Origin of the sequence: Flavobacterium piscinae (genome assembly GCF_004122145.1) — a bacterium.
Lineage (GTDB): Bacteria > Bacteroidota > Bacteroidia > Flavobacteriales > Flavobacteriaceae > Flavobacterium > Flavobacterium piscinae.
The window spans coordinates 1-57,671 of sequence record NZ_SBKQ01000002.1; the positions used below are offsets into that span (position 1 = coordinate 1).

Annotated in this window: 45 protein-coding genes and 6 tRNA genes (1 of these 51 running past the window's edge); 6 read left to right on the top strand and 45 right to left on the bottom strand. The window is 33.7% G+C overall.

The features are described from left to right. Positions 1 to 596: 596 nt before the first annotated feature. The gene (locus EQG68_RS01605; RefSeq protein WP_129463044.1) at positions 597 to 1,520 is read right to left on the bottom strand and encodes an NAD(+)/NADH kinase; all 924 of its coding nucleotides are present in this window, start codon (positions 1,518 to 1,520) and stop codon (positions 597 to 599) included. After that, positions 1,520 to 2,539: an SPFH domain-containing protein gene (locus tag EQG68_RS01610; RefSeq protein WP_129463045.1), complete on the bottom strand. Its 1,020-nt coding sequence runs from the start codon at positions 2,537 to 2,539 to the stop codon at positions 1,520 to 1,522. The genes EQG68_RS01605 and EQG68_RS01610 overlap by 1 nt, the downstream gene beginning before the upstream one ends. 183 nt (positions 2,540 to 2,722) lie before the next feature. On the opposite strand from EQG68_RS01610, the gene EQG68_RS01615 reads away from it, so the two are divergent. Together EQG68_RS01615 and EQG68_RS01620 are read left to right on the top strand one after the other, a co-directional pair. Then, a complete protein-coding gene (locus EQG68_RS01615) occupies positions 2,723 to 5,836 on the top strand; it encodes a DUF6493 family protein (protein ID WP_129463046.1) in 3,114 nt (1,037 codons plus the stop codon). Between the two features lie 2 nt (positions 5,837 to 5,838). Next, positions 5,839 to 7,167 (top strand): SWIM zinc finger family protein, encoded by a 1,329-nt coding sequence (locus EQG68_RS01620; RefSeq protein ID WP_129463047.1) that lies wholly within the window; start codon positions 5,839 to 5,841, stop codon positions 7,165 to 7,167. Between the two features lie 5 nt (positions 7,168 to 7,172). Here the strand turns inward: EQG68_RS01620 and EQG68_RS01625 are convergent, their stop codons facing one another. The 24 genes from EQG68_RS01625 to EQG68_RS01725 form a co-directional block, all read right to left on the bottom strand. Beyond that, positions 7,173 to 8,189 carry a tetratricopeptide repeat protein gene (locus EQG68_RS01625; protein ID WP_129463048.1) on the bottom strand — a complete coding sequence of 339 codons (1,017 nt, stop codon included), beginning with the start codon at positions 8,187 to 8,189 and terminating at the stop codon, positions 7,173 to 7,175. Further along, positions 8,182 to 9,372 carry a hypothetical protein gene (locus EQG68_RS01630; RefSeq protein ID WP_129463049.1) on the bottom strand — a complete coding sequence of 397 codons (1,191 nt, stop codon included), beginning with the start codon at positions 9,370 to 9,372 and terminating at the stop codon, positions 8,182 to 8,184. The genes EQG68_RS01625 and EQG68_RS01630 overlap by 8 nt, the downstream gene beginning before the upstream one ends. After that, positions 9,362 to 11,896 (bottom strand): ribosomal protein L7/L12, encoded by a 2,535-nt coding sequence (locus tag EQG68_RS01635; protein ID WP_129463050.1) that lies wholly within the window; start codon positions 11,894 to 11,896, stop codon positions 9,362 to 9,364. Before EQG68_RS01635 ends, EQG68_RS01630 begins: the two co-directional genes overlap by 11 nt. Then, on the bottom strand, positions 11,896 to 12,603 hold the full coding sequence (locus EQG68_RS01640) for a hypothetical protein (RefSeq protein ID WP_129463051.1): 708 nt from the start codon (positions 12,601 to 12,603) through the stop codon (positions 11,896 to 11,898). Before EQG68_RS01640 ends, EQG68_RS01635 begins: the two co-directional genes overlap by 1 nt. Then, on the bottom strand, positions 12,603 to 13,736 hold the full coding sequence (locus EQG68_RS01645; RefSeq protein ID WP_129463052.1) for an AAA family ATPase: 1,134 nt from the start codon (positions 13,734 to 13,736) through the stop codon (positions 12,603 to 12,605). Before EQG68_RS01645 ends, EQG68_RS01640 begins: the two co-directional genes overlap by 1 nt. 6 nt (positions 13,737 to 13,742) lie before the next feature. Then, complete coding sequence (locus EQG68_RS01650) at positions 13,743 to 14,399, bottom strand: hypothetical protein (RefSeq protein ID WP_129463053.1); 657 nt, start codon at positions 14,397 to 14,399, stop codon at positions 13,743 to 13,745. A 3-nt stretch (positions 14,400 to 14,402) separates the two neighbouring features. Continuing rightward, positions 14,403 to 14,906, bottom strand: coding sequence for an endonuclease V (locus EQG68_RS01655; protein ID WP_129463054.1), 504 nt, complete (start codon positions 14,904 to 14,906; stop codon positions 14,403 to 14,405). Between the two features lie 129 nt (positions 14,907 to 15,035). Next, positions 15,036 to 15,584, bottom strand: a complete 549-nt coding sequence (locus EQG68_RS01660) for a 3'-5' exonuclease (protein WP_129463301.1) — start codon at positions 15,582 to 15,584, stop codon at positions 15,036 to 15,038. A gap of 28 nt (positions 15,585 to 15,612) precedes the next feature. Continuing rightward, positions 15,613 to 15,843, bottom strand: coding sequence for a hypothetical protein (locus EQG68_RS01665; protein ID WP_129463055.1), 231 nt, complete (start codon positions 15,841 to 15,843; stop codon positions 15,613 to 15,615). Between the two features lie 143 nt (positions 15,844 to 15,986). Then, positions 15,987 to 16,991, bottom strand: coding sequence for a slipin family protein (locus tag EQG68_RS01670; protein ID WP_246011605.1), 1,005 nt, complete (start codon positions 16,989 to 16,991; stop codon positions 15,987 to 15,989). 500 nt (positions 16,992 to 17,491) lie between these two features. Then, positions 17,492 to 17,561, bottom strand: a tRNA-Leu gene (locus tag EQG68_RS01680). A gap of 304 nt (positions 17,562 to 17,865) precedes the next feature. After that, entirely contained in the window at positions 17,866 to 18,186 is a 321-nt protein-coding gene (locus tag EQG68_RS01685; RefSeq protein WP_164975362.1) for a hypothetical protein, read from the bottom strand. Positions 18,187 to 18,299: 113 nt separating this feature from the next. Then, positions 18,300 to 18,371, bottom strand: a tRNA-Glu gene (locus EQG68_RS01690). Between the two features lie 4 nt (positions 18,372 to 18,375). Further along, a tRNA-His gene (locus EQG68_RS01695) sits at positions 18,376 to 18,446 on the bottom strand. Between the two features lie 6 nt (positions 18,447 to 18,452). Continuing rightward, positions 18,453 to 18,540: transfer RNA gene (locus EQG68_RS14965), tRNA-Ser, on the bottom strand. A 7-nt stretch (positions 18,541 to 18,547) separates the two neighbouring features. After that, positions 18,548 to 18,620, bottom strand: a tRNA-Asp gene (locus EQG68_RS14970). A gap of 24 nt (positions 18,621 to 18,644) precedes the next feature. After that, positions 18,645 to 18,716, bottom strand: a tRNA-Asn gene (locus tag EQG68_RS01700). A 921-nt stretch (positions 18,717 to 19,637) separates the two neighbouring features. After that, complete coding sequence (locus tag EQG68_RS14975; RefSeq protein WP_164975363.1) at positions 19,638 to 19,781, bottom strand: hypothetical protein; 144 nt, start codon at positions 19,779 to 19,781, stop codon at positions 19,638 to 19,640. A gap of 37 nt (positions 19,782 to 19,818) precedes the next feature. Further along, on the bottom strand, positions 19,819 to 19,980 hold the full coding sequence (locus tag EQG68_RS14980; protein WP_164975364.1) for a hypothetical protein: 162 nt from the start codon (positions 19,978 to 19,980) through the stop codon (positions 19,819 to 19,821). Positions 19,981 to 20,078: 98 nt separating this feature from the next. Then, positions 20,079 to 21,044 carry an STING domain-containing protein gene (locus EQG68_RS01705; RefSeq protein WP_129463058.1) on the bottom strand — a complete coding sequence of 322 codons (966 nt, stop codon included), beginning with the start codon at positions 21,042 to 21,044 and terminating at the stop codon, positions 20,079 to 20,081. Positions 21,045 to 21,049: 5 nt separating this feature from the next. Continuing rightward, on the bottom strand, positions 21,050 to 21,454 hold the full coding sequence (locus tag EQG68_RS01710; protein ID WP_129463059.1) for a hypothetical protein: 405 nt from the start codon (positions 21,452 to 21,454) through the stop codon (positions 21,050 to 21,052). A 13-nt stretch (positions 21,455 to 21,467) separates the two neighbouring features. Beyond that, positions 21,468 to 22,478, bottom strand: coding sequence for a cyclic GMP-AMP synthase DncV-like nucleotidyltransferase (locus EQG68_RS01715; RefSeq protein WP_129463060.1), 1,011 nt, complete (start codon positions 22,476 to 22,478; stop codon positions 21,468 to 21,470). Between the two features lie 97 nt (positions 22,479 to 22,575). Continuing rightward, the gene (locus EQG68_RS01720; RefSeq protein ID WP_129463061.1) at positions 22,576 to 23,583 is read right to left on the bottom strand and encodes a helix-turn-helix transcriptional regulator; all 1,008 of its coding nucleotides are present in this window, start codon (positions 23,581 to 23,583) and stop codon (positions 22,576 to 22,578) included. A 2-nt stretch (positions 23,584 to 23,585) separates the two neighbouring features. Beyond that, positions 23,586 to 25,535 carry a DUF2779 domain-containing protein gene (locus EQG68_RS01725; RefSeq protein WP_129463062.1) on the bottom strand — a complete coding sequence of 650 codons (1,950 nt, stop codon included), beginning with the start codon at positions 25,533 to 25,535 and terminating at the stop codon, positions 23,586 to 23,588. Positions 25,536 to 25,837: 302 nt separating this feature from the next. On the opposite strand from EQG68_RS01725, the gene EQG68_RS01730 reads away from it, so the two are divergent. Continuing rightward, positions 25,838 to 26,317: a DNA N-6-adenine-methyltransferase gene (locus tag EQG68_RS01730; RefSeq protein ID WP_129463063.1), complete on the top strand. Its 480-nt coding sequence runs from the start codon at positions 25,838 to 25,840 to the stop codon at positions 26,315 to 26,317. Here the strand turns inward: EQG68_RS01730 and EQG68_RS01735 are convergent, their stop codons facing one another. The 6 genes from EQG68_RS01735 to EQG68_RS01760 form a co-directional block, all read right to left on the bottom strand. Then, the gene (locus EQG68_RS01735; protein WP_129463064.1) at positions 26,318 to 26,518 is read right to left on the bottom strand and encodes a hypothetical protein; all 201 of its coding nucleotides are present in this window, start codon (positions 26,516 to 26,518) and stop codon (positions 26,318 to 26,320) included. Next, positions 26,515 to 27,309, bottom strand: a complete 795-nt coding sequence (locus EQG68_RS01740; RefSeq protein WP_129463065.1) for a phospholipase D-like domain-containing protein — start codon at positions 27,307 to 27,309, stop codon at positions 26,515 to 26,517. Before EQG68_RS01740 ends, EQG68_RS01735 begins: the two co-directional genes overlap by 4 nt. Before the next feature lie 207 nt (positions 27,310 to 27,516). Continuing rightward, a complete protein-coding gene (locus tag EQG68_RS01745) occupies positions 27,517 to 27,981 on the bottom strand; it encodes a hypothetical protein (RefSeq protein ID WP_222845195.1) in 465 nt (154 codons plus the stop codon). A 704-nt stretch (positions 27,982 to 28,685) separates the two neighbouring features. Then, positions 28,686 to 29,426: a LytR/AlgR family response regulator transcription factor gene (locus EQG68_RS01750; RefSeq protein ID WP_129463067.1), complete on the bottom strand. Its 741-nt coding sequence runs from the start codon at positions 29,424 to 29,426 to the stop codon at positions 28,686 to 28,688. Positions 29,427 to 29,428: 2 nt separating this feature from the next. Then, on the bottom strand, positions 29,429 to 31,432 hold the full coding sequence (locus EQG68_RS01755) for a histidine kinase (RefSeq protein ID WP_129463068.1): 2,004 nt from the start codon (positions 31,430 to 31,432) through the stop codon (positions 29,429 to 29,431). A 67-nt stretch (positions 31,433 to 31,499) separates the two neighbouring features. Beyond that, positions 31,500 to 35,387: a S8 family serine peptidase gene (locus EQG68_RS01760; RefSeq protein WP_129463069.1), complete on the bottom strand. Its 3,888-nt coding sequence runs from the start codon at positions 35,385 to 35,387 to the stop codon at positions 31,500 to 31,502. A 279-nt stretch (positions 35,388 to 35,666) separates the two neighbouring features. Here EQG68_RS01760 and EQG68_RS01765 point away from each other — a divergent pair, with 279 nt between their 5' ends. Genes EQG68_RS01765 through EQG68_RS01775 form a run of 3 tightly spaced genes read left to right on the top strand, consistent with a single transcriptional unit; the run spans position 35,667 to position 40,747 of the window. Continuing rightward, entirely contained in the window at positions 35,667 to 37,466 is a 1,800-nt protein-coding gene (locus EQG68_RS01765) for a T9SS type A sorting domain-containing protein (RefSeq protein WP_164975365.1), read from the top strand. A gap of 2 nt (positions 37,467 to 37,468) precedes the next feature. Continuing rightward, complete coding sequence (locus tag EQG68_RS01770; RefSeq protein ID WP_129463071.1) at positions 37,469 to 39,736, top strand: fibronectin type III domain-containing protein; 2,268 nt, start codon at positions 37,469 to 37,471, stop codon at positions 39,734 to 39,736. A gap of 3 nt (positions 39,737 to 39,739) precedes the next feature. After that, complete coding sequence (locus EQG68_RS01775; RefSeq protein ID WP_129463072.1) at positions 39,740 to 40,747, top strand: hypothetical protein; 1,008 nt, start codon at positions 39,740 to 39,742, stop codon at positions 40,745 to 40,747. Positions 40,748 to 40,917: 170 nt separating this feature from the next. On the opposite strand, the gene EQG68_RS01780 is transcribed toward EQG68_RS01775, so the two are convergent. The 13 genes from EQG68_RS01780 to EQG68_RS01840 form a co-directional block, all read right to left on the bottom strand. Further along, complete coding sequence (locus tag EQG68_RS01780) at positions 40,918 to 41,742, bottom strand: hypothetical protein (RefSeq protein WP_129463073.1); 825 nt, start codon at positions 41,740 to 41,742, stop codon at positions 40,918 to 40,920. Between the two features lie 247 nt (positions 41,743 to 41,989). Next, a complete protein-coding gene (gene ctlX, locus EQG68_RS01785; RefSeq protein ID WP_129463074.1) occupies positions 41,990 to 42,925 on the bottom strand; it encodes a citrulline utilization hydrolase CtlX in 936 nt (311 codons plus the stop codon). 14 nt (positions 42,926 to 42,939) lie between these two features. Continuing rightward, a complete protein-coding gene (locus EQG68_RS14985) occupies positions 42,940 to 43,125 on the bottom strand; it encodes a hypothetical protein (RefSeq protein ID WP_164975366.1) in 186 nt (61 codons plus the stop codon). Positions 43,126 to 43,129: 4 nt separating this feature from the next. Next, positions 43,130 to 43,495, bottom strand: coding sequence for a four helix bundle protein (locus tag EQG68_RS01795; RefSeq protein WP_129463075.1), 366 nt, complete (start codon positions 43,493 to 43,495; stop codon positions 43,130 to 43,132). Positions 43,496 to 43,583: 88 nt separating this feature from the next. Continuing rightward, on the bottom strand, positions 43,584 to 44,501 hold the full coding sequence (locus EQG68_RS01800; RefSeq protein WP_129463076.1) for a dimethylarginine dimethylaminohydrolase family protein: 918 nt from the start codon (positions 44,499 to 44,501) through the stop codon (positions 43,584 to 43,586). Between the two features lie 83 nt (positions 44,502 to 44,584). Then, positions 44,585 to 46,822 carry a C25 family cysteine peptidase gene (locus EQG68_RS01805; RefSeq protein WP_129463077.1) on the bottom strand — a complete coding sequence of 746 codons (2,238 nt, stop codon included), beginning with the start codon at positions 46,820 to 46,822 and terminating at the stop codon, positions 44,585 to 44,587. 257 nt (positions 46,823 to 47,079) lie between these two features. Continuing rightward, positions 47,080 to 47,544, bottom strand: coding sequence for a hypothetical protein (locus tag EQG68_RS01810; protein ID WP_129463078.1), 465 nt, complete (start codon positions 47,542 to 47,544; stop codon positions 47,080 to 47,082). After that, on the bottom strand, positions 47,544 to 48,611 hold the full coding sequence (locus EQG68_RS01815) for a lipid II:glycine glycyltransferase FemX (RefSeq protein WP_129463079.1): 1,068 nt from the start codon (positions 48,609 to 48,611) through the stop codon (positions 47,544 to 47,546). Before EQG68_RS01815 ends, EQG68_RS01810 begins: the two co-directional genes overlap by 1 nt. After that, entirely contained in the window at positions 48,611 to 50,230 is a 1,620-nt protein-coding gene (locus EQG68_RS01820; RefSeq protein WP_129463080.1) for a hypothetical protein, read from the bottom strand. The genes EQG68_RS01815 and EQG68_RS01820 overlap by 1 nt, the downstream gene beginning before the upstream one ends. A 113-nt stretch (positions 50,231 to 50,343) precedes the next feature. Next, a complete protein-coding gene (locus EQG68_RS01825; RefSeq protein WP_129463081.1) occupies positions 50,344 to 52,332 on the bottom strand; it encodes a T9SS type A sorting domain-containing protein in 1,989 nt (662 codons plus the stop codon). Positions 52,333 to 52,336: 4 nt separating this feature from the next. Further along, positions 52,337 to 53,881, bottom strand: coding sequence for a hypothetical protein (locus EQG68_RS01830; RefSeq protein ID WP_129463082.1), 1,545 nt, complete (start codon positions 53,879 to 53,881; stop codon positions 52,337 to 52,339). A gap of 139 nt (positions 53,882 to 54,020) precedes the next feature. After that, a complete protein-coding gene (locus EQG68_RS01835; RefSeq protein WP_129463083.1) occupies positions 54,021 to 55,304 on the bottom strand; it encodes a citrate synthase in 1,284 nt (427 codons plus the stop codon). A 195-nt stretch (positions 55,305 to 55,499) separates the two neighbouring features. Then, on the bottom strand, positions 55,500 to 57,671 hold the 3' portion of the coding sequence (locus tag EQG68_RS01840) for a DUF7619 domain-containing protein (protein WP_129463084.1). It continues 309 nt past the right edge of the window; only the last 2,172 of its 2,481 coding nucleotides appear in the window; the start codon falls outside the window, past its right edge — the gene reads right to left on this strand; its stop codon occupies positions 55,500 to 55,502.

A 57,671-nucleotide genomic window follows, 5' to 3' on the forward strand; every position in this document is an offset into this window, starting at 1 on the left:
TTCAATAAAACTGACAAAGTCCTGATCGGGGGATAAGTCTGAAATCTTTGCTACCGCAAATGGTTTACTTTGTCAGTTTTGGTTGTTATTAAAATTACAAAATTTTCAATGAACAAATCTAAAGGCTACCGCACGAATCCTTTCGTATAGCTTTTGAATACATAAAATGCTTCAGAATGGTTTTCTAGGTAGTGCTTACTTATTTTGTTCCTTTCATTTCAAATAGAAAAAAACGCTATTGATTAGCTAGAACCACACAAAAGGATTGGTGCGGTTAAAAGGGCAAATGCCTTCGTTTGAAGCTATTGATTTAATTAAAGTAGAATGCAGAATTTCGTAACTTCAGAAGCGGTTTGTAGAACTTATGAAATGATGAAGAAATTTTGAATTGAAGATAAAACAAGTATTGTTGGTGGATTGTTGAGTGTTTAGTATTGAAAAAAATCATCACATACAAAATCAAATTTTTCATGTTTTTGTTGATGGGAATTATAATGCTGAAAGGGTTCGGAATATATTTTACATTTTCAATTCCAATACTCACATTGATATTTATAAGTATTGTATAATTTAAAAAATTATGATGGAATTTAACTCTACCTATTCAAAACAATGTTAGCTGTTTCAGTTGCAATACCAATGGTAACAATAGCACCACTATTAAATTTTAAAAAATCGGCTTCAATTCCATCACTAAAAATAATTCCACCTGTAGGCATTAGAGATTCAATGGTTAACTGATTTTGTCCTTTAATTATACCCGTCATAATTCCGGTTTGCGTTCTAATACTTTGAAAAGGTTCACGAACAGCAAACAACAATTCATTATCTTTTAATCTGGGTCTTTTGGGTTTCAAATTTTTTTCAAACATTCCTGCAACACCATATGCCATATTAAAAACCGAACTCAACCAACCTGTAGAACCTGCCGGTGTAGAAACAATTAATCCACTTGATGAATGTTCTTCTGATAATGTATTGAAAGTAATTTTATAACGAGCTGAAACATGCGTAGAAGCTCCAATAAACAAATCATTAAAAGCCAAAAGTCGTTGCCCATCATTCAACTTTGCTTGTGCAAATCGCATGGTCTTTGATTGAAAATTTTTAGATACAACTTGTTCAACACCTATCAAAAAATTAGAAGTGTCAAATGGCAACAATACGCCATCATATCTGTCTTTATCAGGATTTACTGCTACAATTGGACATCCTCTAGCATATTTTGCTGTGTTAGCTACTAGACCATCTTGACCAATAACAACAATCAAATTATTATCAGAAAATAAAAACGAAGGAAGAAATTGTCGCTCAATAGTTTTATTCTTTACAACTTTTGAAAGACGCGTTTGCAATTGAACCAACTCATAATGAAAAGTTTCATGTTCTAGAACATAATCATCAAAATTTCCACCAAGACTTTCTATATAAAATTTAGCTTGAGCTTTTGTATTAAATCGTTCAATTAAAGCCTCAAGTCGGGTTTTATTCTTAACAATTATGGCGTATTCGATACTCATTATTTATTTTCTCGCTTTTCACTTAAAATAGAATCCAAAAGTTCTGGACTAATATTCAAATTACCTATTTTATCTGCATTTTCAGCAAGTTGTCTAAAAGCAAGTGAAATATTAAACTTTGGATCGGGATTGTTATTGAGTGCTGTTAGAATCTTCCAATCCATTTCTTTATAAGGTTTTAAAGTTGCTTCTAAAACAAAACCTTTTGTTTCTGCTTCTTTTTTATCGTTGGTTGTTTGTTGCTCAATTAATAGTTTTCGTTGGTTTTCAACTGCAATATCTGCTTCCAACTTCATTTCACGAAGTTTTCTGTCATTGTCTGCTTTTTGAACATCCGATTCCATTTTCTTTTCTGCAATTTGTTTTTGCTTTTCTTCAACAGCAATTTCGGTATTTAGTTCTGACTCTTTAATTTTACGCTCCTGTTCAACAGCAAAATTTCTTCGTTCATAAATAGCTTGATCTGCTTCTTGTTGCAGTTTTTCACGTGTTTCTGTTTCTAAAGCTCTTGCCATTTCCGGTGTGGCTTGAATGGCCAAAATATTAGCTCCTAAAATTTCAATTCCGAGCATAGTAATAGCAGGTGATACTTTTAAACCTTCTAAAATTCTATCTTCTATCGTTTTGGCAGATCGAATGGCATCTTTTAATTTAATTTCATGAATAAATGAAGATGTTGCGGTTTGTGCTTCGTTGATTATACGCTGATTCAATTTTTCAATATCATTCTTTTTATATTGTCCGTTGTCTGTAACCGTAAAATCCAGCACATCGGCTAATGTCTTCGGATTGCTTATTTTATAACTTATTTGTCCCTGAATTGTCACTGTTTGATAATCATTGGTTGATTCATTAAAAATAAACGGCAAATCGTTACTTCCCATCGGAATCGCAACAATCGAACTATTTGGAGCAAAATAAAAAAATGAAAGTCCTCTTCCTTCTTTCGAAATTTTCCCGTTAGAAAAATGAAGAACATAAGTCATTGAATCAAATTTGATGTGTTTTATGCCAAACATAAGGTTGTGTTTTTATAGAAATCAAATCTATGCAAATTAATAGAAGAATCAAAAAAGAAGGTAAATGAATTTTCAGTAAATATTTTTTGAAATTAACAAACAAAAAGCAGCATCATTTATTTAATTCAATAAATAATTTCGATATTTACTATTTAAAAAATATCGCTATAATCTTATATTTATATGAATAAACATCTCAAGTTTATTGACGGAAATTCTAATAAATTTTGGCAAATTCAAGTTAATGGGAATCAATACACTGTTACCTACGGAAAAAATGGAACTTCTGGTGTATCTCAAATCAAAACATTTGAAACTAATGAAGATTGTTTGAAAGCCGCAGAAAAACTTTTAGCAGAGAAAATCAAAAAAGGATACTCTGAAAATGGTGAAGTTACTATTCCTGAAAAAGTGGATGCAAAAACAGGAAAAGTTACTAATGTGAAAGCAATATTAGAGGAATATGACTATATGATTAGTCAAAAGAATAGTGCTTTACTCCTTCCGTTTTTAGAAAAAAATACAAAAGGAAATTTAGAAGCTATTCGCAAACATATCAAAAAGAATAAGCATTATTGGATGACCTATGTTGACCTAACACTTGAACCTGGCTATAAAAAAACAAAAGACAATAACTGGAGTTGGGGAATGCGTGGCGATGAAAAAATGAATGAAATCATTACACTCAGTGCCATAGCCACATTTGACAAAACAGACATTCTTTCCTTTGAGGAAGCTCTAAATGTTTTAGAAAAAATAGAGGTTTCTGCTGTTGTTTTAGACGTTCTTAATTGGGCTAAACCCAACTGGATTGAAACCTATATTTTAGATAGATTTAAAAAAAATGATTGGCAAAATTTTGACTACAAAGTACTTCGTTATCTTGAAGATAGTGGGTTTATCTCGTTTAACCCTGAATTATTTGCTTTATGTTTATCCCGATTTAATAGTTGGCACGGCAAAACAAAACCAAGAGAATTTGTTGACTATTTATTTAATGATGATAAGGCTGTTAAAAGGGATATTCCTTTATTATATGACTATGAAACCAACATTCAGAACAGTACTTTTAGAGAAACACCAAATGCAAGTTATAGAGAATTCAATACTTGGAATTTACTTTTCAACCAATTAATTTCAGAAAGTAAATTAGACAAAAAGACATTTGTTGAAAATGCTATTTTGATTCAAACCAAAGAATGGAACAATAATCTAAAACTCTTCTTTAGAAAATTACTAGAAGAAATAAATGTTACTTCCGAAGACTTAATTCTATTTCAAGAAAATATTTTTACTTTCTTCCACAATCCCAATCCTACGATTGCTAATTATGGTGCGGAATTAGTAAAGAAATTATATGACCATCCAAAATTTAAAACCAAATCATATCTGGAATGGTTGGAAGGTTTGATGATGCGAAATGATTGTAAAGCTGCAATTAAAAGCACTTTAATGATATTGGAAAAATTAAGTAAAGCCAATCCAAAATTAAACAAACCAATTGCATCATTAATAGCAGATATTTATGTTATCTCAGATTTGAATATTCAGGAAAGAGCCACCAAATTGCTTTTAAAAATAGGAAGTGAAAAAGATGCTGTTCTATCCGAAAAATTAGCTTCTTATGTTAGCTTCATGCAAGGAAGCATTAAAACAAGTTTAAGTAAATTTTTAAGTGAAGAAGATTTACTTGTTGACGAATCTTCACTAAAGCATTATCATTATAACAATCAAAAAGTGAAGGTTTTAGTTGAAGAAGTTGAAATTCCAAAAGTTTGGAATGATATTCTGTTTTTAATTGGACGCTTTATTTCATCTGATGATGTAATTGATTCTGAAATTTTAGTAAATGTATTTATTGCTCAAAGGCATTTGTTTCCTTCGGATTATACCAAACAACTTCAACCCTATTTAAAACAATTAGAAAACAATTATTTTACAAGTATTTTAAAAACATACGTTAGAAGTTTATTAGTCAATAAAATTCCCAACAAAGATTTTGTCTATAAAGTAAATGACAAAGAACTAATTACACTCAATACGCTCAAACTGATAAAACCACTAATTCAAAAAGCACTTCAAAAAAATAGTGAAGGCTCACAACTTCCGTTACTTTCTTTCCCAACGCATAAACCATATTGGGTAGAACCTAAAACGCTTTTGGAACGAATAATTCAATATCAAACCGCCAAAGAAACAATTGATAAAGTTGATTTGAGCATTGCTATCAGCAGAATGCCTCGTGAAAATGTTGAAGAGGCAATTCCATTGTTAGAAAAACTACATACTGAAATGAAAGACTTAATGTCATACAGTTTAGGAGTTTCTAATGAACTAAAAGTCAACTCGTCCTCTGTATTGTCAAAGTTATTTCAAAAAGTAGCTGGTCCAAATCAAGATTCCGAAAAATTAGCACTATGGGCAGTTGCAGCAAGAACTTATTTTCCAAATGAAACCTTTGAAGAATTTGAAAAAACAACTTTAAATGATATTCCTTTTGTTTCAAAACCATTTGCACCAAAAATACATTTCAAAGAAAAATGGAACGAATGGAAAAACTATCAGACCAAAGAGCTCGAACGTTCACCGTCATGGATGGAATTGACCTACCAACTTCCTGTAGAAAAAAATGTCCCTCAAAATTTTATTTACAATCTTGATTTACATCCAAAAAAAGAAAAATACTCTTGGCATTCTGATTATGTGTTAAATACTGAAGACAATGCCTACTATTGGAATAGTCTTATGCCACAAAATAACGAGCCATTAGCCTATTTACTATTAAAAAACTGTAAAACTGCTGATGGAACTAACCATGAATTAAAAGGTTTTTTAAATGTTACCAATATTCCGGGATTCCAATTTGATACTACATCATTATTAGTATTCGCTTGTTGTTTCTTTCAAGAGAAAAAAGATATTCGTCTTTTAGCTTCCGAAATAATTATAAATCTTGTTGAAAAACAAAACATAGATGTCAATTTATTTTCTGATAAACTAGCCTATCTTATTACTAATAAATACGGCGTATTATTGCGATTAATAGATGGAATTATAGTCTTAAAAGATGTTTCTCCATTACACAATTCGGCTTTGTTTTTAATTTTAGATGGAATATTTAAAAGAATAGAATTAAGTGACAAACTACCAACTAACTTTAAAAAATTGGTTGAAAACTATTTAGATGTTATGGCTAAAACCAATCAAAAACCTTCGGCTGAAAGCTTACAATTCTTTGAAAAATACAAAGAAAACAATTCGCTAAAACCACTTATCAAACAACTTCTAATTTCATAACAATGAACGATTTACTATATAAATACCAAAGTGTTTCAACTATAAGTAAAACCAAAGGAATCAATAATTTGGTTATGGCACACCAAACAGAAATAGAAGAAGTGAACAACATTCCATGTTTCTTTTGGGGTAGTTTAACCGAACCTTACATCACTGCAAAATGTTGGAGCACTATTGCTAAAGTAGTTCGCTCAAGTTTTGGACCAATTCCACCAAGTCTTCGAGATCCAATTGTTTCGGCTGGAGCAGAACGAATGCGTTTTGAAGGTTTTTCTTCGTGCAATGGTGTTTATGTTCGATTAGATATGAAACCCGAAGCTATTGATGGAGAATTTATTGCATCTGGAACCACCAATGTCGATTTTAACGAACCCATGTTGAATGCCTTAAACGCCATTCAAAAAAATGAAAAAGTAACCTTAGCTGTTGGGCAACATGATGTTCAAGTAATTACTACTAAAGCCAAAGTGGTTGAAAAGAAAGTAACGCTTCCTCCACGCTGGATAAAAGGATTAACTAGCGTGCAATTGTACTTAGCTGATATGGATAAAAAGTTTGAACTCAATAAAATTCAAACTATTCAACTGTTTCAAACTCTCCCAAAAGGAAATGTAAAAGGCGAATTTCATATAACCAAACGAGCAGGTAAATTCATGTTCTCAACTTTAGAAACTCCTGATAGTGTTAGAATTGGAGGTGTTCACCGCTTGCGATTATTAGAAGGCATTTTGCCCATAGTAGATAAAATCTATTTCTATGAATCATCAGACAAAGAAACCTGTGCTGCGGTTTGCGAATTTGGAAAAATGCAATTGCTGATGGCATTTTCTCCTGATGCCTACCGAGGTTTTTCGGGCGAAGGCAAAGCATTGGAAAACATGACCGAAAATCTTCCTATAGAATGGGTTTATGGATTAAACAGTTTACTAAAATCAAACGAATCATTCGACCCAACAATGCTTTCTATAGAAAACGACATCGATTTTGGTACGATGGAAAATCTAACTGCAAGTTTATCTTCCATGGGATTATTAGGTTATGATATCGAAAACCGCAATCATTTTTACAGACGATTACCTTTTAAAACCGAACGTATTCTAAGTCTAAACCCAAGACTTAAAAATGCCAAAAAACTTATCGATAACGAAGACATTCAAATCATTACCAAAAGACATAACTACATCGAAGCCAACGTAAAAGGAACTGGTGTAACTCACAGAGTAATTCTTGATGGTGAAAACCAACATTGCACCTGCGATTGGTTTACAACCTATCAGGGCAAACGTGGAATATGCAAACATATTTTGGGTGTAAAAATGATGGGGGAATAAATGTGTTATTTCCTTTTTTTGTTCAATTTAAATTTCAAAATATCCTTAGTTATCGATACATTATCTTGATTAAAAAAAGCTAATTCGGAACATATTTCAGGTTTTTGGTCAATCAATTTTGCAATAATTTCATAGCTAATGGTTTTTACTTTTTGTTGTAGGGCTTCATCTTTTTTATATTGAAGTTTGATGATTTGTAAAAACGACTCCAAATTTCTTTCTGTCGTTTTATTTTCATAAACAGATTGAATTTCAGTTAATAATGTTTCAGGCTTGACAATATTATCGAAATAATGTTGTAAACAATTTTGAGCATCGGCATTTTCATCCCAGCCATTCATAAGCATTTCCTGGGTTTTACTAAAGGATTCAATTTTAAATTGGTAAATTAATGAGGCTTTAATATATTGTTTTAAACTTACATGAGAAGTAATGGCTTTTTCAAAGTAAATTAAAGCATCTTTACGATTATTCATGAGCAAATAAACATCGCCTGTTTTTTCATGCAATTCTAGTTTCTTATATAATTTTAAAGCTTCAGAATACGATTTTCCTTTTTCAAAACATTCACCAGCACGTTCTTCGTTTTTTAAATAGTTAAGATTTATTGCTGCAGCCTCTAAGTAATGACCACCATCATAAAGTGTACTCGCGGCGGTATAAGGATCTTTTAATAGTTTTAAATAAATATAAGCTGCTTTTTGATAATTTCCTTCATGAATATTTTTTTCAGCTAAATCTCTGTATTTCTGAGCTATTTTATCAAAAACACTTTCTCTTATATAAACAGAAGAATCATATCCATCACCATTACCTGAAAAAAAATCATCAAAATTACCTGTAAAACCTCTCAACAACACTAAGATAAGAATACCAAAAAATAATGTTCCAAAAAAAGAATTCATAAATTGAACACTTGTAACATCACCAATGCTCAACAAAATATAAATTACCTTAATTAAAAGTAATATTACCACCACTGCAAACACTTTATCTTCAAAAGATTGATACTTTTTATTCATCTCCAAAAATGTCTTTATCTGCATGAAACAATCGATACAAAAGAACGCCTATAATTACTAAAGTACCTAAAACATACCATTTAGTAAATCCATATAAACTATAAATAGGCATCAAAAGATAAAAAAGTACCACAAATAGAATAAATACCATAGCTACTCTCGAAAATGGTTTGGCATTACCTGATATACTAAAATTTGAATTTAAAAATAGTTTAATAAACAAACCAATAAGAATAGTACAAAAAACAACGAGTATAAAAACATTCCAAAAATTGGATGAAACAGTTGGTAAAGAACCTATTTCATGCAAGGAAGCACCATTAACAAGCGAAAACAAAAAGTAGAGCAAAATTGCCGTGAAAAATAAACTCCAAAAAATCTTTAAAAATCCTTTGAAATAAGAACGTATACCTGATCCCGATGTTTTCTTTACGCCAAAAAAGACCATGAAACTTTGCATAAAACCACCGCCAAAATTAAATTCACCCATCAAACTTCCTCTGCCAGTTCCTAATGTATCAAGTGGTAAAGCATATTTCATGGCTAATTCAGGATTTTTTTCCATAAATGCCATAAACTTTTCCATTTCACGCTCATTGCCTGCCATTAATTTCTTTAGATTGAATGGTAACTTCGCTAATTTTTCTTCCTCTGTTAACGGTTTTTCAATTTCCATTAGTAGTTTGTTAGCATCTATTTCTAGACGGAAAGACTGAATACTTTTAGGAATAAACACACCTGAATGAGGTTGTTCAATTGCAATACTAATCGATCGAAATGGTTCTAAAATCATTCGCCAATCAATCGGTTCGTTTAGTTCAACTAATCCTAATTCCGGATGCAAAAAATGAAGACATCGATTAAAAACAGTTTGAATTTCTTCAGCTGAAAGCAATGGTGAAATAGTTGAAAATGCAGGTATAAAAAGACGATTTTCTATTAATTGAACACAAACATGCTGATTAAATTGCTTGATAGATTGTAAATCAGATGAAGAAATCACGACCAAACAACCATATATTTCGTTTGCTTTTGTATCTGGAATTGGATAACATTGTACTGCAGCTAAATTCAATTGAAAATCATCCATCGCTTTTAACCATGTCAATGGAGAAGAACCTTTAATAAGTATTCCCCGAAGCGAATGAACGTTTTTATGACTTGGTTTTAGCTTAAGAAACATAATCCTTAATATGATTTACAAACGGTTTTAAATATTTTTGATGAAACTCATCAACAGAAATAATCGTAAGTGTGCTATTTTCGGGTAAAAAATACTCATTACCTGCAAATTCTAAATCCGTGCTCATTGCAGTTGGTCTGTTTACAATAAACGGAATGTATATTTTTGGAATTTCGGAACTACTTACCAATTCTAATATCCCATTGTTATTTTTAATAGTACTGCCATCTTCTGAAAAGAAATAAATCATTTCGATGTAACAAATTGCTCCTATTTTTTCGAGCTCATACTTTAAACTTTCTGCTTCATGATGCATAATGTCTTCCTGAATAACCGGCAGATCTTTATCTAAAATAGATTGACTTTCATGAAACGAATAATTTAAACGTGTCATTAACAATCGAATAACTGAAATTCGGTCCGGACCAACCCGTTTTAGAATCAAATTTGATTTACTTTCAAATCTATCAAATGAATCACTATTAAGATTTTGTGTATTTATGAACGAATTATTAAAAAAATTATAATTATTAATTTCTAACAAACCTTTTCTCAAATTGACTTGACAAGTATTGATTCTGCGAAGAACATTGTACCGATTATAATCTTGTTTATAGGAATTTATGAAGTCATATAAAGTAGTTATATACGAGTCCTGCTGATGTGAAATAATTTTTTTAAAAGCAAAATTTTTAAATTCTAAATCTTCACCGATTTCCCAATAATCTTCAGAATTAGTAAGATAAACGTTATTTTGAGTTGAAAAAAAATTTAATCCAACAAAAGAAATTGCTTTACTAAATGGTTTAGATAAAATTTCTTTACTATCTAAATTACAGGAATATAACATGCCATCTTCTTTTTCTAAAACTAGTAATAGAAGTTCTCCTTTAGTATTTTCTTTCAACATGAATTTTTTACTTCGAAAAGGTATTCCTTGTGCAACCATTCGGAATCCTTTTTCGAATCCATTCGCCACAAACGTGAGCAGATTGCCATTTAAAAAAATATAAAATTCATTTTTATACAATGCTATTGCGTGATAATCGCGTTCTAAGGGATAATAAATTGGTACTTTTTCATTTGAATTTTGACTAAATGTTATTTTACCTTTTACTTTATTTTTAACCCAAAGATCCAAAAGATCTAATTTAATTTTTTGAACGTGTTTTCGAGCCTTATTTTTGATTTTATAAAAGTCTATTATTCCATTACTTTCCGTTGTAATAAGAAAATTAATACGGTCATAATTTTCATTAATAACGCGTAAAAAATCAAGCGAATTCAAGGTGTCTGGCGTAGTTAAAATCATTATTTCAAGAGCAGATCCATTGCTATATTGTTCATCAAAATAAGCTTGTAAACCTTTTGAACAATCTAACTTTCCATTGAGTTGATTTAAACCCTCAATAACTTGAGATACTTTTTCAAAATCAACTTTTTTATACGTATCTCCCAAAGCAAAAGCTTCACAAGCAATATCTGTTTTGGGGTGCATAGCGATAGCAATTGCGGTGGCAAACGAAATTATTTTAGGATTTCCCCAATTTCTTAGTGAGCAATCGATTAATAAAATTCTAGTTTTTTTCGTGTCTTGTGGTGGAATTTCTCTAAGAATATACAACGCTTCATTGTTTGCAATCCTCGACATAAACACATCTTCATCATTGGCGAATTCCGACAACAATAATCGATCAAAATCTCCCTTGTTTGTTAAATCTGAAACGCCTCCCATAGGTTGATGACTTGGCACATTGTGATGTAAAGGAATGTTTAAACCGGACCAAATTTGTTTAATCAAACGGCCAACCTGAAATGTTTTTGGATTTTCAATCAAATCCTCAACAAACTCCGTAGGCTTTTTGGAGGGTTGTTTTAGTTCTAATAAATCTTCTTCAAATTGTGCCGAAATTTCTTCGTCCGGTAAACCCGTTAAAGCCTTTAAAAGTGACGATACTAAAGGAAATTGGTGCTTGAGTAACGCAATAGTTCTGAAATCTTTGACAAAGTTTGCCTGATTAAATGAAATTGGTTTTAAATCGGTGTAAAAATCAAATGCATTTTTTTCAAAATCGGTCAAAATTGACTTAGCTTTTTCGCGTGTCAATCGGTTATGACAATCATGAAAAATAGTTTTAAAAAGTAAGATACGTTTGTCTCCTGATTTATATTCTGAAGGAAGTTCAGCCAATAATTTTAAAAAATCTAATGTTTGAGCCACATTACTCAAATTGGCATTGGGAAACGAATTAACTGTTTTTGTAGATTTAGTAAATTCTTCTATCAAAGCAATGGAAGTTTGACTATCCGGATTTGTTGCGGCAATCACTAAAAGCAACGAACCCAGCGGCGGAATCGATTCGTCTGAAAGTAATTGCAAAACCTCGACAACATAATTACTGTATGCAATCGTTGTTCCGTTTGGTATTTCAAAAACATATTGCGTTTCACCAAAATCATCTTGATAATGATTTAGTGTCCAGAAATAGTCGTTATACGTTTGAAAATACCGAATATAATCCATTAAAATACTTGTTTATTTGAAAGCCTAAACGAACTCAAAGACAATTGCTTAAAATCATTTTTTGGTATTACAATGCAACTGTTATCATTTTGAACCAAAATCCAGTTTTCTTTTCCTCGATTCAATAAATCTTCAACTATTCCAGAAGTCAGAGGCAACTCAAATTCATAACCGGTTGGTAATAAAAAATTGTTTAATCGCCAATACGTAATACCTTTAAAAGGTAATAATGGCGTTCCTAAAAACAAAGCTCTTTTTTCTAACACAACCCATTGTAACGATTTTACCCTAATTTCAGGTAATACTACAATACTCTTTTCAACAATTTCCAATTTACTGAGCAAAGCAAAAGAAGTTCTAACATTATCGGTAGGAACCAATTTAATGATTACTTTTTCCTGAATCCCGAAAAAGTTTAAATTATATTTTGGCAATTGAATTGGCAAAGCTCTTGCAATTGGTGACCACAATAAAGCGGAAGGCAATTTTTTTGAAGGTAACAAGCTTCCTTTAAAAAAAAGTAATTGCTCCCTCAACTCATACAATTTTATACCCGGAATTTGACGAAGTAAACTCGAATGAATTTGTTCCTCAGTAAAATCTTTTACGAGAATAATTTCATCACTGATGGCTGCTTTCAGGTTGTCCCAATGCCTAATGCTAGCGAGAAGTTCTGAATCCGCTCGTTGTATTTCCAAATAATACATTAGGCAATTGTTTTAAGAATGATTTGCCAAAATTTTTCAATCTCATCCTGAATATACTTTTTCTGTTCTTGATTTTTAATCCAATCACAGCGAGTTTGTACATACCGAAGTTTGTCTTTAATCACATTTTGTTCTTCAAAAGACAGGGTTGAATCATTCCACTTGTCAGACAGATATTTCACTTCTTTCATCACCTCTTCAGCTTGCGGAATTTTGTTGTACATCGCTTGCGGATGTGATTGTTCTTGTGTATCTTTTTCAATAACATGGTTTACAATGCCTTCCAGCACTTCAATTTGTTCTTCATTATCCCAAATGTATTTTAACACCCACAAATCGGAAACGGAGGCTTTGTTTCTCCCGCAAATAAAAGCACTTGCTGCAATAAGGTTCTGAATTTTAACTGCTCTTCGGTCAGAAACGCTAATTCCTGTCGTTCGAAGTGAATGAACTAAATTTACATATTCTTTTCTGATAGAAGACAAATCGACTTGACGACAAGCTAATTGCAATTCTCTAATTTCAGTTGAACTGATTGTAGGAGCTTTTCCGTTGGAATTATTTTCTAATTTCCATCCGGCTAAAAGTACTTCGTTTAATAAATCAGGATCTACATAATCACATTTTACACGAACAAGAAAGCGGTCTAATAAAGCATTTAAAGCTTCGTCTTCGGGCAAAATATTACTAGCTCCCACAAACATCAAAACGGGAAGCTTTTTAGTTTCTTTACCTCTACGGAATATTTTCTCGTTCAAAGCTAACAGTAAACTATTTAAAATAGCTGAGTTAGCATTGAAAATTTCATCCAAAAACACCATCGATGCTTCGGGCATCATTCCTTCTGTATTTGTAACCAATTCTCCTTCTTTCAGTTTTCGGATATCAAAAGGACCAAAAATCTCATTGGGTTCTGTAAAACGAGTAAGTAGGTATTCAAAATTCTTTCCATCCTCTACTCCATTCGATAAACTTCGAACAATGGCACTCTTTGCCGTTCCCGGAGGACCGAGCAAAAAGGCATTTTCTCGGGCTAATAAACAGATTCCTAACAAATCAATAATTTCATTTTTTCCTATAAAAGTTGACTTAACGTGGGCTAAAAGAGCGTTTAATTTTTCAGTTGAATGCATAATGGTTTATAAATCACGATTGTTAATAAGTTCAAAATCTGTCCAAAAAACCTTTTGGTAATCACCAAAATTGGCCATTAACCGTTGTTTTATAAATGATATTTCGACAAAAGGTAATGCTTTTTTTTCTGTTATACGGTTCAAATACAATTGTTCTAAACAATTATTTTGTTTCAAAATGTCTAAATTGAGTTGCTGATAATCGGTTTTTAAATCATAACCAATTGATGAATAATGAAAAGTGGTCAAAAAACCTTCCAAAATAGGAATCACCACATCTTCTGGATCAATGCAACTAAACTCATTGAGAAGAAATGGTAGAAAACGAAGACATAAATCGGCAGAAAGTACTGCAGATGGATTTATTGCAGAGTTATAAGTTGGTAAAAAATTGTCAAAATCCTTAACTGTTTCTTTTCTATTAATCAAAAACTGAGTAGCAAAATAAATTGTTTTGGCTGCCCACAAAGCCGCTTTTGTTTCAAATTCCGGTGGTTGAAAAGGATAATTCAATTTCTCTTTTTCATATTCATCTAGTAAAAAAGAAATCGTATCCTCTTCTTCCGCTTTTGAAATTGAAAGAATTGTATCATACAGTATTGCCTGCTCAATTGTTCGCAGTTGATAAATAGTTTCCGCTAAAGGGAGCTTTTTGTTAAGCATCAATTAAATTTCTTTTGTTTTCTGATCCATTAATTTCAAAAGATAGGGCAACCTAAATTCACCATGCATGGCTTTTACTTTTTCGGCTGCTAATTCTTTATTAATTCCAATTGCAGAAACATAAAGTGGTTTATTGCTTTCACCTCTTAAAACAGGAACCACTGTTTCCGAATTAGCATGAAAAGTAGTTTTGGCTACACCAATCACCGGAATTTTTTGTTCAAGTGCTTCATATAAATAAGCTCCCAATCCTTGTTTTAATTCATTATCAGTAAATACATATCCATCAACGATGATAGTAGAAATATTTTTTAAATCAATTTTTTTTAAAGCTTGTAACAAACAAGGTAATTCTCTCTTATAAAAAAAACCAGGCTCATAATCTGCCACTTCAAATGTGTTAACCTCTAAAATTTCAGTATAAGTATCATCCAACCAATCTTCGAACAAAACCAATACTGTTTTAGCGTAGGCTTCTTTATAATGAACATCGACCGCAACAATCATTTCAAAATCATTTAATCACAAATATAAAAAAAGTAAGATATGATTTATACTTATTATTTTATGAAAGAGAAAAAGGATAGTCATTTTTTGCTAAATTATAAAACAAAAACAAGCCACTTAAAAAGTAGCTTATTGTTGTTCTAGACACCAATACAAAATCTTGGCGATATTTCTGGCGTCATCCACTCCACGGTGATGTGTCCCTTCTAATGGAAGGTTTAATAATGCTAATGCTCCGTTCATGCCTACTTTCTTATGCATACCTCGTACTTCACTGAACAATTCTTTCACATTAATGTGATGGCTACCCAGCGGATAATGGACATTTAGAAGTTGACATTGTTTTTTGAGCATGTTTAAATCATACTGACCATAGCTGGCCCAAGTATATTGATCGGGTTGATAGTCCTGTTTAAGCATCTCTATGGCTTCTTCAAAACGTACACCTTCCTTATCCAAAAGTTCTTGCGTAATGGTGGTTAATTCCGTGCAAAACGAACTCACTACCGATCGTTCGGGCTTAATTAATAGTCCTTTATTTTTGGAAATCATACCGGTTTTTGCATCTAATTCGCAAATACCGATTTCTATGATTTCATTCACTTGTCCCTTCGGTATTTGGCCGTTCCAACAAGTGGCTTCTAAATCGATTACGATTATTTTTTCTGTTGTTTTCATTTTTTTTCTATCGCTCAAAGCGATTTTATTATTTATTTTTATTTACTGTACGTAATGAATCTATTGTTTTCATTCGCTCTTTTACTTTGCGTATAACGGTATCGTCTTTTAAACCGTAATTTACATCAAATTCAATCGGATCAGGCTTTGAAGCATATTTTTCTTGATTACAACTTATTATAAAAGCAAAAATTTTTATGACCAATATAGCAATCTTCAAAAATTCCATAAAATCTGAGTTGTTATTATTTTCTTTCATTTTTCCAGGTTTTTAATAAATCCCCGAAAAAATAATTCTCAGGGTTTTGGTTATTTCACAAAAATGTCTTTCAACTGTCCGATGATGTTTCCACTGCCGGAAACGGTGATTTCACCAATTCTGTCAGCAATTTTCTCTACGTATTACATCTCTTTCAATTTCCATAACATTTCGTTGTCCTCCATTAATTTGGCGGTGTTCAACATACTTCTCATAGCAGCAGTTTCCTCTCTTCTCATGATGCTGTTGGCTTGGGCTTTCTTTTCAGCTACCAATACTTGGTTCATGATTTCTTTCATATCACCGGGTAAGATGATATCCCTAATACCGGCATCTAAAATTTTCAAACCCAAGGCTTCACTTCTTTCCACCGTTTGCTCCAAGATGGCTTGTGCAATACTGTCTTTTCTGCTCAACAATTCATCTAAAGTAAAACCACCCACAAAGGCTCTCAAGACCAACTGCATCATCACATACAATTGTTTGTCAAACGCTTTGTTATCCACTAAAGCTTTGGTCATATTCACCAATTGATAGCTCACAAAGAAGTTGATTCTCAAGGTTGCTTTGTCTTTGGTCAACAATTCCTGACCTGAAATCTCCATTTGTTGCATTCGGATGTCGGCTGTTTTAACCTCTACAGCAATAGCATTGTTCCAAAAGTAATAACTACCTGCTTGCAATTCTTTTACAAAAGCACCATTCACAAACAATAAACCTTTTTCATACTCCATCACCTGAAATCTTCTGGTGTAGGGTCTTAACTTACTGTTTTCCAAAAGTGCTTCATTGACAGCTTCTGTGATGGTTACTTTAGACAAATCCACCAAAATGAAACTGTTTGCTTTGTAACCTTTCCAAAAGGCATACCTACCGGTTGTCAATACTTCACTGAAAATACCGTTTACAAAGTACAATGCAATTTGAGCATCGGCTACTTCCACCACTTCCAACATAGAAGCTAAGGTATCATTTTGTAACAAAAGGGTTAATTCGATGGGGGCTACGAAAGATTGATTCATTTCATATACCTTAATTTCCCTGTTTCCAAACACCCAGTGGTCGCCTTCTTGCAACACTTTTTCTAATTTTCTGTTTTTAAATACCAAACCCACTTGGTAGGCATTCATTGTAATTTTTCTGATCATTTTGATTTTGTTTTACTGTTATTTTTAACCCCATATTTATTCGGCATAAGGCTCAAATTGCCTGATTGCTATACCGCTTTCATTTCTTTTTTTAAGCTATGATTTTCTCTAAAGGAGTGAAACGCCTTAATAAGCCCAAAAAACTATGTCTCTATGTGGTTAATTCTTTACTAATTCTTTTTACTAATAAAAAACCATTGGTCATTGTCCTCAAAAAAAAGGACGGAATAAAGGAGGTAAACGCAAGTATTAGATTGGTTTCTGTCTTATTTTCTGAAAAAAGCAATTTCTTTCAGGCAAAGCAAAAAGCAAAAAAACAGTTGCGAAAACGTCGTCTTCATGCAGGTCTTTTTTGGAGTGTGAAGGATTTATTGCTAAACCCATCACCAACAAAGACCAATCGTTTTTTTTCTTTCATTCTTTTGGAGAGTGAATGGAACTCTGAATTACTACATGAACAGTGTAGTGCTCTACCCACTGAGCTAACGCATCGGTATGCGTACGGGATTCGAACCCGCGACAACTGATAGTCTTCAAGAGCCTAAATCTTGTGCGTTTGACCACTCCGCCATACTACTTTCGTAGCAACAGGATTCGAACCTGTGAGACCTTGTCGGCAATTTTTTGGAAAACCACCTAAACCTCCAACTCAAGTTGCACAGTACAACATCATTCGCCTGAGCGAAACGAATACTACAATGGTGCTATACAGAAACACGCAACAGGACTTGGTTAGTATCCTCTAATTCTAAAATCTTCATTCGTTATTCTTCAATCGTTATTCTTCAATCGTTATTCTTCAATCGTTAATCTTCAATCGTTAATCGTTAATCGTTAATCACAAACAAAAATTTCAAATTTCTCCTAACACTATTTACAATAAACCCATCGCTTCTTGATGTGCTTTATCCCGGGCATCAATCGCTCCAAACGGACTACCTTTAAAATAACCGATGTTTTTGAATCCGTTTTCTTCCGTAAGTAAGGATTCTTTTTTTGTAATCGCTCCGGTATATTTTGAACCATAGTTCCCCGTGATTTGCTTAGTGGCCGGATCTACATCTCCCCATTTTGGCGTTTTACCGTTATAAATAGGTTCCACAAAATAGATGATACCGGTTATCTTAGACTTCATTAAAAATCTACCCGTTTCATCGGTGTTGGTTAAAAACCGTTTTAAAATGTCTGGTCTCATCACTTTACTTATTTAAATTAAACATCAACTTGTGGAACAGATTTGAATCGAACAAATGCCTTTAGTGCTTCAAACTAACGTGCCACACCTTGTACACCACTGTTCCCATTTTGTACTCTGTAAGGGAATCGAACCCTTATCTCTCGGTAGAAAGCCGAGTGAACTAACCGTTATTCGAACAGAGCCTTGGGTGTTTTCGGGAATCGAACCCTGTTTTGCTGAATCACAATCAGCCGTTTTACCAAATAAACTAAAAACACCGTATGCGGAGAGCAAAGGAATCGAACCTTCACCACACGAATGTGAATCTGATTAGCAGTCAGACGCAACGAACCACTAGTTGACCTACTCTCCAATTTTGCGGCTTATACGGGAATCGAACCCGTTTCTCCCGAGAGACAGTCGGGAAGGTTAGCCAGTAACCCCAATAAGCCGGTTCCTTTCTACAGAACTATGTGCGATTTTGGAAGGAGTTGAACCTTCAACCTCCGGGTTAACAGCCCATTGCTCTACCGTTGAGCTACAAAATCATTTTTTATCTTAATAATCCGCGTTTGGTATAACCAATCCGTTTCCTCCGCGTTCTATTTTTTCGCCACGGATTACACTGATTTTAACTGATTTAATTTTACCAATTATTCTAATTTTTAAAATCTGAGTTCAAAATTTAGCCATAAAAAAAGCACCTCATCAAAGGTGCTCCGTATCATCACAAGGGAATATACTATCCCATCGTCCTGTACTTTTGCACCGGTTTATATCTATCCCCAAACGCCACACTTGGATGAAGACTATTTTTACGCTCTATTTGATTTGAATAACTCATATTCTATTCTTTTACTTATTTAACTATTTTACCAACTCCACTCCCAACTCCATACTCCCTACTCCAAACTCCCTACTCCCAACTCCCTACTCCCAACTCAAAAATTCCTCCGCAAAGATAAAGTCAAAAAAAACTAACTTCCAAATAAAATTTCAATTTATTTTATTGATTTTCAGTTACTTATACTTATTTTTAGACAATAAAAACCCGCTCCGTATTCCTACAGATGAGTTGAAATTGTCAAATGACTGTCTCTCATTTGGTTACTTTTCAAAACTATATTGCAATCATTGGGTTAGTTGTGAAACTTTTTTTTAAATAATTTTTCATTTTTTTCATATTCAATCGGTTATAAAACAAAAAAACGCCCTTTTTGCAAAGGACGTTGGTGTATATAAATGCTTTTTTAGCTAAAAAATCAATTCGTTTTTGTTGTAAAAACCATACCAACGTCCAACCCTTTACTCGGATTTTGCCCGAATAAACGATCACTTTCTATCGAAAGAATGTACATTTTATGTTGGTTACTGTTTTTCATAATGGAGCAAATGTAGGAAGAAAAAGTGTAATAATACAAATGGGATGTTAGGTGGCTTAATTTTTTAATTGATGACAAATGATTTCATTACGACTTCTTCACTTTTGATTGACTTGCTTGATTCAAACGTTTTGCTTGTGCTCTTGCTTCTTCTAAAGTAATGGGAGATTTTTTGGATAGCATCTCCATGCCTAACCTGGCTCTTTCCTGAAAGGATATTTTGTAGTTCATGCTTAGGAGTTTGATTACAAATATAACAATTTTAGCATTACGCTCTAATCTCCACCACCTCCAACCACACCAACACAATATACACCAAACACATCACCGCCATCACACGAGTAGCATAGTGCATAATCGTAAAATACCACGGTATTTTCTCCACCAAACCCGAATTGATTTTGGTTAACCGCTTTTTAAAATAAGCCATAAAAAGGGGAGCAAAATACATGAAAAAGGCAAAGCTAAAGAGGGGTGCGAAAACTTTTTGCTGAAAATTTTGTGTAGGTAAAAAAACCTAAATTGAAATTATATATCAATAATCTCAATATCAACAATATCCCTTGCAATTGAACTTTTTTTAATTAAATATTCTAAAGTTCTTTTAAAATTTCTAATTTCATGAACTTCTAAAACTTCTTCTTTGACAGATTTACCCAAGTGCTGTTTTTTTGAATAAATTTCAATTGACATATTTAAAGCATTTAGTGTTAGAGGTATATCTACCAGATGTAATAAGTTTTTTTCTGCTTTGGAAACATCTACAGAAAAATCATAATCTCTTACATCCTTTGGTTCAACTTTTAATTTTTGCCACCCTCCTTTTAATCGTTTTGCAATAACTTTATTAAACATGTCATCACTCAAATCATTTGGAATTAATATTGTAAATTTTAGATCTATAATTTTAAATTGAGAACCATTTTTTAAATTAAAAACTTTACTATCAGCTTTATCTTCTAATAAACGTTTAACTGTTTTTTCAACAAAATTGTTAAAATAACCATAAGCTAAGGCAGTAGATGGCAAAAATCCTAAATCAAAAGTTTTTTCTTTATTTTCTATATGTTTTTTTATTTCAAATACTTGCTTAGTAATAACTTCATTAAAGTTAGGGTTTCCAATCTTTGGAATAAATGGTAAGGTAATTCCATATAAGTCAGATGGGATTTTAGTTTCTTCTTCAACAATATAAAAAACTCTTGTAGGTCCCAACCCACCAGTAAATAATCCAAACTCAAATAAAACATTATCTCTTACTGTTTTTTGTTTTATTTTACGAGATATTGTTACATCATCTGCTGTTGCAATTAATATTGCATAATCATAAAAAGCAATTTGTCCTTCTAAATTTTCAAAATTACTTTTGCCTAATTGAAAAGCTTTTGTCCACAAAGTGCAATCAGCAAAACCTTTTAAGAGATTAATTATTTCTTCTGCTACTTTTTTTCCTTCTTTAGAGGAGCCTATAAATATATTTGGTGTAAAATCCATATTTTTTAAATTTTTCTATGTTCAACATAGGGGTGTAACCACTTTCCTTTAATTTGATATAATTCATAAAAAACAAACCATTCATGTGTCCATGGCATTATTGTTTCATAAATATGAGATGACTTGGCATCGTAAATAAAATCTTTTGGATAATATAAACATAAATTACCCTCTCTGTAGATATGAATGTCATCATCATATTCAATATGAGGATCTACAGGAAAAACCTTTGGTGAAATACCGGGTTTCCATTCAATTCTATAATGATAAGTTCGAGAATATTCTGAAGGTTTACAATATCCATAACATACTAATTTTCCATTTTTAATTTGAAATTTCAAAAAAGGAAAGTGTTTTTTCAATAAGCTTATTTCTAGAAATATTGCTAAATGTTTTTTTATCCCACGCATGGGAATGTACCTTTTAATCGCCATAATTTCTATGTGGTTTATGTACAACTCCACTATTATCATTAATTCTACCATTATTATCTAAATAAGCCGACCCACTCAAAACATGTGATGCAGCAGATAAAAGTGCTTGCTCTTTTGAGTCTAAATCTTCATCAGCACCTAAAGGAAATCGTTCTCCTAAGTATTTTCTCCAAATTTTAGATGATTCTAATTGATTTTTTTCATCTAAAGCGTCTTTTGCATCATCAACAAATTTGTCTAATTCTTTTTTAAATTTCTCTTTTTGGTCTTGACTTAGTTTTGATGTCAAATCATCAAATGGCTCGACAGGAGAAATGCAAGTAACGCTCCAATAAAGTTCGGCTTTGATACTTTTCAAAGTTTCATATAAACTCTCATCATCCCTGTCTAATTTTTCAGAAAAATTATTACAAACCCAAACGGCAAATGCTATTCCACTGGGCATTTTAAAATTACATTTGGATGACCAAACTTTTAAATATTTAATAATTCTAACTAACTGTCCATTTGAATCCTTATGTTTTGCCAGCCAATTAACCATATGCCATGGATCATCTTTTATCCAGCCATTACCTTTAACAGCCATATATGCATAATCTTCATCTTTTACTTCGTAATATGAAGGGAAATCAATATTATAGGCTGACTTAAACAATACTCGGATACATTTTTTTCTATGTTCAGCACCATCTGCAGTATGGTCTTTTACAGCATCATAAATATACTTTTGTACGGTATCAGCACTTACTTCTGGCTTTTGAGGTAAGAATACACCTCTATCAGCATCGTAAGTACCATCTTCTTTTATTATGATGGTTTTCATATCCTTTGCACCTGAACCTTGCGTGTAATAAGTTGGGGTCATGTTTAATTTCTCCCTGAGTTTAGCAGTAATTTTTTTTTCAAGTGCTTCTCGAGAGGTTTTCATTTTCTGCATTTCTTCATTTGAAGGAGTAATGACTTTGTTAAAGTCTAAAAAAAGTTTGTTGCAATTTGCCATAGCATCTTTATTTGTAGGTTAATATTATTTTACGCTACAAATAAAAGATGACATGACGCAGTGTATATGCGTCATAAAAAATAATAAAAAATAATTTTTAAATCACTGTTTTGTAGTTATTTACAGCATTTATAAATTTTTTCTCAAATTCTAATCGAATTGATTCTGGTGATAAAACAGTGGCTGTATCTCCATAACTTAATATCTTTGAATAAAATTCATAAGAAGGAATAATACATACTTTAATAATAAAATTTTTTTTTGTGTCCTCGACAACAACTTGTGAATGATGTATAGGTAAGGTTTTTAAATAATTACCTTGTTCAGGTTTAAAAGAAATGATTACATCAATAGGCTTTTCTTCGGGAACTGTAATGCCAAATGAAAATTTAAAATATTCTTTACTATCAAAAAAAACTTCACTAAACGATTCTTCTGTACTAGAGACATCAATAATTCTATCTAAAGCAAGAGTAATAAGACTATCGTACTTTATGTTTTTGCCTATTATGTACCATAATTGCTTATCCTCTTTCAGTAAAATAGGCTTAATTTTATGTGTTTTAATTATATCATCAAACCTTTGATATTCTATCTCTATAACTTTCTTTTTTGTAATGGCGTCTAATATATCTGCAATTAATTCAACTCCACCAATTTGTGGATGTTTTTCAATTTCAAGTAATGTTTCTTTTTCAAAGAGTTCTTTTATTTCAGGTGCAATATTTGAATTATCTATAACTTTTTGTACAGCATTTGTAATTTCTTTAAAAATAGGATACTCCTTATACTGACTAACAGTTTTATCATAGAATAGTAGAGCCGTTATTTCTTCTGGCTCTAGTTCTAAAGAGGGAAAAATGCTTTTAGGAATTTCTTCATAATAATAAGTTTTTGTATTATCATCTTTTCTTATTGGAAGAAAAAAACCTAGTTCAGTATCTTCTGCTAAATCTTCTAAATCTTTTTGAATTGTTCTTATGCTAACTTTAACACCTGCATTTTTACAAATTTCAACAATCCTATTAGTTTTGTGTCTGCCACCTCTTCTTAGGATGTTATGAATAATTCTATATCTTTTTAAAGCTTCTTTATTTTTTGGCATAGCTATTTAATTAACTCTTTAAAATGTTCATAAATCATAACCATAGCTAGAGTATCTAACTCACAATATTTAAATAATGCATTAGTCAATTCATCAATTTCATGTTGTTCCATATCTGTATATTGTAACTTGCCATAAGCAGTTAATGCTGCTCCACCATTATCGATATTTTCAATCTCAGACAATGTATTTTCTATTTGTTCCTCACTCCAACCATCAAAAAGAGATGGTAGCATTTTGTATGGACTTTTTACAATATCATTTTCAATTTCTAACCAAACGTGATCATCAGGAAAGTTTTTGCTAGATACATTTATTTGATTTAAAGGTTTTGAATATTTTTCTTTAAGATAGTTACTAGAACTCAATGATGCAGGTAAAACTTCCTTTATAGAATTTGAACCTTTAGTTAGTGGATTATAATAATAACGTTTTTCTACATCCCATAAATCAACCATATCTCTCTTACCTTTCCATTTAGTTGCACTTTCAGTTTTGGAATGAGAAATGCATTGTATAAATTTTATTAATTCCTCTTTATCATCTTCATTTGAATCAACCAATTGAACATAAATAGAATTGAGAATAGAATTTTCATGATTTGAATATCTAAATATTGTTCCATTATCTTTTTCTAAAGCAGTTTTTAAAGCCCTTATAAACTCAAAATTAGGAAAAACTCCTGCTTTATTATTTATATATTCATTAGCATGTTCAATTTTACCATTTTCATAATAAATATGATGAGAAAACTGAAATGCTATTTGTTCATAAGGCTTTAAATTATTATTGAATGGTATGGCGACAGTACTTGTTTCAAAATCTATAAAATGTAAAGGAAATATCCATTTACTCATTTCCTCTTTTAATCCATCTTTATCTACGTATATACTTTTATCTGAATTAACTTCTTTTTCAATTTGCAGCCACTGTCGATGAGAAGTAGATAATTTTTCTGATTCAATTTTTAAACCTATAATATCTTCTGAAAGTTGATCTTTAAAATAAATTCCTTCATCAAATAATTTATTTCCTTTTAAAAAGTAATAGATATCGAAAATTTTAGATTTATTAAATTCATTTTCAGTCCAATTATGCTGTCTAGTGAAGCATTCTTTAAATCCAGATTTTAATTTACCATCTTCACTTTTAAATTCACAGGATTTACATGTACTAAAAGAGGTTTTCCAATTAGCGTATTCATCTTTTTGATATAATTCCCTAAAAAAATTAATTGAGTCAACAAATGTTAGATTTTCATGATATTTGAATGTATTATCTTCAATAGCTTGAATAATTTCAGTTACATTTTTTCGGCCCAATATTGGATTACCAATTTCTTCAATTGAATTTACCATTTTTAAAATTCCAGTTCTGTTTTCTCCTTTACGACTTATTCTGAATAATTGATTTAATCCATTAATACTTGCTTTCTTTGACTTGTCAGCCATCATTAAATAAGATTGTATTATCCATTTTGGAAAACATAATTGGATAACATATTTTTGAAAAGCAATGTCAAAAAGATAAGGTTTCCAACTGCTAACAATTCCTCCTCTTTTTCCAATTAATAAATAATCATCATCTGGAGTAAATGACTTTGCTTTAACCTCTATTAATTCAATACTATTTCCTTTTTTTACTAAAATATCTGTTCTTATAAATAATCCATCTATTAAAAAAGCCGCTTCATAAATAATTACATTTTCTAATTTTAAAAGTTCTTTTGTTTGTTCCCATAGATGTTGATAATCCCAATCATTTCCTTCTATTAAAACACCGTTTGGATAATGCATCCTAGCTAATTCCTCTACCTGAAAACCGCCCTCTGCCAATGCTTCTAAAAAAGGATCAGATAATTTTGTGTTCTCATATTCTTTTTTATTGGTATAATAAAGTTTATTAGGGCATTCAAGACCAAGCTTAAATCTAGATTTCGTAAGCACTCTCATTTTTAAAATATAAATATTATTTTCTAATTTTATTAGAATATCAAATTTAACAAAAATCCCACCACAAAACCAATGTAAGTTATTGACTATAAATTCATTTTATCAACAATAAGCGAGCAATTTTATAGTAGAGCAAAAAAATCTTCAAAAAAAATCACTTTTCTACTTTTCTCAATCTCAATAGTTTACCAAAAAACAACGGTTAAAATCACACGCATCGTGTGTATAACTAATTGATAATGATCTATTTGTGCTTTGATATTTGAAAAATTGATCACATCTTTGTCCCAAATCATACGCAAATGGATGTACGCTTTGAACGATCAGAACAAACCACGGTAGAGTGGCTCACCCCACCCGAACTTGTGAAAAAATTGGGTACTTTCGATCTTGACCCGTGTACGCCCATCCATCCGCCGTTTGTGCATGCTAAACACAATTACAGCATTCACGATAACGGTTTACAGCAACCGTGGTTTGGCAGAGTGTACCTCAACCCACCCTACGGCAAAGGCATGGAAAAATGGTTGGAAAAATTAAAAATACACGGCAACGGCATCGCCCTTATCTTTGCCCGCACCGAAACCAAATGCTTTTTTGACCACATTTGGCACGATGCTCATGCCGTTTTGTTCGTAAAAGGAAGAATTAAATTTTATACGGTTTCAGGTGTGCAAGGTGGCACTCCCGGAGCACCAAGCGTATTTATTGCGTATGGAGAGGAAAATGCAACTCTTCTCAAAAACGCAGGAATAGCGGGTAAATATTTAAACTTGAAATAATTAAACGATTTCATAGCAGATAAATTCCGCTACATTGAATTCGGCATCAATAATCCATTCGTTTTCCTGCAAGAGTTTTACAATGGCTTCGTTTTCATCTTTAACCGCTTCTACAATACCCAAGACTTGCAAATTTTCCACTTCATTTCCATTAGGTGAAAGGGTTTCTCCTTCGGGGGTTAAGATGATGTATTTTTTCATTGCCATAATTTTTTATAGTTTCCATTTCCCAAAAACTCAATCAATCCCAAATCACGTAAAAGTTGTAATTGTTGACGGATTTTGGCTGGTATAGTATTATTGTTTGGATAATCTTTTTGTAATTGGGGTACAAAAGCATTGACATCATTCAAAGTAAACACATCTTTTGGTATAGATTGAATACAATTAAATACAATCAATTTCCAACCTTTTAAAGTACTACTGATAATGCCCTCAGGTAAAGTAATCACATCATTTTTTTCTACAGTTGCATCTACTGAATAAGTTGGTAAAGGAATCTGCTCACTTTTGGGAATTTTTTTCAATAATGAGCGTACTTCTTTGATGTGGTTTAATTCAATCTGACCCATCGTTTCATCACGCAATAATTGGTTAAAGTCGTTACTGATTTCAGAAACAATCGATGGTTCATCAATGTAAAATCCGTATTCGTAATTTTGCAACAAACCACCATTGGTTAAATTTCCGGAAGTAACTACAGCTTTTTTATCATCAAAAAGATAGATTTTAGCATGCAATCTCGAAAAATTCTTTACAACTCCTTTACTTTTAATGATGTGTTCTAAACCATTTAAATCAACCGAACCATTATAAATATTCATTAACTTAAAGGAAGTTATCAATTCCAAAGAGCTATTACTTTTTTTGTGTTGTAACAATTCCGCACAAATATTTTCTTTGACAAAAGGAGAAGTAATCTTGATGGATTCCTTTGCATCAGAAACCATTTGCATCAATTCATTTTTCCATGGTGATTTAATTATTTTCATCAAAAAAAGTATAACTCCCCCAAACCTACTACTTTTTATGTTGATTATCAAGTGAGAAAAGGCATTTTCTTTTGGAGTGAATAGTGATTAGTGATTAGTGAATAGTCCTTAGTGAGTAGCCAACAGAAAACCGATAACAGAAAACCGATAACAGAAAACAGATAACAGAAAACAGACAACAGACAACAGACAACAGACAACAGACAACTACCAATACTCCACCACCCAAACCCCTTTCTCTTCCGTTCGAACGGGTAGAAAGGCTCCTTCTTTTTCCTCAAAAAATTGGAGCTCCAACACATATAGTATATTGTGGTACTCGGCTTCTACTTTTGGCAATCCATAGGATAAGCCGGCGTTGACCTGTTGCTCAAAGTGCCACCCTCCGGAGTGTAGCTTTCCTTCCAACGTGTCCCAGTTATACCCCACGGCATGCACACGAAAACCCACCCACGAAACCTCTTCCGGAAGGGTGATGTTAGACAGCTTCAGTTGATGGTCTTCCACCGTGTACTGAAAACGCACCGCCGTCATCGGGTTAAACGAATACCCTTTCCACAACCGAAGGCCTTCCGGTTGGGCTAAAGCAGTCGCCAAGGTTCTTTCCCCACGAACGTGCTCCGTATCATACACCAACAACGAACGCATGTGTTTGGTCAGTGCATTCACCACCGCCAGGTTTTTCTTAGGTAAAACCCCCGCCAACGCCACCCGAATGCCTTTACAAGCTCTGGAAACCCGTCCGAACTCACTGGCATTTTTACGGCAATTGGCATATTTGGCACTGTGCAATAACTCCTTTGTCGTAAAACCCGAGATTTCCCGAATAATCAACTCACCGTCTAACTTGTATAACACATAGTGGTCCAATATCCGCTTGGGTATCTTCCCCGAATACGATTTGATTTTTGCCATGACTTCAATTGAATAAAAACACAACATTCATAGGAAGTTGTGGTACTACAAAAATAAGAAAAATAATATATATTTTTAAATTATTTTTTATAAACTATTGACTATAAATACATTAATTAAAGTAATTTAAAAAAAGAGAAATGGGTTGAAAAAATAAACTTGTCCATTTTCCACCCGAAATACCTTCAAAAGTAAAAAAAGCCATCCCCTGCCAACGCCTGATTCTACTGACAACAGCCGAATTCAGGGCGGTTTCAACTATCGCTAGACCTTCCTTGGGGGATGCTTCGTATTTCCTTCGGGTTTGCTTCGGGTTTGGTTCGGGGTTGTGGTACACTTTGTTTGAGCCTCCTTTTCAAAAAAAATACCTTTTCCGAACGAAAGTGGAGTTGATATGCCGGTAAACCGGAAGGCAAACTAATTTTGAGGGATCCAAACCCTAAAATGAAGTGTCGTGAAGCTTAAATTTCTAAAAAGTTCTCAATAAACCGCAAAAAATCCTCTTTTCGACGGGTAGACAAAACAATGGATTTTTTTGAATTCATTTCTACGGTTAATCCGTCTTTCTTGACAATTTTATTAATCTTTAAGGTATTGATGATAAACGAATTATGCACCCTGAAAAAACCGGTTTCTTCCAATTTATTTTCAAAATCCTTCAAATGTTTGGTCACCGTAATTTTTTCCTGGTTGTCTAAATACACATCGGTATACGGACCACTGGCTTCTAAATAAACCACTTCATTCAACCGAACCAATTTAATGCTGTCTAAAGCCCGCAGCATCAGCGAATTTTCCTGTTTAATTCGAAATTCATTGGCACTACCGGTTTTTTGTTCTTTTTGAATGGTTTCCAACGCTTTTTCAATGGCCGCTTTGAACTCAGCAATATTAATCGGTTTTAAAATGTAATCAAATGCTTTGTGTTTGATTGCCTCGATTGCGTATTTTTCATGGCCGGTGATAAAAATAACTTTGGCATTGGTTTTTTCAATTTGAGTAAAAATTTCAAAACTGGTTTCCTTGCCCAGATGAATATCAAACAAAAACAACTGATATTCCTCACGTTGAATGGCTTCTACGGCCTGCTTTACACTTGCGACAGTATCAATTTGACGAATGCTTTTAGAAAAATATTTTTCCAAAAGCGATTGTATCATGGAGCTGATTTTGGTGTTATCATCTAAAATTAATGCTTTCATAACTAAGCCGCTAAAAGAGGTAAGGTAAAGGTAACACAAACTTTCTTTTCATTTTTAACAAACGAAAAAGAAGTGTGTTGCCGGTGAATCTTGCGATGTAATTCCAAGCGTTGTTTGGTGATTTCCAATCCTCTTGAAGGTTCATTTCCTTGCTTTTTAGTGGCTGTGTTTTCCTCGCCAACAAGGGTATTCATCACTTTAATCACCAATTCTTTTTCTTGGTTTTTTTCAAAAAACACTTCAATTGTGCCCCGTTTATCCTGTTGAAAACCACTGTGTTCAATTGCATTTTCCAATACCGTTTGCGTTAAGGCACTCGGCAACATATAACGGTTTAATTCATGTTCGGTAAATTGGTCGGTCAACTGAAAATCAAACGAATCATCAAATCGATGCATTTGAGTTTTTAAATAATTGATAATCATTTGTTTTTCTTCAAACAACGACCATTCTTCTTTAAAAGTACTTTCTAACAACAAACGGGAAAACCTGGAAATGTCTGCCGTATAATTGATTAGTTTTTCATCCATCCCCTTTTCAATTAACGTGGCCTGTAACGCCGTAAAGGCATTGTTGATATAATGCGGATTAAATTGCGAACGCGTAAGTTTAGAACGCAATGCCAGACTTTGAATGGCATTGATTTTCTTTTGATAATAGACGATTAAAAATGCTACCAAAAACAAGACGGCTAACCCTAGGAAACTATACCTTAAAAACTGCTTTTGCTTTTCTATTTCAAAGGCTTGTATTTTCTCTTTTTGTTTTAAAATGGTAATTTCCTGGTCTTTCTTTTCGGTTTCATACGCGATAAGATTGCGTTGTAAATTTTGCACATTGGAATTCAACGTAATGCTGTCTAACATCCCAATGATTTCTGAATTTACTTGGGAGGCTTCTTCAAATTGTTGGGTTTGAATTAATACTTTGTTTTTTACATCCAACGATTGCCGTAACAAGTCCTGATTTTGAAAATTCCTATAATAGGCAATGGCTTTATCAATATAGGTTTCAGCTGCTTGGTAATTGCCTAAGTGATAGTTCACCGTTGCCAACAAACGATTGGCATTGGCCGTATGAAACCCAAACTGTTTTTCATCAGCGGTTTGCAGTACTGACAAACCCAATTGTTGGGCTTTTGAATAAGCCTCTTTTTGCACATACAAAAAACCTAAATTGTTCGCAATCAGCAATTCATTATTCAATTCTTTTATCTTTTTGGCTCTTTGTAAGGCTTTTTCCAATATGGCAATACCCTTATCCGTTTGCTCGGTTACTTTGTAAATATGAGCTAAGTTATTGCAGGAAGCCAAATAATTGTCTTGATGTGCCGTGGAGTGCTCTAAAAGGGCAATGGTTTTTAGAAAATACTTTTCGCCTTCGCTGTAGTTTGCAAATTTGGTATGAATATAACCGGAAACAGCCAACACGTAGATGTACTCTTTCAACTGGGTTTTCGGATTAATTTCAGATTCAAATTGCTTGAGGTATTCCAAAGCTTCCTGGTCACGTTGTAAACACAACAGCGAATTAATCACACCGGTTTGCGTTTCCATCACAACATTCCAACCGGTATAGGGATGCGTAATGGTTGGCAATAAAGCTAAATTTTCCTCATACAGCTTCAAGGCACCTTGACAATCTTTTTGTACTTCAAAGAGAATTCTTCCTTGAACACTGTTGTAAAAAGAACGCAATTGCACATAATCGTTGTGCTGAAGTAAAAAAGGAACTACTTTTTGTAGAGTAGAACCCGCTTTTTTTACATTGATTCGTTTTTCCATGGAAGCCTTATGAATCATTAAAACGTGTTGCACATATACAGAGGATTGAGAGGGTATAAGTTGGTCTATTTCCTGTATACTTTTTTCAACTGTTGTATTATCCTGACTTAATAATTGTTCTGCTTTTTTAAAAACAGGTTGATTTTCCCGAATCATTTCTTCCTCCGTTTGAGCAAAAAGCAGTTGAGAGATAAAACAAAAGAATAAGACTGAATATTTCATAATGAAAAATTTAGAGGATTAAAAGTAAAAGAAATAACCCATAATTAAAGATTGAAAGGCCAACTTTTTACAACAGAATTTTTTTAACCAATACTTCTCCATTAGCCAGAGTAATAGAAAGCATATATACCCCTTTTGCGAATGCATCGGTAGGAATAACAACCGTTGTATCGTGTAAACCCTTTTCGCTTACCACCAATTTACCCGTCACATCATAGAATTGTAGGGCAGAAATGGATTGGGTTAAACCGGTGATAAAAACCTGATTATCGCGGACAGCCGTTTGAACCGAAACGCCATTTTCTTCCCCTAAAGAAAGAGATTCATCCGTAAATTGCAGTGTAAATCGAGCTGAAAAAACTCCTGCCGCAGAATCAAAATAATAAGGCATCAACGAGATAGGGTGAACAACAGCCAGCCAGTGGTCAACTAAAAAAACCGGTTGTTCCTGATTAAATAGTCCACTACCGTGTAGCATTTCAATTTCAAATGTTCCGGATTGAGCGGTTTTAAAGGACAACGGAACGGTATCGGTTGTTTCAAAAGGTAAGCCTTTCCCTTGTATGGTAAATTCTTCTCCATTTATTAAAGAAGTTAAAGCGTTGGGATTGTCATCAATATACTGTCCGTCAATAAAAGCATCTACTTCCGAAGTAGCTTCCGGCAAATAGGCCACCATCATGTTGGAAGAAATGGTTTCAGGCCCTTTCAATTGAAGAATAATGCGATGAATAACATCACTATCCTCGTCAAAATGCGTTTGATTTTTTGGGGTATTCCTGCGTAACATAGGAGAAACGGTGTTACCTGTTCGCATGTAATTTTTAAATTTCAATTGGTTATTGCGGGTAAAAACCAAAAAACCCTGTCCGGGACGTACCTCTCTTCTCGGACTCCAGTCAAATGGATCGCCACTGTTTGACAAGCCACCCAAAAACAACGTATAAGTTGCATAGGAACTTGTAGCGGTATTATTCTCTTTTCGCCAAAAATAAATAGGGTCTTGAATACCGTTTTCAGCTGCAAATTGAAACAAATCAAAAGCTGACGGATATGGATTTCCGGTAGCCACATACTGAAACGCCGGTACAGTTAAAGTATAATCGCCATTGTGGGGAATACCTTCAAATGTGCCTAACCAAGGTGTTGGAGAAGTAGGATGATTATTAGGCATTCTAATTAAGTAACTTTCTCCCGTACCAAAATCAGTCACAGCCGGGTCCACAGATTGATAATTATTAGTAGCTGATTGGTAGCGATAAAATCGGTTTGCTACCGTGAGTGGCGAAAAGTCCTGAAGATTTTGCCCTTCCACCGGCGAAGACCACAACACATAATCCAATCGTTTTAATGGAGTGGTTTCCGTTTGAAGGCTAATTGGAGTTGAATTAGCGGTATTTTTTCGTTGGAGCAAATTAGCCGTTGAAGGAATGTGTAATGTCGCCAAAGGTGCCACTGAAATGGAATCAACTACAATCAAATTCTGGCCCTCGGTTAAACTAAAGACAGCATTTCCTTGCACAGCTATACTACAACAACTGAAACCGGGCCCCTGATAATTTCCGGTTATGACGGCCTCTTTTTCAAGGGTTGGTAATCCATTGCTCCAATTTGTGCCATTCCAAATGGTTTGACCACTGCACAAACCGGTTGCTATTTGCACTGTATATTCCTGCACTTGTCCGCTAAATGACGTTTCACACAACGTTGGGATGCCATTTTGCTTGATGGCAATACGCATCGTGGTGGTTGCATCATTCACAGTCAAGGGAATTGTAAAGGAGCCAGTAATCGGGTTAACGGTGGAACTGGCTCTGCTAAAAACCATTTCTCCGGGGTCTGAAAATAAACCATTCCGATTGTAATCAATCCAAACAGCTGCCCCATAACTGTAAGGAGTGGTCGTAAGTTGAAGGACATTTGGTTCCCCTTTCACCAATCGAATAGGTTGTTCGTGAAAACTATGGTAACCTTGGTTATAAATCAAAGTATTGTTTGTATAATCATTCAGTTGTACCATACGCATATTACGGTATAAACTCCCTGAGGAAGTGCAATAATTCCCTACTGTAGTAAATGCTAATAATGAACTGAAATCGGACGTTTGAGCACCACAAAACGATTGAATTTGGACTTCATAATCGGTTAAGGCCTGCAAACCGGTTAAAAGTATTTCTTGTTCAGTCGTTTCAATGGATTGCCAATTGGAATCGGATGTTTTTTTATACCGCACCCGATAAGGACGAATGGAGGTATCCCGCCATTTAATCACCACAGAGGAGGAAGTAATAGCGGAAAACGTCAAATCAGTAGGTACAGCGGTCGTACAATTGTGATTTACACCTGTAATGACCAAACTAAAAGGCTGAGAGCCTCCGGTTAACGTTCCTTTGTGGGTCACTTCTACCGTATAATTACCCGATGCTACTAAAATTGTTATTCGTTCGTATGGATCTACAGCATTGTCACCCGTCCCGGATGTAGTTGGTGATACTAACTTCATCGGGAAATAGGTCGTTCCATTTTGAAGGATGCGAACATCCAAATCGTTTATTAATCGGGAATGAGAAGAATTTAATGCCGTAGAAGGCACGCCGGGCAAGTCAGTCCAGCATAAGGATAATTGTAAAGGATTAATTCCATCCGATACAATTGGAAATGAGTAGACTTGACCGTTACTCAACGTTGACTCCATTATCTCCGTAGTTTTTCCTTTTCGTTGGATGGTTTGAATGGCTTTTTTACTGTTCAATAGTCCCCACCCTGAATAAGCATCCGGCCCTTGGGGTAAAATATCATCTGCGGTATGTAAAGCCAATGCTTTGAGGGTTGAGGCTTTCATAAAACCATTCTCTTGTTGATGAAAAAATTCCTGCCAAAGCATCAAAGAGCCGGTCACATTTGGTGTGGCCATTGAAGTACCGGTTAAAGAGGAACAACTAAAATTAGACGTACTATACGCAGATGTCACCTGTGTTCCCTTTCCGGCTATGTCGGGTTTAATGCGTAATTCATCCATTGGTCCTTGACTGCTACTTGCATTGATAGAAGCCGATACGAGCTCCCCTAATTCATTCAATACGATGGAGGTAGCGTTGGCTACAACTAAATTGTTTTTAGCACATTGATGCCCTGAAATTTTATCGAAACCGCTGAAATTCGGTTGAGTATTATAATTGGCCTGACCATCATTTCCGGCCGAAAACACTAGCAATAAATGAGGAGCATTGTGCATAATCAAGTCCCAATCAGCTGCCGTGCTACTGTAATTTCCAAACTCATAGGCCGGCAGACCATTATTAAACCAACCATAGGAATGATTGGTTATTAAAGCTCCTTCTAAAGCGGCTTGAGCAACCTCTGTGAAATGATTTGACCACCGATAATTTTTGGCAGTGGCTCGGGGTGCCATTCCTTTTGCCTCCCGCAAAGCCCTACCATTTCCCAGTAATGTTCCCGTTACGTGGGTAGCGTGATAATGGGTATAATCTCCACCCCCTTCTGCGGTTACGTCTTCCAAGGATACTCTAACGGTGTTGCCGGTTCCTTTGTACTCTTCATGCGTAACCCTGGGATGTCCCGAATCCCACACATAAAAAACCATATCTTGGCCTTGTAAATTCAAATCCAATCCACCAAAATCTTGTAAATAATTGGTACGGGTAGCTTGTGCTGCCAACGCATTATGGGATTGAAAATAGATGGGAACTCCCTGCTCATTGATTTTTTCCAACTCTATTTGAATGGAATCCGTTGACTTAATTTTAGGAAGTCGAACGGTTTTTAATCTTTGTTGTTCTTGTTCATACGCCTTTGAAAATTGTGTCACCAGATGTTGCAATGCATCTACTTCGCTTTTACTAAGCGGTGCTTTTTTACTGTATTCAGACGATTGCGAATACATTTGAGAAAAAGCTACGAACAGGATTAGGCACAGTACACTATTTTTCATCATTTATTCGATTTGGATTATTAAACAAACCTGAAAGGTAATGGTGAAAAAAGACTTCGTTCTATCTTATTTAATAGTATAAGTCAATCATTTAATAAACGTTGACTTTTAAACTAAAACTGTACAAACAAAGCTTATTGAATAATAAGTGAATTCCGCTGATTTAGACAATTATTAAATAAACCGATGCATTTATTAAAAGAACATTCACACCGCCTAATCTTACTGAAATTATACAAAAAAAGGGCTGTATTTTCGAATCAACTTAAAACCAATCTACTTATGAAAAAAATTTTACTTTTAGCGTTAGGGTTAGCCATTAACTATAACACTTCTGCCCAAGTGTTTAATTGGGTTCGCACCACCGGTGGAACAGCCGGAGAAACCGCATCAAAAATCGCAACCGATGCGTTAGGAAATGTTTATACCTTGGGGAGTTATACAGGGACGTTAGACATCAATCCATCAAGTGGTACGTTGAATGTAACAGCTGTTGGGGGTACCGATATTTACATTCAAAAGTTTGATGCTTCCGGTACTTTCATCAACGGAATTTCTATAGGAGGACCGGGTAATGATGTGCCGGGCGATATCCTGATAGATAACAATGGTTACGTCACGGTATCGGGTACTTTTGAACAATTTATTGACTTAGACCCCAGTCCGGCTCAAAATGGCCATGCTGTTTTTAACTTTGGAACGAGCAAAGATTTTTTTATAGCCAAGTATGATGATTTAGCTTATGCTTTTTCCAAAGCTATAGGCGGTGCAGGTGATGATATTGTAAACGCCATGGATGTGGATAGTAATAATAACATAGTGCTTACCGGTATTTACAGACAAACCGTTGATTTTAACCCAAATGTGAGCGTTACCAATTCTTTGACTACAACAGCTGGAGGCGAAGCCTATGTATTGAAATTGAATGAAAATTTAGATTATGTGTGGGTAAAATCGTTTGCAACGTCTGATACAAACGGAAACGTTGGAAATTCAATTAAAGTTGATAATTCAGGCAATATCATAGTAGGAGGTACTTTTAGAGGTTTATGTGATTTTGATCCAAGTGCAGGAACTACACAAAATGAAACTGCTCACGCAAGTTTTTCAGCTGGATTTATAGTAAAATTAACGTCTGAAGGGAATTACACTTGGAAGGCTTCATTAAATACAACTAATAATAACATATCTGGCAATAATTATTCAACAACTCCTGAAACATTTTTACGAGATATAGCTATTGATGGGAATGATAATGTAATAGCGGTAGGTTCTTTTAGAGGAAGAATTGTGGATTTTAATCCTTCACCAGTTGCGACAAATTTAATAGATAGTGATATTAATTTTCTTCCAGGTACACCGCCATCACCAGATGTCTATACCTATCTAAATACTGGCTTTTTGTGGAAGTTAAATCCTTCGGGTAATTACTTATGGGCTGGAGCTGTTCGAACGCCAAGTCAAAGTATATTGGCTAGTGTTAATCCTTTTGCAATAACTTTAGATAACAATAATGATTTTTATTTTACGGGTCATTTTAAATATACTATTGATATTAATCCAGCTAGTGGAAATACATCGTTAACAAGCACTGGAAATAATGATGTATTTATTGGTAAATTTAACGGAACAACTAATGCTTTAATTTGGGCGAGAAGTTTTGGGGGGTCTAATAATGTGTACACTAATGATATGAAAATATCTAATGGAAAGATGCTATTTAGTGGTAGATTCGCCGCTAGTGTTGATTTTGATCCAAATTCTGGTACTCAAAGTGTTTCTTCTCAAGGTGGAGAAGACTCCTATTTATTATCCCTCACCGAAACCTCATTAAACACAGCGTCTTTTGAAAAAAATGATTTTTTAATCTATCCAAATCCTGTTATATTTGAATTAACTATTCAATCCGTATTCAATAATTATCATTACAAAGTTTACACCGCTGATGGAAAATTAGTAAAACAAGGAACTTTTGATGAAACCACCAATTCAATTGATGTTTCAACCCTCACTTCCGGATTGTATTTTATTCATTTTGAATCAGATGGTTATCAAACGACACACAAAATAATTAAACAATAAGTATGAAACAATTTAATCGTAATTTTTTTCAATTTTCTTCAAAATCTCTTTCCTTTGTGAAAGGGATTTTGATATTTTTATTATTTCAACCGTATTTTACAATTGCTCAATGTACTAATGCTCCTTATGGTGTGGCACCAATACTTAATGTCACCCCTGCTTGTACCGGTTCATTGCAAACCATTACCTCCCAAGCCAAAGCCGGCGAATACAGTAATGTGATCGTTTTCCCCAACATTGAATATACTTTCTCCAGTTCAAGAGTTTTTGATTACATCACCATTACCTCAGCAGATGGAAATACGATTCTGGCTCATGGTATCACCCCTATTTCATGGGATTCCAATAACTATTCCGGAATAATTCGTTATTATTTACACAATAATTCGAGTTGCCAAATCGATACAACTCCCCGCACAAAAAACATACTTTGCAATTCATTTCCTCAAATTTTATGTTATGAACCGCAAAATTTGCAAGTAGGTAATATTGACACCAATAGTGCTTTATTTTATTGGAATGAAGTAGACCCGTTACCGGGACAAGGCTATCATTACTATTTTTCTGAGGTAGATACACCCCCAACTGCTTCAACAATTCCTACCGGAGTAATTGCCGGAACAGCTGTTTCATTTGGTGATTTACAACCAAATACAACCTATTATTGTTGGGTTCGCTCCAGCTGTTTCTTTGATTTACAAACGGATTGGGTGGGAATAAATTTTACCACCTCTGCCGGCTGTAATCCATCCGGAAACACTTTGTTCCCATCGGCTACTTTCACCCCAAATTGCAGTGGAAATGATCAAGTAATTACCAATTCTGCCCGAGCGGGTCAATACAGCAATGTAAGTATAACCTCAAACAGACTTTATACATTCAGAAGTTCAAATACCAATGACCACCTCACCATAACCAACAGTAGCGGTACAGTGATTTATAAAACCGGTCCAACGCCGTTAAATTGGTTATCCGGTTCTAATTCAGGTACGATTCGATATTACATACATAAAAATAACAATTGTGAGGCAGAAGCGGTTAATCGAACCCGTTATATTAAATGTTCCGTATCCAATCAAAGCTGTGTGAGTCCGAATTCAATTTCAGTTACCGACATCACTAATCAGCAAGCCACTTTGTTTTGGAACATTCCAACACCTCAACCCGGAGAGGGTTATGAAATTTACAGAAGTACTAACAGTACCCCACCCAGTTTATTTTCACAACCCATTTTTACCACAAACGAATCTGTCATAACATTGACAGGATTAAATTCAAATGCAACCTATTACACATGGGTACGAGGGGTGTGTGATAACGGCAATAAAGCATCTTGGACACAAGGCCAAACTTTTACAACCTTATCCAATTACAGTTGCCCTTCCCCAACTGTTATTCAAGCTGATATCATCAGTAGTTATCATGCCAAACTAAGTTGGAATACGAATGGGATTTCACCTCATCAAGGATTTGAATATTATTTGAGTACAACAAATAATGCTCCCGGAAGTTCTACACCAGCTACCGGTTTGCTAAATGACACCGTGCTGTTTCTAAACAACTTAACCCCAAACACGAACTATTATGTTTGGGTACGTTCTGTTTGTAGTGCAACCAGTAAAAGCAGTTGGATAGCGTTTCCCTTTACGACCAATACTGCTCCTTTTGGTTGTACTACTCATTTAAATGTAACACCTCAAAGTCTTTACTTTCCGACCAACTGTGACGGAAATGAATATGTGATGACCACAACGGCTAATTCAGCCAGCTACGGTAAAGTAAGAATATTGCCAAACAAGCATTATACATTCAGAAGTACTGTAAATTCAGATTTTATAACCATTACCAATGAAAATGGTACTATCATTTACAAATCAGGTCCTACCCCTTTGCATTGGAATTCCTCCAATGTGGTAGAAACCATACGCTTTTATAATCATACCAACAGTGCTTGTAGTAATGCCAATAATTTTAATCGAACAAAAACAGTTAAATGTGATGACGACTTGTTCTTAAGTTTGCCTGAAAATTCCGTTCCCTTAGAAACTATCGTTTACCCAAATCCTGGAGGTACCAGCGTTGTTATTGAATCGAATGAAGTAATCCAAACGATTGAACTATTTAATTTATTAGGCCAACAAGTTAAATCATTTAAAAATGTAAATGATTTGAATGTGAGCATAAATACTTCATCCCTACAAATTGGTACTTATCTGATAAAAATAACTTCAGAAACGAGTCAAAAAACGTTGAAATGGATTAAAATTTAATTTATGAAAACAGCTCAAACGGATTTGTTTAATACGCTTGCAATTGTTATTTCCTTGACATTGGCCTTTTCAATTCCGTTTGAACTGTTTCTTTTTTCGTATGCTATTTTGGGTCCGTTACATTATTTAACGGAAATCAATTGGTTGGAAAAAAACGATTACTTTATTCCTCACAAGAAAATTATCTACGCTTTTTATCTGATTGCCTTTTTGTTATCTATTCCTGCCTTTTTTCATATCCTTCAGTCCTATTTTGAATTAGGAAATGATACACAAGCATGGATTCGCAAATTTGGTAAAAACTTGGGTTTGTACGGATTGCTTTTTATTCTTTTTTTTGCATTTTCACTTACTTTATTTCGTTCAATCAAAAAAATAACCGTATTTAATTTATTCTTAGTACTTCCGTTAATTATTTTGCTCCCCCAATTCAATTTCATTTCCACAATTGTCATTTACTTTTTGCCAACCCTCATTCATGTGTATGTATTCACTGCCCTTTTCATGTTGGCAGGATACTTTAAAAACAACTCTCAACTTGGATTACTCAACATCATTTTGTTAGGTAGTGTTCCGGTGCTCATTTCTTTATCTCGTGTTATTCCACAAGAGTATATTCCATCAATCTACACGCAACAGTCAATGCAAGCATCAAATATGCTTCAGTTAAATGCCAAAATATTTAATCTATTTTCGAACGATAATAATGTCTTTACTCCTTTAGCTCCTTTAGCTCTAAAAATTCAAATTTTTGTAGCTTTTGCTTATACGTATCATTACCTGAATTGGTTTGCCAAAACATCTGTGATTGGATGGTATAAAATCATAAATACTAAAAAATGGATGATCATTGTTTCGCTTTGGATAATCAGTATAATTATTTATGCTGTTGATTTTAAAACCGGCATTCATGTATTATTTTTTATGAGTATGTTACATGTTATACTCGAGTTTCCTTTGAATTTCAAAATTGTAAATGATCTGATTCAGTCAAAATTTTTAAGAAAATAAATCATTGTTTTTATAAAAAAAATGCCAAGGAGAAAACCCATTGGCATTTTTTTAAATGAATATATTCCTGAAAAGAGTAACTGCTTATCTAAGTTCCGTTTATCCATTGAAAACCATCTCTTCCCCCCTCCACTTCAACCGACAACCGACAACAGTCAACCGACAACAGTCTAAAACAACGTAACCGAATACGTATTTCCATTCGAATGCGTATACACCGCCTGATTATCACAGGTATTATCACCGTAATCCAACACTCCATCTAACAACAAGCCTTGCAGCGACAATTTCCCTTGAGAGATATTCGGACAAGCATATTTTTTGATTAAGGGTTCGATTACTACCATATTCAACGTGTTGCCATTGCTTGGATTCACCACATTGTGCGTACCCGCAGAAATTTCATAAATATTATCCGCTAGGATAAGTGTATTTACTCCGGCCGTCATTTTCACGGTTCGCTGACCGGAAAAAGTGAAATAATTACCATTAAGTGTCACAATTCCACCGTCGGTAATTGTTCTGTTCCATTGTGGCATCTCTGAGTTCGTGGTGGTGTTCACATAAGTAATGGTCCCTTCCAGCTTTCTCCCATTGATGTAGTAATCATCACCCCTTACAATTGTAATTACCGAACCACTGTTCATCAAATAATCGGTTAACGTAATCGTCAATGTTCCTGCACGAGTAATGCCGTTAAACGTACATCCGTCTCCATAATCCAAGGTATATGTTTTTGGAAAAATGCCCATTCCGGGGTTATCCACCGTTATGGTCAAACAGTCATTCGCAAGCGAAGGTTCCGCCGGACGATTTTCATACGTGGATTGACTGGTGGTTAAATCAATCCCTTCTTTAAAGTCAATTTCATTGGTTTGATCAATTTCGGAACTGGCACTAAGTAACTGTTGGTCAACACCGGTACGTTCATCACGAGAACAAGAAACATTGCCTAAAAGCAATACGCCAAAAGCTAAAATCGTTAATTTTTTCATAATCTTATTTTTTAGGTTCTTTGGTTAGACAAGCATGCGATGAAAAGGTTTAATAGACTGTTTATGTTTTTTGTGTAAGTTATCATTGTAGCAACTCCATGAATACAATACAGATATAGTACTGATTCAATACAGATTGCATACAAATACGCCTCATCAAATGAATGTTTTAGTAGTGTGATACGAATAGAATCGTTTAACTACTTTAAAAAGAGGATAAATATTAATTGATTTTTCAGCTACTCCATCACTGCAAAGGTAAAAACACCTCTGCCATCATACATCTGGCACTTCCACCGCCACAGGCTTCAATGGTGTCCAGATTGGCATGCAAGATTTCACAATGTTGTTCTATTTTATGAATTTGTGCTTTGGTCAAACTTTGGTAAGCCGAATTGCTCATGACTAAGTAACGTTTATCGTCTTTTCCTTTGACTTGCAGCATGTTTCCGGCAAAGTTATTCACTTGGTCTTCGGTCACTAAAATGATGTCTTTTCCATCGGCTTTTAGATTGTCTAACACCATTTTGCGTTCTTGTTTGTCGTCGATGCAATCGGCACAAATAACAGCAAACGTTTCAGCAATACACATCATCACGTTGGTATGGTACATGTGTTTGCGTTCGCCGTTTACGGTTTGGTAGGCTTCAAATATCACCGGAGCCAAATCAAAATCTTCACAAAACTCGATGAATAATTCTTCATCTGCACGAGGAGATAAAGCACAATACGCTTTTCCGTTATCGCGGTCTAGGATAATACTGCCGGTGCCTTCCAAAAAGAAGCCGTCTTCCTCGGCAGAAGTATAATCCATGATTTCGTTAATTACAAAGCCTTTGTCTTCTAAAATATCTAAAATATCTTCTCTTCGTTCCGCTCTGCGGTTTTCAGCAAACATGGGATACAACGTTACATCGCCATTCTCATGAAAGGATATCCAGTTGTTGGGAAAAATACTGTCGGGTGTGTCCGGGTCAAGCGTATCTTCTACTACAATCACATTTACACCTACTTTGCGAAGTTTCTCTACGAATGCATCAAACTCGTTTTGAGCTTTGGCATTCACCGTTGAAGGAGTGGTGTTTTCTAATATTTTTTGGTAATAATTATTAACAGCCGTTTGCTCGTTCATACGGAAGGCAACGGGGCGAATCATGAGGATGGAATTGGTGGTTTGGTTCATTTTTTTGTTGTCTGTTATCTGTTATCTGTTGTCGGTTGTCGGTTGTTGGTTGTCGGTTGTCGGTTGTCTGTTGTCGGTTGTCTGTTGTCGGTTGTTGGTTGTCGGTTGTTGGTTGTCGGTTGTTGGTTGTCGGTTGTTGGTTGTCGGTTGTTGGTTGTCGGTTGTTGGTTGTCGGATAACGGACAACAGACAACCGTCAAGAGATTATTTCCAATGTTCTTCTACATATTTTATAAAGGTAAAAATTTTAGCTCCTAAAATATCATACTCATTAATAAATTCCTCAATGTTTGGAACAACACCCGGATATAAACGATTGATTTTAAAAAGATGATTTTTTGTTTCTAAGCAGCTACTATGACTAAAAACTAAAAATCGCACAAAATCTGCCTTATATCTTTTTCTTCCATAGCCTTTAACAATGTTTGAAACTACGGAATCGGATGATCTTCTCACTTGACTTCCTAATTCATATAACTCATATTTCGGCAGTAATAATGAAGCAGGATGAACTTTAAAAAATAAATCTAAACTAAATTGATAAATGTCTAAATCGTTATAACTTTTCATGGCGTATACATTAAATTTATTGGTTTATATTTCTTAAAAAATAGATGTGATCTCAGTTAACCGATAACGGATAACAGACAACCGACAACTATTTATCCCTAACCAAAGGCAACGTCGAACATCGCAACAATCCCTCTTGCTTAGCAATTTCTGCGTATGGTATTTCTTCTACGGTGAAGCCATTTTCACGAAGCCAGTTGTTTAAGCGGGTGAAATTCTTTTCGGAAACCACCACATCCGGTGCAATGGAAAACACGTTGGAATTCATGTGGTACATTTCATCTCGGGTGATGTGAAACAAATTTTCTTTTCCGAAAAGGTTCACCAAAAATACATAATCGGCTTCTTCACGGAAACCGCTTTTGTAGATGATTCCTTTATTCGTGCCTACGGGTTGAAAGCAACAATCGAGGTGCAACGCATTGTCTCTTGCTTCTAATTTGGATTTCACTAAATCAAATTCTTTTACTTTTTTATGTGGAAACAACTGTTTGATGTATTCCACCCCTTGCATATTGGTGCGGGCCGTGATGTAATCTTTGTAATCGGAACCTTTGTAGGTGCCGATGAAAATATAATCGTTCCACAACATGACATCGCCCCCTTCAATGTGTACTTCCTCCGGTGGACGAACTACTTTAGTTGGGTCGATGTGGTCAATGACGTATTGAATAGCATCGAGTTCTTTTTCTCTATCGGGTAAGATGTTAGCTTTGATAAACACATCGTCAATCACAAAACCAATATCACGACTAAAAATTTGATTGTAATTAGGGATAATATCCGGCCGGAATACTTCCACATCATACTTTTTAAACACTTGATTGAAGGCTTCCATTTCGGTAATCATATCCGCTTCAACGGGATAAGTTCCTGCTAGAATGTGTTCGAGTGATTTCGGGTCATAGGCTTCTTCGGCGGTGGGTGTTGGACCGTTATTGACAGCGGTTCCTAATACCACGGCCCTTAATCGGGACGTTTCATTTTGAATATTCAATGGTAGCATATACTTGCTTTTGTCTTTTGACAAAGATAAAAAAAGCTCCTTGATAAAAGGAGCCTTTTGCTGATACTATTGTAAAATTATCATTATTTCACTACGATTTTTTGATTTTTCTGAAAATCTCCGTTTTGAATTGATAAAACATAAATCCCCGACAAAAGATTTTGTACCGGAATACTGTACTCAGAAGCCAGTGAAATCTTTTCATAATTCACTAACAATCTACCATTTAAATCAAACAATTTCAGTGAGGCTAATCCTAGATCAGCACGATTACTTTTAATATTGATAACCTCCTTGGCCGGGTTTGGATAAATTACAAATCCATTTTCAAAATCGGATAGAGACAGAGCCTCGTTCACCGCAATTTCCCCACGATAGGGTGTCCTATTGGGTTTAGTAAGCGTTACTTTCACCACCTCTTCTGAAGTAAACGATGCCAAATCGATTTCTATTTGATTGTTGACTAAGGTTCCGTTGTATAAAATAATATTGTTTTGGGTGAGCGTTACATTGGCATCGGCTACATTACTTTCTACCGAAATTATACCACCACTAATTGAAACTTCTTCGGGATGAATGGCTGTAATTGCTTCCGAAACCTGGTTGCGAAACACAACCGATGGATCACCAAAAAACACCCAGGTTTGCATTACTTCAATCGCTGTATTACTTTGGTCATAGGCTTCCAACATACTCAATTGGCCATTGTAGAACAAACCTCCTAAGGTTGTCATACGAGTATTTTCATCACTTTGAATAATTAATTCCGTCATTTCATCTTGGGTTTGCATCGGTTCTGCCCAAGCCATAAGAATGGAAGAACCACAACTGGCGATGGCTCCGGTGATGTCGCTCCCTTGTTTGGCACACAAAAACGATTCACACAAAGAAGTATTTGCAACAAAAGTGCCATTATTACAAGCAACCGAAACCACGAATGGATATTTTCCTGAATTGGTTAACTGATTCACCGCACTGTTGGTAAAATCGCCTGTACTTACCCCTTCTGTCCAACCATGACCTGTATAATTCATCAAACCGGCTCCTTGATTGAGAGCATTTACGATCATTGTGGAAGAAGGGTTTCCGGGACTATCACCTTCTCCTTGTGAACCTTCATAGAATTCATGCACGGTATTGTATCCAAACGCTTGTAATTGAGTTTTTATATTGCGAAGGTGTTGCCAATCGGCTTCACCGTCATCTCCATAACCATAACCTTCATTAGAGCCGATTCCGATTGCATTCGTCATCCAATCTCCCGCTAATGGACTAATTTCATACTCTAAGGTTCGGTTAACCATGGTAAGTACTTCGGATAAATTGCCTGAAAATCGTCCGACAAATAACTCCGGATAAAAATCGGCACCCTCTAACTGACCGTAAAAAGAGTCGCTGTATAAATTTTCTTCGCCGTTGAATCCATAATTGTGAGAAGGTAGTTGTTCGTGGTCACCGATTAATAAAACATAAACCAAATCCGGATTTTCCAGATAATGCGTTTGAATTAAACTTTTAAGGGCAAAAGACGAAATAACACCCGGTTGCGTTAACTCAAGCACCGTTGTGGCAATCCCTTTTTCTTTCTTCCAATTGGCTAAGGGTTCAACGACGTTGCGATAGGCAGTAGGACACACAATCAAAAGTTGTCCTTGCTCTTGCATACTTTGGTATTGCAAAGCATTGGCATAATGATTTCGATAAAACGGAGCAAAAACCTCATCGTTTTTCGGAGTCGAAACTGAACGCTCATTCAGTCCGATTTCATTGGGTTGATGAATAATTTTAGCGGTTAAATTGCGATAAACCCGTAATGTTTTGGTGACAGGATTGTATTGAAACGGATAAAACGATACGGTTATCCCTCGTGTTTGTCTAAGAATATAGGGATTCCCCAATTGAGCTAAACTTCCCGGAAAGAACGCATCTTGATTAAAAACTTCCCCTTTCGCGTAGGGAATAGTCTCGGGATTTACGTTTCTTTTTAAACTTCCTTTGGAAGGTAGAATCTCAACATTGGTAAACTCGTCAAAGCTATCGTAACTTATTTCTAAAGAAAAAGCTCCTGTATCAGGTACTTGCAATGACTCTGAAAACATGGGTAAGGCCGGAGCCTCTTTTTGCAACATCAAAATGCTTTTGAGAGCAGAGAAGTCTTCATAGTTTTTTCCCCCTATCGTTTTTTGTTGACTGGTGTAAACCGGCAAACGCAAGGTTAATTCTAACGGTTCGTTTGCTACATTTTTAACTTCAAACGTTTGGGCGGAGCAGAAAAAAATACTGCTCAATAGGATTGCGAATAGTACGTAATTTTTTTTCATCTAGTTTAAAAACTGAATTATTGATTTTAAAGTACTTACAAATATATTCAAAAGAGTGTTAGGTTTAACATGGATTTAAAATTTTCAAAAAAACAAAAGCCTTCCGTGAAGAAGGCTTTACTATCATTCAATTAAAAAATTATCGTTTCTCCACCGGTACAAAATTTAGCAAAGGAGAGCTTATGAATACTTGTCATTGTTTTTCAATAAAATTAACTATCCTTTTTCTTAACAAATAATTAATCTTAAATACGTTCTTAAGCTTTCCTGTTCACATTATAGTAAAACAATAAAAATCGTTTTGCTTTAATTCTTGTATGCAATTTAAATCCTGCTTTTTCAATTCCTCTTATCGAACTAACATTGTCTGAATTTACAATAATAAAAACTTCATTATCTTCTTTTAAAACTTCTTTAGCAATGTGATTAATTACAAATGGGTAAATGGATTTTCCCTTATATTCAGGTATTGTGACACAATCACCAATAGTTGGTCCTTTTCTATCAATTAATTTGAGAATATTTAATTTTTTAAACAGAAAACTTTTGTGAATGCAAATCGAATCAATCGTAATTGAATATTTTGTTTTATTAGCATCTATTCCTTGTTTATCAATTTGATAATCCAGAGAAGGGAAAGCAGTTACGAAATCAGGTGTCATGTAATAAATTAAGACATCAATTTTTTTAACTTTTAAATAAGGTTTGATCTTCTTAATCATTATCTTTTTATGTGATTTAATAGTTTAGAAATTAGCTTCTTATTATTTTTTAATTTCTTTTCAAAAAATAAATATAACTTAAAATAAGTTGGTTTAAGTACCCAATGGTATTTTGAATTTTCAAAATAAATTTGACCATCTGCATAACTGTTTTTCAAATCAACTACACCTTTAGAGCCTCCTAAGGAGATGTTATAACCACTTAGTTTTTCAGAGAATGATAATTTAATGGCTTGCCAATGTAAAAAATGACCCGCTAAAAAATCAGGTTTTTGTTTTTTAGTTCCTCCTAAAATATAGGTGTAATAGTTTCCGGCTTTCACAATAAGTGCAGCACCTTTAATATCATTTTCATAAAATGCTCCTAAAAACTTAGCCTTTTTATTTTCAATCATGGTAAGTAAAGTCTCTTTAAAAGAACTCCAATCACGTAATGAATAATTATGATTTTTTGCGTTTTCCAAGCATAAATTATAAGCTAGTTTAACATCTTTTTCCGACTCTAAAAATCGTAACTCAAGTTCTTTTCTTTCTGAGCTTCTAATATATCTCCTCACGGACGCTCTAAAGCTTGAAAGTAACTCTTCTTCATTTGTAAAATTATTTACACTTTTCCAATTTAAACCGTTTGATGAATATACAAATTTAAATAAATGCCCCTTTTGCACATTATTTAAAATAGGAAGTAATGGTAATTCTCTAAAAAGGTGCTTGTTTCCATTGGTATTTACTGGAATTGTAATGTGACAATAACACGATTTATAAAGTTTAGCTCTTTCAAGTACTTTTTCGATTAAACCATTTAACTTACTTTCATAACCCAAAGAAACAATTGGGCCAAAAGGAATAATGTAAAACTTAAAAAATAGTGCTTTGGCAATTACCGCAGAAAACCCCCCAATAATTTTATCATTTTCAACTAAAAGGCCAATCTCAAAATCAAACCCATAGGATTGAAATGCTTTATTCCAATCAGAAAGTAAGAGATGCGATGCTCTATTTTCGTTTTGCACAAAGTCATCCCATTTAGCTAACCAATCATTATCTTTAGAAAAAATAATCTCCATTAATTCACTATTCTATGTATTAAATTAATTGAATTTGATACAACAATTTTGCCTTCTGAATCAACATCTAATACAGTTCTTTCAAATTTAGACAAATAATCTACCAATTCTACTAAAGTTGGATTCCAAATTTCATTTTTAGCTATCATTTCTCCTAAATTGGCAAAATTTTGAGCTACTTCATCATCCACTTGATTCGGTTTTTTAAAAATTCTTCCGGTATGAAATTTCATCGGGACAGCAAAATAAGTATGTGCAATGAATACCCCTTTTTCATCTATTAGTTTTAGAATATTTTCTTTTTGTAATGCTTTTTTAAAATCAACCATTTCTAAAGTTTGAAAAACATAAAACTCCTTGTCAAGAATTTTATGTTTAAATAAAAGTGGAGTATAATTTGCCAACTTATAAGGCTTATTTTTATTAGATTTCCAAAATATAAAAACTTTTAAAATAGGGAACAACAAACTAAAAAAACAGTTGATAAAAGTAAATAATGCCTTTACTTTTCGTTGGTAAAAAAAACGTTTAAAACTACCTGCTGTCTTTCCATACTTAAGAATTAATTCTTTGTCTGCGTAAAAATGAAATAGTATATTCTTTATCATCATTGCAAGTTTATCTTTAAAAGGATGATTTTGAATTCCTTTATAAAAACTACTCAATGTAAAGTCATTTCTATTTAACTGATTAATCACACCTCTTGTTGCAGTTCCTGAATCGATGTAATTCCAAAGAATATTAATGTTTTTATTTTTTAAATTGGTTGAAAAATCCTTTCCTTCGATATTACTATTTTGATAAAGTGTAAAATTGTAGGGTTGATAGCCATGATCTATCCACGTTATCAAATCATCAAAAGGAGGCTGGAAGTTAAAAAAATCTGCCAAACTCGCATCAATTGGTTTTAACGACTGTGATAAGGAATGGTAAGCCAATTCGTGTCCGTCGTTTCTCCATTGCAATAACTCTTCAGAGTCATTTTCAAAAGAAGCATTATCTTCTCTTTTGGAAAAATGATTAAGAAAAAAACCTTTTGTTACCTTTATATTGTTTGATTTAAAAAATTTTCTTTGTAATTGAATACTTTCAAGTGTATCATAGTCACAATGGTCTGTAAATGTGGCAATGGCAGTGAATGGAATTTTAGATCTACTGAATTCAATGGCGTTTTGATTCGAAAAAAGTAACCTAGGCGATACATAAAAATCATAAAAATTATTGGCTTGAATAATTTTTTTTGCATTTTCTTTCCCAATATATTGCGTAATCGGATTTGAATTTTCAGGATTAAATCGCCAATAAAGTATTTTTGGATGCGTTGGGTTAATTTCCCAAATCCCATAATTTATGTTGGGTTGGACAAAAAAACCATTGTCTAATTTGATAATCTTTGGACAAAATTCATTCGCAATTCTTTCTTTGTCACAGCTGACCCACTTGTAATCATTATTACGGAACAAAATTATTGACTCTTTAAATACAATTTTTACATCAAAGCTTTGTAATTCAGAAGGGGCGAAATCAGTAAAATCAAAAGAAAACGTATTTAAAGTAATTTCTTCTTGAAAAGATTTCTTTTTTCCTAACTTTGATTGTATTACTATGGATTCTATCATTTAGAGAAAATAAATTTAGTGCATAAAAATACATTTAATTAGAAAATTTCGTTTAATTTTTTGATAAAAAAAAGCCTTCATTACTGAAGGCTTTGGTTGTATGAATTTCTAATTTAATTTTTGATAAGTTTTTGCGATTCAAGTTTTCCGTTTTCTTCAACTACATTTACAATATAAACTCCATTAGCAAAATCACTCACATCAACTTGAAGTGAATTAGTATTATCAATTGCTTTATCATAAACAATTCTACCTTCTAATGACACAATAGTTACTTTAGTAAAGCTATTATTTGAATTTATTTCAATAGTGTTGGATGAAGGGTTGGGGTTAATAACAAAATTATAATCTTCTACTTTGACTAAATTTATTTCTAAATTATCATTATCAGGGTCTGCTTTATGTTTTATATTTTGACTTCTGTAAACAAAACTTTGAGGATTTGTACATCCTTCTGGATATGCTGCAAATTTACTACCAAATACTGCCTCAAAACCTGGATTCAACTCTACAAAATTTCCTGCATGATATACAACTCCATTGCCCTGAACATTATCTTGGAAGGTAATGAAATCTGTTGAATTTATCCAAAGTTCTCTTTCTTCTTGAACCATTCCAGAAATTGCAATTGAGGAAGTTAATGTAGGTAAACAACATTGTGAAATATTTACAACAGCTAGACTACTATTAACAACTGGAAATGTTCCTAAAGCACAGTTTTGATCAAATGTTTGTACTATTTGAAAAAGGTAATTAGCATTAGGATCCGTTAAAAAGAAACTTGGGTTTAATTGAAAACAGAAATTACCAGTTTGATTGGTTAAACTATTAATCACTAAATTAAATAAATTATGATCAATTGGGTTAAATGTCTGCCCGTCATCAGTTGAAAAATTAATTGTAAAATTTACATTATTTGCGTTAGCAGGTACATTATATTCACCACATATCTCAAATGGTGTATTGTTTATATAATCAGGACACCCATTGACTGGTTCAATTTGAACAAGTCCAAAAGCAGGATTTCCACAAGTAAAATTGCAAATATTATCAATGTAAACTGTGCCAAAATGTCCACCTCGTCCACAATCAGCAATAGTAAAGGTAACTGTTGCATTAACTCCATTGACAACGGGGGCATCAATTAAAGCGGAAACATCCACTGCATCACAAATCCAATCTGTAAATAAAATACTATTAGCATGTGCCGGATTTAAGTTAAAAGGAGCTAAAGTGAAATTACAGTCAGGCTGAGAAATTATACAACGCTGTTGAATCAGGTTGCCATTTAAATCAAATATTTCAACTTTAAAAATGGGTTGTTGATTCGTTCCTGCATGGTTTGAATTTTGTAATATTAATGAAAATTCATATTCGAGTACATTATCATTAATTAATATATCCCTTGACATAGTTGTTACATCATTCCCTCCATTGTTATTATTCAATTTAATGGCTCGACTTCCTGCATTAGGAGATAAAGTAGATATTTGAATATTTCCATATGCCGGTGTATTTAAAGTCCCATCAAATTGCATTGTTGCGTTCCATGATATGTCGGAATTATCAATTAATGTTGCTAAAGCTCCAAAATTATTTATAAGTGGAAGAAAAACAGTTTGAGGAATTGCGACAGCACACTCTAAATTTGTTACAATAGGATCAGAAAAAAACCGATAATCTGCCAATGGCACTACACCTTCAAAACCTCCATTATCACAAATCAATCGATATTCACCATCCAAAGAAGTTACATTGTAAAAATTTAACATATCAGGATTTTGTTGAAAGAAAATCTCTCTCAATTTAGATCTTTTTAAAGAATTAATAAATTTATACTCCTCATCTATTGTTAAATTATCATGACAATGATCTATGCAATCAACTTTTTTTCCGAAATAAATACTACTTTTTTTATCTATTCTATACTTGTCTATGTTTTTAGAGATAAATGACTCGATATCATTTTCAATTAACTTTACCTTTTCTATTCTTTCACTTTCTAACTTCAGATAATTTTCTTTTTTGAATTCTTGAGAAAAAATTTGAAATGGAAAAAATAAACTAAAAACAATTACTATTATTTTTATATATATTTTCATATTTTTATTTTTTATCCATTAAAACTTTCACCAAAGCTTTCAACTCCTCAATATCCTTACTTTGTTGCTCTAACTTTTTATCTTGCTCGATAATATACAAAGTTAATTCCTCAATTTTACCCATTTGTTTGGCTTGCATGTCAGCTAAATCAAGACCGTTTTCAACTAATTCTTGAGCAGATTCGATACCGGGTAAATGTTTGTTTGCTTTGATAAAGGTTTCAACTTCTTTTAGAGATTGTAATTTGTAATCATCTGCGAACACGTAATCTGCCCAGTTTGTATTAGGATTTCTTAATGCAACTTTAACTTTTTCGGTAAGGATGCCACCTTCTACATATAATTTATAATTACCCGTTGTTGTTGGATAATCAGGAGTGTCTCCAATATAAATTTTGCCTGTTGTAGAAGAACTTGTAGAAGTATCAAAATGTAAATTGAAGTTGTTCATGTTCATCTTTCTGTCTCCAGAGAGTTCGCCATTATCGTTATAAATATTTATATCTGTACCACCCGAACCCAAAGGAATATTCTGCAATACAACATCCCCAGTGGAATTAACAGTTAAGAATTTAGAGGAACTAACTGACGGATTAAATGAACTTGTTAATTTAGTAAACTTTAAACCACTAGTGTTATTATCTTTAGATTCTATTTCTACTCTTGAGTTACTACCTGAATTTACATTAAATTTCAAATATCTTCCATTAGTTGTAGATGTATGAAACTCACCAAAAATTAGAGAATGTTTTCTAATATTTCCAATAGGATCATTGAAGGAGTTAATAACTAAAGTATTATTTAAAGAAGTTGTTGTTGGAGAATTACAATTATTACCAAGTAAAATATTATTTGACCCATTAACTAAATCTCTACCGGCATTAAAGCCTAATACAATATTACCACTCCCGTTATCAAACTTTAATAAAGAATTACTTCCTTGAGCAATATTATTATTCCCTTCTGTTAATGAATTTAAACTTTTTGCTCCTAAAGCAATATTATTATCTCCGTTATTATAATATACTGAATTATTTGATTCAATACCACTTAAAGCCAATGAACCAATTGCTATATTATCCTTCCCATTATTATTTGAATAAAGAGAATTTATTCCGATAGCAACATTATTAATTCCAGAATTATTTTTTCTTAATGATTGGCTTCCAATAGCTACATTATAACCTCCATTAACATTAAATTGCATTGAATTATCCCCAATCGAAACATTTCCATTACCAACAGTATTGTCATGTAAAGCAAATCTTCCCAAAGATACATTTCTTGACCCGGTTGTATTCGAATACAAGCTGCTCACACCAATTCCAATATTATAAAATCCCGAAGAATTACTATAAATAGTTGAATCACCAATTGCTACATTTTCATTGCTTTCGTTATTTGTACTATACAATGCTTCTCTACCAATTGCTGTATTTAATTGTCCATAATTATTAGGGTTTGCATTTACACCATAAGTAGTATTTTGTGCATAACCATAATTTGCAATAATGCTAATTAGTAAAAAAAGATAAAATTTTGTCTTCATAATAAATTGATTTAAAAGTTATTACTTAAAAGTAAGAAATATATTAACTTAAACCTTTAATGAAACATTAAATATTTATTAACAAAAAAAGCCTTACTGTGCGTAAGGCTAATCTACTTATTAACAATATATTATATACTTATCGTTTCTCCACCGGAACAAAATCCCGCAACGGTGAACCTACATACACCTGACGTGGTCTTCCGATTGGTTCTTTGTTCACTCGCATTTCTTTCCATTGGGCAATCCACCCCGGTAAACGGCCGATGGCAAACATTACCGTGAACATTTCGGTTGGAATGCCTAACGCACGGTAAATGATTCCCGAATAGAAATCAACGTTTGGATATAAGTTTCTTGATTTGAAGTAGTCATCTTCCAAGGCTACTTTTTCTAATTTTTTGGCAATATCCAATAATGGGTCTTCAATGCCTAACGCACCTAACACATCATCAGCTGCTTTTTTGATAATTTTGGCTCTTGGGTCAAAGTTTTTGTACACTCTGTGTCCAAAGCCCATCAATCGGAACGGATCGTCTTTGTCTTTTGCTTTTAATACATATTTATCTACATCACCCCCGTTTTTATGAATTTCTTCCAACATTTCCAATACTGCTTGATTGGCACCCCCGTGAAGTGGTCCCCAAAGAGCCGAAACTCCGGCAGAAATTGAAGCAAACAAACCGGCATGCGAAGAACCTACAATTCTTACGGTTGAAGTAGAGCAATTTTGCTCATGGTCGGCATGAAGGATAAATAATTTATCTAATGCATTGACTACAATCGGGTCAATTTTATAAGGCCCGGTTGGCAATTCATACATTAAATGCATAAAATTTTGCACATATCCTTTTGTATTGTCGTAATAATTTAACGGATAACCCATTGATTTTCTGTACGTCCATGTGGCAATTACCAAGAACTTCGCCATGGTTTTGCACACTGCTTCATACATTTCTTTTTCGTTGTGCGGGTTAACCGATTTAGGGTTAAAGGCAGTCAACGCACTGGTTAACGAAGCCAACACACCCATGGGATGAGCTGTTTTTGGAAAACCGTCGATGATGCTTTTCATCTCTTCGTTTACCAAGGTATATTTACGAATGTCCTTTTCAAATTTATCTAATTGTGATTGGGTAGGCAATTCTCCAAAAATCAACAAATAAGAAACTTCTAAGAAATCGGCTTTTTCGGCTAACTCTTCAATAGAATAACCACGGTAGCGAAGAATTCCTTCTTCTCCATCCAAAAAAGTAATTTCACTTTTGCATGAACCTGAGTTTTTGTAACCGGGATCAATGGTGATTGCTCCGGTCAGGGCACGTAATTGGTCGATATCGATGGCGGCTTCATTTTCACTTCCTACGATTACAGGAAACTCATATTCTTTGCCTTCGAATTTTAATATGGCTGTTTTTGACATGTTTTTATAAAAAATTAATAGGAATAAATTTTGTTTGTTGCGAAATTACGAAATAAAGTAGGATTGTTAAAATTTTATTCGAAACGATTTCGTTAAATTTAGCATAAAAATTGCTAATTTTCTATATATCGGTCTAAAACAAAAAACTCACGCAATAAATACGTGAGTTTTCTAACTAAAATTAATTTAAACCACTTATTCTTTCACCAATTTTTCCACTTTAGTTCCTTTGTCCGTATTGATTTTTATAAAGTACATTCCATTGGCTCTTTCCGTTATATTTAATTCGGAAGAAAAATCATTCACTAACTGCGTTTGCAGCAATCTTCCTTGCACATCATAGAGTTCAATGGTTTTGATAGAGGAATTATCTTTGATACTTATCGTGACCACATCTTTTGTTGGATTTGGATAGATTGTAATAAGGTTGTCTAAAGTCGGATTTACTAAACTCAACGCCTCAAATAATGTTTCCGCTTCGTTGGTTTCGATGGGGAAATTATAATCGAAGTAGATGTTAGCTTTTTTCTCTACATAATCTCCCACTTGCAAGGTTTCATTGGTTCTCATTTTCAATAAGATATTGCCGTGTCCGCCTGATTCCAATTGAATATTTTCAAAGATGAATTCAATTTTATTACCGGTCATTCGAATGTTTGCATCATGTGACGTAGCTAACATTTGTAATGAATTACTATCAAATTGATTGGGGTCGATTTCAACTTTCACCACCACATTTTCAGCCGGAGCGTTACCGGTATTTTCAAAACGAATGACATAATGTAAATAATTACCAATTTGGGTAGGCGAAACCACATCGCCTTGCAAACAGGTGATGTCGTTTGGATCGTAAGAGCCAACGACCGTTTGATTGTAAACAAACGTATTATCATGAACATTCTCATCGCCGGCTTGTGGTAGAATTATAGATGTAAAGGTTAACTCATCTCCAATATTTACTGGATTTTCGGTGTCAGTTGGTGGATTAATGGCCATAGTTACTTCTATACTTCTTGATTCAAAGGGCATTAAATTGGCATAATCCCATTGTATAGCACCCGGACCTTGTGATGAAGGAGCAACAGATGTTGATACCAATTCCATCAAATTTTGGTTGTAAACAAAATTAACACCATTTTGTTGTGACATAGGATAATTACCTTTATTTTTATAAACTATCTTATAGATAGCATTAAACCCAGGCCGAGCAGGTGTTACGGGGGCAATAATAACTTCTAAATCATTTAATTGTGGAACTGGAGCGATACAAAAATCCTGTATTGCATTGTTATTGTTAGCATTTAAAAAAAATACAGAGGCCGTTACAGGGGTAACAGTAAAAAAAGTTTCATTCTCTATAATTGGTTCTAATTCAAAATCACCTTCCAATACATACCTATTGAATTCTCCGTTGGAATTTGTAAACATGTAACCCGTTGAATTGCCTTCAGTAATTTTAATTTTTATTAATGATTGAGATGAATCATTCTCATCACAACCATTCTCATCTTCATCAAACAAAACTGTTCCGGAAATCGTATTATAATTTCCACCGGGAGTAAACGTACAATAGGAATTCACAACGGCTGTGGTCATACCCATAACATTTAATTGATTTTGAATAGTATCAATTTGACTATTATCAGCACAAATGAATTGTAAATTGGGATTATCACTTACTTCAAGAGTTTCATTTTGACCATTTTTAATAAATAATGATTCTAGATTATTTGAATAACAACTTAAATAATTCAAATTAATATTTGAAGATGCATCCAAAAAAGTAAGGTTATTGTCATCAAGTGTTAGTTCAACTAATGCAACATTGCTCGAAATATCTAAAGTAGTTATTTGATTGGAAACAAAGTAAAGTGTTTGTAAATTTAAACAATCGTTTATATTCAAATTAGAAATTGGACTTTCAGCACAAGCAGCTGTTACCAAATTAGTTAAACCTGAAAGATCAAGTGAGGTAAGTTGTGATTGATCAATTGATAAAAAAAACAAACTTTGACAATTGGAAACATTTAGTGTTTCTAAATTTCCATTTGTATGTAATGTTATATTTCCCAATGAAGTACAATTTGAAAAATCTACATGTTTTAAACTAGGATGGTAGGTGTAGGAAATCAAAGCAGTACAACCAGCAGCATTAAAAGTTTCAATAGTTGGATTGTTATCAAAAAATACTTCTTCCAAATTTGTATGACCTGAAACATCCAATTCAGCAAGTAAATTATTATGACAAATAATTTGCGTCAAATTTGTTAAACCAGAAACATCAAGTTCAACCAATAAGTTATTATTACAAAATAATTCAATCAAATTTAAACATCCGCTTAAATTTAGATTAATAAGTTGATTGTC

Excerpts from the sequence above, each read along its gene's own strand:
- EQG68_RS01825 (WP_129463081.1), bottom strand. The coding sequence starts at position 52,332 with ATGAAAATATATATAAAAATAATAGTAATTGTTTTTAGTTTATTTTTT.
- EQG68_RS01635 (WP_129463050.1), bottom strand. The coding sequence starts at position 11,896 with ATGGATTATATTCGGTATTTTCAAACGTATAACGACTATTTCTGGACA.
- EQG68_RS01805 (WP_129463077.1), bottom strand. The coding sequence starts at position 46,822 with ATGAAAAAAAATTACGTACTATTCGCAATCCTATTGAGCAGTATTTTT.
- EQG68_RS01640 (WP_129463051.1), bottom strand. The coding sequence starts at position 12,603 with ATGTATTATTTGGAAATACAACGAGCGGATTCAGAACTTCTCGCTAGC.
- EQG68_RS01660 (WP_129463301.1), bottom strand. The coding sequence starts at position 15,584 with ATGAAAACAACAGAAAAAATAATCGTAATCGATTTAGAAGCCACTTGT.
- EQG68_RS01605 (WP_129463044.1), bottom strand. The coding sequence starts at position 1,520 with ATGAGTATCGAATACGCCATAATTGTTAAGAATAAAACCCGACTTGAG.
- EQG68_RS01670 (WP_246011605.1), bottom strand. The coding sequence starts at position 16,991 with ATGATCAGAAAAATTACAATGAATGCCTACCAAGTGGGTTTGGTATTT.
- EQG68_RS01610 (WP_129463045.1), bottom strand. The coding sequence starts at position 2,539 with ATGTTTGGCATAAAACACATCAAATTTGATTCAATGACTTATGTTCTT.
- EQG68_RS01615 (WP_129463046.1), top strand. The coding sequence starts at position 2,723 with ATGAATAAACATCTCAAGTTTATTGACGGAAATTCTAATAAATTTTGG.
- EQG68_RS01765 (WP_164975365.1), top strand. The coding sequence starts at position 35,667 with ATGAAAAAAATTTTACTTTTAGCGTTAGGGTTAGCCATTAACTATAAC.
- EQG68_RS01780 (WP_129463073.1), bottom strand. The coding sequence starts at position 41,742 with ATGAAAAAATTAACGATTTTAGCTTTTGGCGTATTGCTTTTAGGCAAT.
- EQG68_RS01795 (WP_129463075.1), bottom strand. The coding sequence starts at position 43,495 with ATGAAAAGTTATAACGATTTAGACATTTATCAATTTAGTTTAGATTTA.
- EQG68_RS01655 (WP_129463054.1), bottom strand. The coding sequence starts at position 14,906 with ATGATTGTTGCGGTCGATGTTCATTATAAAGAAGCCTACGCTAAAACA.
- EQG68_RS01645 (WP_129463052.1), bottom strand. The coding sequence starts at position 13,736 with ATGCATTCAACTGAAAAATTAAACGCTCTTTTAGCCCACGTTAAGTCA.
- EQG68_RS01715 (WP_129463060.1), bottom strand. The coding sequence starts at position 22,478 with ATGGCAAATTGCAACAAACTTTTTTTAGACTTTAACAAAGTCATTACT.
- EQG68_RS01630 (WP_129463049.1), bottom strand. The coding sequence starts at position 9,372 with ATGTTTCTTAAGCTAAAACCAAGTCATAAAAACGTTCATTCGCTTCGG.
- EQG68_RS01815 (WP_129463079.1), bottom strand. The coding sequence starts at position 48,611 with ATGGAGATTATTTTTTCTAAAGATAATGATTGGTTAGCTAAATGGGAT.
- EQG68_RS01750 (WP_129463067.1), bottom strand. The coding sequence starts at position 29,426 with ATGAAAGCATTAATTTTAGATGATAACACCAAAATCAGCTCCATGATA.
- EQG68_RS01730 (WP_129463063.1), top strand. The coding sequence starts at position 25,838 with ATGGATGTACGCTTTGAACGATCAGAACAAACCACGGTAGAGTGGCTC.
- EQG68_RS01835 (WP_129463083.1), bottom strand. The coding sequence starts at position 55,304 with ATGTCAAAAACAGCCATATTAAAATTCGAAGGCAAAGAATATGAGTTT.
- EQG68_RS01650 (WP_129463053.1), bottom strand. The coding sequence starts at position 14,399 with ATGCTTAACAAAAAGCTCCCTTTAGCGGAAACTATTTATCAACTGCGA.
- EQG68_RS01725 (WP_129463062.1), bottom strand. The coding sequence starts at position 25,535 with ATGAGAGTGCTTACGAAATCTAGATTTAAGCTTGGTCTTGAATGCCCT.
- EQG68_RS01665 (WP_129463055.1), bottom strand. The coding sequence starts at position 15,843 with ATGAAAGAAAATAATAACAACTCAGATTTTATGGAATTTTTGAAGATT.
- EQG68_RS01685 (WP_164975362.1), bottom strand. The coding sequence starts at position 18,186 with ATGAGACCAGACATTTTAAAACGGTTTTTAACCAACACCGATGAAACG.
- ctlX (WP_129463074.1), bottom strand. The coding sequence starts at position 42,925 with ATGAACCAAACCACCAATTCCATCCTCATGATTCGCCCCGTTGCCTTC.
- EQG68_RS14975 (WP_164975363.1), bottom strand. The coding sequence starts at position 19,781 with ATGAACTACAAAATATCCTTTCAGGAAAGAGCCAGGTTAGGCATGGAG.
- EQG68_RS01740 (WP_129463065.1), bottom strand. The coding sequence starts at position 27,309 with ATGAAAATAATTAAATCACCATGGAAAAATGAATTGATGCAAATGGTT.
- EQG68_RS01830 (WP_129463082.1), bottom strand. The coding sequence starts at position 53,881 with ATGAAGACAAAATTTTATCTTTTTTTACTAATTAGCATTATTGCAAAT.
- EQG68_RS01810 (WP_129463078.1), bottom strand. The coding sequence starts at position 47,544 with ATGATTAAGAAGATCAAACCTTATTTAAAAGTTAAAAAAATTGATGTC.
- EQG68_RS01710 (WP_129463059.1), bottom strand. The coding sequence starts at position 21,454 with ATGCGTGGGATAAAAAAACATTTAGCAATATTTCTAGAAATAAGCTTA.
- EQG68_RS01720 (WP_129463061.1), bottom strand. The coding sequence starts at position 23,583 with ATGCCAAAAAATAAAGAAGCTTTAAAAAGATATAGAATTATTCATAAC.
- EQG68_RS01760 (WP_129463069.1), bottom strand. The coding sequence starts at position 35,387 with ATGATGAAAAATAGTGTACTGTGCCTAATCCTGTTCGTAGCTTTTTCT.
- EQG68_RS01775 (WP_129463072.1), top strand. The coding sequence starts at position 39,740 with ATGAAAACAGCTCAAACGGATTTGTTTAATACGCTTGCAATTGTTATT.
- EQG68_RS01800 (WP_129463076.1), bottom strand. The coding sequence starts at position 44,501 with ATGCTACCATTGAATATTCAAAATGAAACGTCCCGATTAAGGGCCGTG.
- EQG68_RS01625 (WP_129463048.1), bottom strand. The coding sequence starts at position 8,189 with ATGAATAAAAAGTATCAATCTTTTGAAGATAAAGTGTTTGCAGTGGTG.
- EQG68_RS01820 (WP_129463080.1), bottom strand. The coding sequence starts at position 50,230 with ATGATAGAATCCATAGTAATACAATCAAAGTTAGGAAAAAAGAAATCT.
- EQG68_RS01620 (WP_129463047.1), top strand. The coding sequence starts at position 5,839 with ATGAACGATTTACTATATAAATACCAAAGTGTTTCAACTATAAGTAAA.
- EQG68_RS01770 (WP_129463071.1), top strand. The coding sequence starts at position 37,469 with ATGAAACAATTTAATCGTAATTTTTTTCAATTTTCTTCAAAATCTCTT.
- EQG68_RS14980 (WP_164975364.1), bottom strand. The coding sequence starts at position 19,980 with ATGGCTTATTTTAAAAAGCGGTTAACCAAAATCAATTCGGGTTTGGTG.
- EQG68_RS01755 (WP_129463068.1), bottom strand. The coding sequence starts at position 31,432 with ATGAAATATTCAGTCTTATTCTTTTGTTTTATCTCTCAACTGCTTTTT.
- EQG68_RS01735 (WP_129463064.1), bottom strand. The coding sequence starts at position 26,518 with ATGAAAAAATACATCATCTTAACCCCCGAAGGAGAAACCCTTTCACCT.
- EQG68_RS01705 (WP_129463058.1), bottom strand. The coding sequence starts at position 21,044 with ATGGATTTTACACCAAATATATTTATAGGCTCCTCTAAAGAAGGAAAA.